This window comes from Rahnella selenatireducens, from assembly GCF_046449555.1.
GTDB classification, from domain to species: Bacteria; Pseudomonadota; Gammaproteobacteria; order Enterobacterales; family Enterobacteriaceae; genus Rahnella; species Rahnella selenatireducens.
In genome coordinates this window covers 286,868-344,538 of sequence record NZ_JBKEZJ010000003.1, presented here as the reverse complement: position 1 = coordinate 344,538, position 57,671 = coordinate 286,868, and the positions used below count along the sequence as shown (strand labels likewise).

At 52.8% G+C, this 57,671-nt stretch carries 50 protein-coding genes and 1 pseudogene (2 of these 51 running past the window's edge); 29 read left to right on the top strand and 22 right to left on the bottom strand.

From position 1 onward, the window contains the following. Window positions 1-926, bottom strand: partial view of a heavy metal sensor histidine kinase gene (locus ACLBVC_RS07290; protein ID WP_410149075.1) — the 5' portion only. It extends 532 nt beyond the left edge of the window; 926 of the gene's 1,458 nt are visible here — the first part of the coding sequence; its start codon is at window positions 924-926; the stop codon falls past the left edge of the window. After that, window positions 919-1,593 (bottom strand): heavy metal response regulator transcription factor, encoded by a 675-nt coding sequence (locus ACLBVC_RS07285; RefSeq protein WP_152324261.1) that lies wholly within the window; start codon window positions 1,591-1,593, stop codon window positions 919-921. Before ACLBVC_RS07285 ends, ACLBVC_RS07290 begins: the two co-directional genes overlap by 8 nt. Window positions 1,594-1,805: 212 nt before the next feature. Between ACLBVC_RS07285 and ACLBVC_RS07280 the strand changes: the two genes are divergently transcribed. From ACLBVC_RS07280 to ACLBVC_RS07265, 4 genes and pseudogenes are all read left to right on the top strand, one after another. After that, on the top strand, window positions 1,806-2,429 hold the full coding sequence (locus ACLBVC_RS07280) for a hypothetical protein (protein WP_152324262.1): 624 nt from the start codon (window positions 1,806-1,808) through the stop codon (window positions 2,427-2,429). A gap of 26 nt (window positions 2,430-2,455) precedes the next feature. Beyond that, a complete protein-coding gene (locus tag ACLBVC_RS07275) occupies window positions 2,456-3,097 on the top strand; it encodes a cytochrome b/b6 domain-containing protein (protein ID WP_410149074.1) in 642 nt (213 codons plus the stop codon). Then, a complete protein-coding gene (locus tag ACLBVC_RS07270; protein WP_410149073.1) occupies window positions 3,090-3,854 on the top strand; it encodes a molybdopterin-dependent oxidoreductase in 765 nt (254 codons plus the stop codon). The genes ACLBVC_RS07275 and ACLBVC_RS07270 overlap by 8 nt, the downstream gene beginning before the upstream one ends. 379 nt (window positions 3,855-4,233) lie before the next feature. Continuing rightward, window positions 4,234-4,567 (top strand): annotated as a pseudogene (locus ACLBVC_RS07265) (DUF1493 family protein). Between the two features lie 110 nt (window positions 4,568-4,677). Here ACLBVC_RS07265 and ompX read toward each other — a convergent pair. After that, window positions 4,678-5,211: an outer membrane protein OmpX gene (gene ompX / locus ACLBVC_RS07260; protein ID WP_195812882.1), complete on the bottom strand. Its 534-nt coding sequence runs from the start codon at window positions 5,209-5,211 to the stop codon at window positions 4,678-4,680. A gap of 398 nt (window positions 5,212-5,609) precedes the next feature. Between ompX and rhtA the strand changes: the two genes are divergently transcribed. From rhtA to ybiO, 10 genes are all read left to right on the top strand, one after another. Then, window positions 5,610-6,596, top strand: a complete 987-nt coding sequence (gene rhtA, locus ACLBVC_RS07255; protein WP_410149072.1) for a threonine/homoserine exporter RhtA — start codon at window positions 5,610-5,612, stop codon at window positions 6,594-6,596. Between the two features lie 188 nt (window positions 6,597-6,784). Further along, entirely contained in the window at window positions 6,785-7,348 is a 564-nt protein-coding gene (locus tag ACLBVC_RS07250; protein ID WP_410149071.1) for a fasciclin domain-containing protein, read from the top strand. Between the two features lie 64 nt (window positions 7,349-7,412). Continuing rightward, window positions 7,413-7,994 carry an RNA polymerase sigma factor gene (locus ACLBVC_RS07245; protein WP_410149070.1) on the top strand — a complete coding sequence of 194 codons (582 nt, stop codon included), beginning with the start codon at window positions 7,413-7,415 and terminating at the stop codon, window positions 7,992-7,994. Beyond that, window positions 7,991-8,686, top strand: coding sequence for an anti-sigma factor (locus ACLBVC_RS07240; protein ID WP_410149069.1), 696 nt, complete (start codon window positions 7,991-7,993; stop codon window positions 8,684-8,686). The genes ACLBVC_RS07245 and ACLBVC_RS07240 overlap by 4 nt, the downstream gene beginning before the upstream one ends. Before the next feature lie 417 nt (window positions 8,687-9,103). Beyond that, window positions 9,104-9,607 (top strand): DNA starvation/stationary phase protection protein Dps, encoded by a 504-nt coding sequence (dps, locus tag ACLBVC_RS07235; protein ID WP_015696542.1) that lies wholly within the window; start codon window positions 9,104-9,106, stop codon window positions 9,605-9,607. Window positions 9,608-9,709: 102 nt separating this feature from the next. After that, window positions 9,710-9,976: a DksA/TraR family C4-type zinc finger protein gene (locus ACLBVC_RS07230; protein ID WP_410149068.1), complete on the top strand. Its 267-nt coding sequence runs from the start codon at window positions 9,710-9,712 to the stop codon at window positions 9,974-9,976. A 401-nt stretch (window positions 9,977-10,377) separates the two neighbouring features. Further along, a complete protein-coding gene (gene glnH / locus ACLBVC_RS07225) occupies window positions 10,378-11,121 on the top strand; it encodes a glutamine ABC transporter substrate-binding protein GlnH (protein WP_410149067.1) in 744 nt (247 codons plus the stop codon). Between the two features lie 110 nt (window positions 11,122-11,231). Next, entirely contained in the window at window positions 11,232-11,891 is a 660-nt protein-coding gene (gene glnP, locus ACLBVC_RS07220; RefSeq protein WP_152324286.1) for a glutamine ABC transporter permease GlnP, read from the top strand. Then, window positions 11,888-12,610 carry a glutamine ABC transporter ATP-binding protein GlnQ gene (gene glnQ, locus ACLBVC_RS07215; RefSeq protein WP_165058189.1) on the top strand — a complete coding sequence of 241 codons (723 nt, stop codon included), beginning with the start codon at window positions 11,888-11,890 and terminating at the stop codon, window positions 12,608-12,610. The genes glnP and glnQ overlap by 4 nt, the downstream gene beginning before the upstream one ends. A gap of 557 nt (window positions 12,611-13,167) precedes the next feature. Next, window positions 13,168-15,393, top strand: coding sequence for a mechanosensitive channel protein (gene ybiO, locus ACLBVC_RS07210; RefSeq protein ID WP_410149066.1), 2,226 nt, complete (start codon window positions 13,168-13,170; stop codon window positions 15,391-15,393). A 275-nt stretch (window positions 15,394-15,668) separates the two neighbouring features. Here ybiO and ACLBVC_RS07205 read toward each other — a convergent pair whose 3' ends face one another. Further along, complete coding sequence (locus tag ACLBVC_RS07205; protein ID WP_410149065.1) at window positions 15,669-16,979, bottom strand: methyl-accepting chemotaxis protein; 1,311 nt, start codon at window positions 16,977-16,979, stop codon at window positions 15,669-15,671. 340 nt (window positions 16,980-17,319) lie between these two features. Continuing rightward, the gene (rlmF, locus tag ACLBVC_RS07200) at window positions 17,320-18,288 is read right to left on the bottom strand and encodes a 23S rRNA (adenine(1618)-N(6))-methyltransferase RlmF (RefSeq protein WP_410149064.1); all 969 of its coding nucleotides are present in this window, start codon (window positions 18,286-18,288) and stop codon (window positions 17,320-17,322) included. 197 nt (window positions 18,289-18,485) lie between these two features. On the opposite strand from rlmF, the gene ACLBVC_RS07195 reads away from it, so the two are divergent. Continuing rightward, complete coding sequence (locus tag ACLBVC_RS07195) at window positions 18,486-19,118, top strand: flavin reductase family protein (RefSeq protein ID WP_410149063.1); 633 nt, start codon at window positions 18,486-18,488, stop codon at window positions 19,116-19,118. A 72-nt stretch (window positions 19,119-19,190) separates the two neighbouring features. Here ACLBVC_RS07195 and ACLBVC_RS07190 read toward each other — a convergent pair whose 3' ends face one another. The 4 genes from ACLBVC_RS07190 to dinG all read right to left on the bottom strand — a co-directional run bounded on the left by ACLBVC_RS07190 (window position 19,191) and on the right by dinG (window position 25,547). Further along, complete coding sequence (locus ACLBVC_RS07190) at window positions 19,191-21,053, bottom strand: M3 family metallopeptidase (RefSeq protein ID WP_410149062.1); 1,863 nt, start codon at window positions 21,051-21,053, stop codon at window positions 19,191-19,193. A 111-nt stretch (window positions 21,054-21,164) separates the two neighbouring features. Continuing rightward, a complete protein-coding gene (locus ACLBVC_RS07185; RefSeq protein ID WP_101076028.1) occupies window positions 21,165-21,506 on the bottom strand; it encodes a zinc ribbon domain-containing protein YjdM in 342 nt (113 codons plus the stop codon). 842 nt (window positions 21,507-22,348) lie between these two features. Beyond that, window positions 22,349-23,311, bottom strand: coding sequence for a DNA-binding protein YbiB (gene ybiB, locus ACLBVC_RS07180; RefSeq protein ID WP_410149061.1), 963 nt, complete (start codon window positions 23,309-23,311; stop codon window positions 22,349-22,351). Between the two features lie 61 nt (window positions 23,312-23,372). Next, on the bottom strand, window positions 23,373-25,547 hold the full coding sequence (dinG, locus tag ACLBVC_RS07175; protein ID WP_410149060.1) for an ATP-dependent DNA helicase DinG: 2,175 nt from the start codon (window positions 25,545-25,547) through the stop codon (window positions 23,373-23,375). 315 nt (window positions 25,548-25,862) lie between these two features. On the opposite strand from dinG, the gene ACLBVC_RS07170 reads away from it, so the two are divergent. Then, complete coding sequence (locus ACLBVC_RS07170) at window positions 25,863-26,972, top strand: porin (RefSeq protein ID WP_410149059.1); 1,110 nt, start codon at window positions 25,863-25,865, stop codon at window positions 26,970-26,972. Window positions 26,973-27,177: 205 nt separating this feature from the next. After that, on the top strand, window positions 27,178-27,984 hold the full coding sequence (locus ACLBVC_RS07165; protein ID WP_410149058.1) for a 5'-nucleotidase, lipoprotein e(P4) family: 807 nt from the start codon (window positions 27,178-27,180) through the stop codon (window positions 27,982-27,984). Window positions 27,985-28,028: 44 nt separating this feature from the next. Here ACLBVC_RS07165 and ACLBVC_RS07160 read toward each other — a convergent pair whose 3' ends face one another. The 7 genes from ACLBVC_RS07160 to yieE form a co-directional block, all read right to left on the bottom strand. Then, entirely contained in the window at window positions 28,029-28,274 is a 246-nt protein-coding gene (locus ACLBVC_RS07160) for a hypothetical protein (protein ID WP_410149057.1), read from the bottom strand. 360 nt (window positions 28,275-28,634) lie between these two features. Beyond that, a complete protein-coding gene (cirA, locus tag ACLBVC_RS07155; RefSeq protein ID WP_410149056.1) occupies window positions 28,635-30,608 on the bottom strand; it encodes a catecholate siderophore receptor CirA in 1,974 nt (657 codons plus the stop codon). Between the two features lie 186 nt (window positions 30,609-30,794). Continuing rightward, on the bottom strand, window positions 30,795-31,631 hold the full coding sequence (locus tag ACLBVC_RS07150; RefSeq protein WP_410149055.1) for an ABC transporter ATP-binding protein: 837 nt from the start codon (window positions 31,629-31,631) through the stop codon (window positions 30,795-30,797). After that, window positions 31,631-32,713, bottom strand: coding sequence for a FecCD family ABC transporter permease (locus ACLBVC_RS07145; protein WP_410149054.1), 1,083 nt, complete (start codon window positions 32,711-32,713; stop codon window positions 31,631-31,633). The genes ACLBVC_RS07150 and ACLBVC_RS07145 overlap by 1 nt, the downstream gene beginning before the upstream one ends. A 41-nt stretch (window positions 32,714-32,754) precedes the next feature. Beyond that, on the bottom strand, window positions 32,755-33,930 hold the full coding sequence (locus ACLBVC_RS07140; RefSeq protein ID WP_410149053.1) for an ABC transporter substrate-binding protein: 1,176 nt from the start codon (window positions 33,928-33,930) through the stop codon (window positions 32,755-32,757). A 210-nt stretch (window positions 33,931-34,140) separates the two neighbouring features. Beyond that, window positions 34,141-35,616, bottom strand: a complete 1,476-nt coding sequence (locus ACLBVC_RS07135; protein ID WP_410149052.1) for an amino acid permease — start codon at window positions 35,614-35,616, stop codon at window positions 34,141-34,143. Between the two features lie 134 nt (window positions 35,617-35,750). Next, window positions 35,751-36,620: a DNA-binding transcriptional regulator YeiE gene (gene yieE / locus ACLBVC_RS07130; protein WP_410149051.1), complete on the bottom strand. Its 870-nt coding sequence runs from the start codon at window positions 36,618-36,620 to the stop codon at window positions 35,751-35,753. 271 nt (window positions 36,621-36,891) lie between these two features. Here yieE and ACLBVC_RS07125 point away from each other — a divergent pair, with 271 nt between their 5' ends. Together ACLBVC_RS07125 and nfo are read left to right on the top strand one after the other, a co-directional pair. After that, window positions 36,892-37,992: a YeiH family protein gene (locus ACLBVC_RS07125; RefSeq protein ID WP_410149050.1), complete on the top strand. Its 1,101-nt coding sequence runs from the start codon at window positions 36,892-36,894 to the stop codon at window positions 37,990-37,992. A gap of 88 nt (window positions 37,993-38,080) precedes the next feature. After that, on the top strand, window positions 38,081-38,938 hold the full coding sequence (gene nfo, locus ACLBVC_RS07120; RefSeq protein ID WP_410149049.1) for a deoxyribonuclease IV: 858 nt from the start codon (window positions 38,081-38,083) through the stop codon (window positions 38,936-38,938). 324 nt (window positions 38,939-39,262) lie between these two features. Here nfo and fruA read toward each other — a convergent pair whose 3' ends face one another. The 3 genes from fruA to fruB are packed head-to-tail and all read right to left on the bottom strand — an operon-like array spanning window position 39,263 to window position 43,038. Beyond that, complete coding sequence (gene fruA, locus ACLBVC_RS07115) at window positions 39,263-40,960, bottom strand: PTS fructose transporter subunit IIBC (RefSeq protein WP_410149048.1); 1,698 nt, start codon at window positions 40,958-40,960, stop codon at window positions 39,263-39,265. Between the two features lie 15 nt (window positions 40,961-40,975). Next, window positions 40,976-41,911: a 1-phosphofructokinase gene (fruK, locus tag ACLBVC_RS07110; RefSeq protein WP_056778537.1), complete on the bottom strand. Its 936-nt coding sequence runs from the start codon at window positions 41,909-41,911 to the stop codon at window positions 40,976-40,978. Next, window positions 41,908-43,038, bottom strand: a complete 1,131-nt coding sequence (gene fruB / locus ACLBVC_RS07105; protein WP_218520781.1) for a fused PTS fructose transporter subunit IIA/HPr protein — start codon at window positions 43,036-43,038, stop codon at window positions 41,908-41,910. The genes fruK and fruB overlap by 4 nt, the downstream gene beginning before the upstream one ends. 475 nt (window positions 43,039-43,513) lie before the next feature. Here fruB and ACLBVC_RS07100 point away from each other — a divergent pair, with 475 nt between their 5' ends. Next, a complete protein-coding gene (locus tag ACLBVC_RS07100; RefSeq protein ID WP_410149047.1) occupies window positions 43,514-44,728 on the top strand; it encodes a sugar efflux transporter in 1,215 nt (404 codons plus the stop codon). On the opposite strand, the gene ACLBVC_RS07095 is transcribed toward ACLBVC_RS07100, so the two are convergent. Beyond that, entirely contained in the window at window positions 44,725-44,979 is a 255-nt protein-coding gene (locus ACLBVC_RS07095; RefSeq protein WP_101076044.1) for a YkgJ family cysteine cluster protein, read from the bottom strand. The two genes, ACLBVC_RS07100 and ACLBVC_RS07095, sit on opposite strands and share 4 nt — an antisense overlap. A gap of 244 nt (window positions 44,980-45,223) precedes the next feature. Between ACLBVC_RS07095 and yeiP the strand changes: the two genes are divergently transcribed. Next, window positions 45,224-45,796 carry an elongation factor P-like protein YeiP gene (yeiP, locus tag ACLBVC_RS07090; protein ID WP_410149046.1) on the top strand — a complete coding sequence of 191 codons (573 nt, stop codon included), beginning with the start codon at window positions 45,224-45,226 and terminating at the stop codon, window positions 45,794-45,796. A gap of 273 nt (window positions 45,797-46,069) precedes the next feature. After that, on the top strand, window positions 46,070-47,539 hold the full coding sequence (locus ACLBVC_RS07085; protein WP_410149045.1) for a mannitol dehydrogenase family protein: 1,470 nt from the start codon (window positions 46,070-46,072) through the stop codon (window positions 47,537-47,539). A gap of 60 nt (window positions 47,540-47,599) precedes the next feature. Here the strand turns inward: ACLBVC_RS07085 and ACLBVC_RS07080 are convergent, their stop codons facing one another. Together ACLBVC_RS07080 and ACLBVC_RS07075 are read right to left on the bottom strand one after the other, a co-directional pair. Further along, the gene (locus ACLBVC_RS07080; RefSeq protein ID WP_410149044.1) at window positions 47,600-48,331 is read right to left on the bottom strand and encodes an FCD domain-containing protein; all 732 of its coding nucleotides are present in this window, start codon (window positions 48,329-48,331) and stop codon (window positions 47,600-47,602) included. Between the two features lie 258 nt (window positions 48,332-48,589). Further along, window positions 48,590-48,898: a hypothetical protein gene (locus ACLBVC_RS07075; protein ID WP_410149043.1), complete on the bottom strand. Its 309-nt coding sequence runs from the start codon at window positions 48,896-48,898 to the stop codon at window positions 48,590-48,592. A gap of 212 nt (window positions 48,899-49,110) precedes the next feature. On the opposite strand from ACLBVC_RS07075, the gene ACLBVC_RS07070 reads away from it, so the two are divergent. The 7 genes from ACLBVC_RS07070 to ACLBVC_RS07040 form a co-directional block, all read left to right on the top strand. After that, a complete protein-coding gene (locus ACLBVC_RS07070) occupies window positions 49,111-50,094 on the top strand; it encodes a CobW family GTP-binding protein (protein WP_410149042.1) in 984 nt (327 codons plus the stop codon). A 52-nt stretch (window positions 50,095-50,146) separates the two neighbouring features. Then, on the top strand, window positions 50,147-50,848 hold the full coding sequence (locus tag ACLBVC_RS07065; protein WP_410149041.1) for a phosphatase PAP2 family protein: 702 nt from the start codon (window positions 50,147-50,149) through the stop codon (window positions 50,846-50,848). A gap of 441 nt (window positions 50,849-51,289) precedes the next feature. Then, entirely contained in the window at window positions 51,290-51,865 is a 576-nt protein-coding gene (mepS, locus tag ACLBVC_RS07060; RefSeq protein ID WP_152324316.1) for a bifunctional murein DD-endopeptidase/murein LD-carboxypeptidase, read from the top strand. Window positions 51,866-52,030: 165 nt separating this feature from the next. Beyond that, window positions 52,031-53,614 carry a cyclic di-GMP phosphodiesterase gene (locus ACLBVC_RS07055; protein WP_410149040.1) on the top strand — a complete coding sequence of 528 codons (1,584 nt, stop codon included), beginning with the start codon at window positions 52,031-52,033 and terminating at the stop codon, window positions 53,612-53,614. Between the two features lie 198 nt (window positions 53,615-53,812). After that, window positions 53,813-55,618 carry an extracellular solute-binding protein gene (locus ACLBVC_RS07050; RefSeq protein WP_410149039.1) on the top strand — a complete coding sequence of 602 codons (1,806 nt, stop codon included), beginning with the start codon at window positions 53,813-53,815 and terminating at the stop codon, window positions 55,616-55,618. Window positions 55,619-55,628: 10 nt separating this feature from the next. Further along, window positions 55,629-56,723, top strand: coding sequence for a microcin C ABC transporter permease YejB (gene yejB / locus ACLBVC_RS07045; protein WP_410149038.1), 1,095 nt, complete (start codon window positions 55,629-55,631; stop codon window positions 56,721-56,723). Further along, window positions 56,723-57,671: the 5' portion of an ABC transporter permease gene (locus ACLBVC_RS07040; protein ID WP_410149037.1), read on the top strand. Its footprint extends 101 nt past the window's final position; only the first 949 of its 1,050 coding nucleotides appear in the window; the start codon lies at window positions 56,723-56,725; its stop codon lies beyond the right edge, outside the window. The genes yejB and ACLBVC_RS07040 overlap by 1 nt, the downstream gene beginning before the upstream one ends.

Here is a 57,671-nt window from a genome sequence, read left to right as displayed (position 1 = left end):
ATGCGGGAAATACGTTCCAGCTCTTCCATATTGTTTGCCAGCAGCGTTTCATACTCTTCCACCGAGCGCGGCTGGTACAACGCAACCTGGCAATGCCCCATCAGCGCGCCCACCGGTGTGCGGATCTCATGCGCCAGATCGGCTGAAAACTGCGTCAGGCGCTGATAGCCTTCCGAAAGCCTTTCCAGCATATCGTTGAAAGAATAGATAAGTTGCTGCAATTCCTGTGGCGCATTCTCCGTGCTTAATCGGGTAGACAGGCTTGACGGATGAATTTGCGTGGCTTCCTGCGCCATGTTGCGTAAAGGCTTTAAGCCTTTGCGGATCACAACATAACCGAGTGCGGCAATCAGCAAATAGGCGAACAGCACCGCGCCAATGATTTCCCAACGGAATGTTTCCAGCAGACGCGATTCTTCCGTCATGAAATGCGCGCCGGTAATTTCTACCGTTCTGCCATCCTCAATCTGCACACTTGCACGGGCAAAGCGCACCGGCGTTCCGTCCGGCGCCATCAGGTGATGCACCGTTTTCAGGGTGAGCGGCTGGCCGTCGGCCACAGGCGCAACCGGCGGTAAGATCAGCTGCGAAGGATTAACGTTAATCAACGGAGGCTCGCCTTCGAGACGGAAAGTCAGAATATCGCGCTCATTGCCGAGCATATTTTCAAACAAACCGGGATTACGGCTCAGTTGCGATAGCGGAAATTCATTCGCCAGCAGATGGCGGAAATACTGAACGCGTCCGCTGACCTGATAATCCGCACGGCGCACCAGCTCTTTATCCATCGAATAATAGAGATAAAAACCGACGGCGCTGACCACCAGCGAGGCAATCAGCGCAAACAGCAATGTCGCCCGCAAGGTCAGCGACATCGCTCGTTTTGAGGCGGACGGGCGGGCAGTTTCTTTCATCACGTTAGTCATTGCGCACTTCACAAACGTAGCCAATGCCACGCACGGTATGGATCAGTTTCACCTCAAAGGCGCGATCCACCTTGGCGCGCAGGCGCTTAATCGCCACATCCACAACGTTGGTATCACTGTCAAAATTCATGTCCCAGACCTGCGAGGCGATCATGGTGCGCGACAGCACTTCGCCTTCCCGGCGCATCAGCAGCTCCAGCAACATAAACTCTTTATTGGTCAGCGCGATGGTCTGATCCTGACGGGTCACACGGCGGCGCAGCACATCGAGATTCAGATCGGCGACTGAAAACGTATCGGGTTCGCGTGCCGTCGGGCGGCGCAGTAAGGTGCGGATGCGCAGCACCAGCTCGGTAAATGAAAACGGTTTAATCAGATAATCATCAGCGCCGAGTTCCAGCCCGTGAATGCGATCCTGCACTTCGTCACGCGCCGTCAGAAACAGCACCGGTACATCACTTTTTTTACGCAGCACTTCCATCACCTGCCAGCCATCAAGGCCGGGCAGCATGACGTCGAGGATCACGGTGTCATAGCCCTCTTCCAGCGCCAGAAACAGGCCATCCGCGCCGTTGCGCGCCAGATCCACGCTGTAACCCGCCTCGGTCAGCCCTTTTTTCAGGTAGTCGCCTGTGCTGACATCATCTTCTATCACCAGTATCCGCATTCAGGCCCTCGGCGCCGCAAGACCATTCTCCCAAAGAATGATTCAGAGGAAGTTTATCAGTTTCATCAGACACCTTTGATGACAATTTTGTCATTAAATTGTCATCAACCAATCCCGGTTTATCGTCCACTCTTAATGAAGTTATTCATCACTGGCCGGTTCAGTGATTCATCTAACAGAATGAAATAACGCTAGAAAATGGAGAGTTGATCATGAACACACCTACACGCCTTGCCGGTTTATTACTGGGTTCCCTGCTGATGTGCAGCGGTATGACATCCGCCTTTGCGGCCGATAACGTGATTAAACCGACGCGCGGAACCATTGATTCAGTTAATGACTCATCTGTGCAAATCACCACCCGTCAGGGTGAAAAGCTCGATGTGAAGCTGACTGACCAGACCAAGATCAACGCCGTCACCAAAGGCCAGATCAGTGATATAAAACCCGACAGCTTCATCGGTACCGCCGCAGTTCCTCAGGCTAACGGCACGCTGAAAGCGCTGGAAGTCCACGTCTTTGCGCCAAGCCTGCGCGGCAGCGGTGAAGGCTTTAACCCGTTTGAATCCGCTGACGGGAAAATCAATACCATGACCAACGGTACCGTGGGCAAACTGGTCAACAGCAATGGCCGCACGCTGACCGTGAAGTATCACGATGCTGAGAAAACGGTCGTTGTTCCTGACGACGTTCCTGTGGTTCTGCTGGCGCCGGGCGACCGCAGCCTGCTGAAACCGGGCACTAAAATCGTGCTGTTCGCCATGAAAGATGACAAAGGTGCGCTGGTTGCCCGTGGCATCGCCGCCGGTAAAGACGGCATCGCGCCACCGATGTAATCAGGCTGTTTAACAGGAGATTTACCGTGAAACCTCAGCCCTCTTCAGTTCGAAAACGCAGGATCCATTCCTGGCCGGTGCGTATCAGCCACTGGATTAATCTTCTGGCAATGATTGGCATGGTAATGAGCGGCTGGGGGATTTATAACGCGGATCCCCTGTTTACCTTTACGTTCCCGCAAAACACCACGCTCGGCGGCTGGCTGGGCGGCAACATCGCCTGGCATCTCGCTGTGATGTGGCTGCTGGCGGCTAACGCTCTGTTTTATCTGCTGTGGGGCGTTTTCAGCGGTCATTTTAAACGGGACTTTTTCCCGTTTTCAGCCCGCAGCGTCTGGCGCGATACCCTTCGCGCCCTGACCTTCCATCTGCCCCATAAACTCGGCCAGTACAACGCCGTGCAAAAACTGATGTACAGCGGCGTTCTGTTACTGGGCTTTCTGCTGGTGTTATCGGGTTTATCCATCTGGAAACCGGTGCAGTTCAGCGGGCTGGTGTGGCTGTTCGGCGGGTTCGATATTGCCCGTTATGTGCACTTTTTTGCGATGAGTGGCGTGATGCTGTTTGTGGTCATTCATGTCCTGATGGTGCTGCTGGTGCCGAGAACATTTGTGGCGATGATTACCGGCGGCAAGGCAATGAATAAAGAGGAAGGTGCCGATGAGTGATAAATTACAACGGCCAAAAATCATTCTGGAGCCCGATCAGCGCAAGCAGCTGGTGAATATCCAGCGCCGTTTACTGCTGCGCTCAGGATTAACGCTCGGTGCCGTTTCCATGCTGACCGGCTGTAATTTGCAGGACGGCGACGAAGTCGACAAAGTACTGTGGGCGATGTCGCGCTGGAATGACCGCGTTCAGGGCTGGTTATTTGGCGGGCAGAAGCTGGCGCAAACTTACCGCGCCGACCAGATTACGACACCGTTTCGCTTCAACGCGTATTACCCCGAATACAATGTGCCGGAAATCGACATCCCGAATTACCGGCTGGAAGTGTCCGGGCTGGTGCAAAAGAAAGCCTCGTGGACGCTGGAACAACTTCAGCGCCTGCCGCAGGAAAGCCAGATCACCCGGCTGATTTGCATTGAAGGCTGGAGCGCTATCGGGCAGTGGAAAGGCGTGCCGCTCAAAACATTTCTTCAGCAGGTCGGAGCCGATCTGACGGCTAAATATGTCGGATTTAAATGCGATGATCGCTATTACTCGAGTATTGATATGGCCACCGCCCTGCATCCACAAACCATTCTGGCACTGGATTTTGGCGGCAAACCACTGCCACCGGATTTCGGATACCCGCTGCGGCTGAGAATGCCTACCAAGCTAGGCTTCAAAAACGCCAAACATATCGGCGCGATTTTCGTCACCAATACTAATCCGGGCGGTTACTGGGAAGATCAGGGTTATAACTGGTATAGCGGGATTTGATAATACCTTAGCCCTTTATTCGATATTCCGGCTGAAATTAAATAAGTAGATTTCATTATCCGGATCAATAATAGAGGGCATTTTCTGTCATCCCTGCCGGAAAGGCATAATTTCAACTTCTTTATTTAAATTACTCGCCTCAAAAAACTCTCCCTTCAATTAATCCTGACTAATTAGTGAAATAGTTAACGGCTCATCCATTATATTTTTAAAACCCTGCAAAATAACACAAAATATATAACCGAGATCAAAAAACAGGCTTTTTAACGACTGAGTTCACTTCCTCTATATTGCTGAATTTCGTCCCCCGTAATATACAAGGATTCATAAACAGGCCATTAAGAGACTACAACATGCTTGCGCGGAGTGAAGATGAAATATGGTAGATGATATTGAACAACGCATATACGCGCTTGTCAGGCCTTTTAACGGCGTTTATCTTTTCAATAATAAGAAGAGGCAGAAGGTTTTTACTCCGGAGACGGATCTTGATACAGATTTAAAGTTAGATGTAGGAGAAGCGGAGGATTTAATGGATAGTATTTTTCTAAATTAACGTTCAGAGAGATAACTTTTCTGTTGAAAATTATTATCCGTATGAACCTTTTTCATGGAATCCTTTTAAAAAAAGAATTCTTATTCCCGTGCCTGATTTCACCATAGGAATGTTAATAGAATCGGCCAAAGCAGGCCGCTGGTTGTACGATCAATGAAAAGGAGTTTTAACGATGCTATACCAGTTCACAGACATAAAAAAACCGCTCTTTCGAGCGGTTTTTGTTTTCGCGATAGGGTAACGGCAAGCGTTACACAGGGCGAAGAATTAGAAGCTGTAACCCACGCCTGCGATCCAGGTGCCAACATCAACACTGCGGATGCGGGACTGTTCGTAGGAAACGTCCAGAGCAACGTTCTGGATTGGGTTGAACTGCAGACCAGCACCGTAAGAGAAACCATAATCGCTGGTGTCTGATTTTTCACGGTTAGCGGTAGAAGCCACGTTTTCGTTGTACTGGAATTTACCGTAGCCCAGACCGATCACGCCGTAAGCAGAAACCCAGTCGTTGATGCGGTATGCAGGACCTGCAGTGATGCCGTAGTACTGCGCTTTACGGTAGTCACCAGAAGTCGGGTTGCTGTCGTCCTGAATGTAAGTGAAAGAGCCGATAACGCCCAGTGGGTTGTTATCTTGCTCGTAACGGTACTTCAGGTTGAAGCCGTTTGCTTTGTTTACAACGCCTTGTGCGTCACCCTGAGCGTAGCCAGCAGAAACGGTGCTGGTACCAGCGAATGCGCTAGAGGAAACACCCAGTGCTACGACGCAAGCTAATGCGGAAAGACATGCAATTTTTTTCATAAACCACCTCAAAAAGAGAAACCAAAGTAACCTTCACGTTCCAAAATATAACAAAAACCAGTGTGAAACTCTGCCTCAATTAAGATGTCCAAAGCATCATATGGTGTAACAGGAAGTTTCCAGTGCTAAGTATGCACATGAATTTATTCAGGTTTTTGTCACTAAAACCATAAGCTAAACTTATTGAACTTTTTGGAATTAGCAGATAATTCCTAAATTTTTGGGCAAAAAAACGCCAGTTTTTGACAATTTTTTAAGAAACTCATTCTGAAAATACTTTTTTTTGAGGATTTTTTCTCGCGTGATTTCCCACTACACTGACTGTGCTTTACCTTTCTTTTCAAAACTATAAATCTGAAGACTCCGGATTAATGGGATCACCTCAAAAGGCGCTATGGATGACACAGTCAGAACGAAATCAGCCGCAGAAAACGCAGATCGCTCTGCAAGGTGCGGCGCAAAATAACGGCCCGCCCGTTCCGGCGTTACCCAAAAAAGCCTCTCCTCTGGTGGCGATTCTGTTGCTGCTGATTGCCATGCTTTCATTGCAAGGTGGTGCGTCTCTGGCCAAAACACTTTTCCCGATTGTCGGCCCGCAGGGTGTGACAGCGTTGCGACTGGGCATCGGCTCCATTTTGTTGCTTCTCTATTTCAGACCGTGGCGGCTTAAAGTGCGCGGCGGTAATTTCCGCGCATTGCTGATGTATGGCCTGGCGCTCGGTTGCATGAACTACAGCTTTTATCTGGCGCTGCGCACTGTACCGCTAGGCATTGCCGTTGCACTCGAATTCACCGGACCGCTGGCTGTCGCGATGTTTTCCTCACGCCGCCCGGTCGATTTCATCTGGGTTGTGCTGGCCGTGGTCGGTTTATTGTTCCTGCTGCCACTGGGGCAAAGCGCCGGTGGCGTTGACCTCAAGGGTGCCTGCTTTGCGTTAATCGCTGGCGCGTGCTGGGCCGTGTATATTCTTGCCGGTCAGAAAGCGGGCAGCAGCTTCGGGCCGGGTACGGCGGCGATAGGCTCTGTGATTGCCGCACTGATCTTCTTTCCGATCGGAGTTGCGCAGGCGCATACCTCTATTTTCAGCTGGGAGATTTTACCGTTAGGCCTGCTGATCGCCCTGCTCACTTCTGCAATCCCTTATTCGCTGGAAATGATGGCGCTGACCAAGCTTCCGGCAAAAACCTTCGGCACGCTCATGAGCATGGAACCGGCGATGGCGGCACTTTCAGGGATTATTTTCTTGGGTGAATTCCTGACAGCCTCACAATGGCTGGGGCTGGCGGCAATCATCGCAGCGTCAGCGGGTTCTACGCTGACATTGCAGCGTAAAACCAAAATAGAAACGGTCGATATTCCGGGCAATAATCCTTCCGGGAAGTAAATCCGCACGGATTCTGCAAAAAAGCCTCGTTATCACAGCGTGGCTTTTTATTATCTTTCAATTAGTTAAAAACTATTTTCGACTTTTTCACTTTATTTCATCTTTTCCTGCATCCAAAAGCAGGGGGTCAATCGTATGTATAGATGTGAGGCAAGACCTTACCTACTCAACCTACGAAGGACACCATCATGAAAACATTACTCCGTACCGCTATCTGTGCTTCTATCCTGCTGAGTTCTGCGTCAATGGCTGCAATGATGTCTCAAGAAACCACCATGGTCGGTGGTGCTGAAATGTATCCGTCTAAAAATATCGTAGAAAATGCCCTGAACTCTAAAGATCACACCACGCTGGTCGCTGCCGTTAAAGCCGCAGGTCTGGTCGATACTTTACAAGGCAAAGGCCCGTTCACCGTGTTTGCCCCAACCAATGCCGCCTTCGCTAAATTACCGGCGGGCACCGTTGACAGCCTGGTGAAACCAGAAAATAAAGCCACACTGACCAGCATCCTCACGTATCACGTGGTTGCGGGTAAATATGAAATGAAAGATCTCGAAAAACTTCTGAAAAAAGGCAACGGCACCGCAGAGCTGAAAACCGTAAACGGCCAGCCACTGTGGATCCTGAACAACGGCCCGCATAATATTCAGCTTAAAGATGGCAAAGGGAATATCGCCAATATCAGCACTTATGACGTACAGCAGAAGAACGGCGTGATCGACGTCATTGATACTGTCCTGATGCCAAAATAATACCGACTATACTGAGAGCTGGATCCCTTTATGAAACAGTATCTCAGAGCGTCGGGACGGACGAATGCATGACAATTTAGTCAGTAAGCCAACACCAGAGAAAGCGCTTGAAGTACAGCGCGAGTTAATGAGCGCCATGGCCGTTGGCGACCGCCGGGCATTTGAACAGCTATACCGACTGACATCACCCCGGCTGTTCGCCGTCGCATTACGCATGTTGCGGCGACATGCCTGGGCAGAAGAAGTTTTGCACGACAGCTATATCACCGCGTGGAACCGCGCCGCGTCTTACAACCCGGCGCTCAGTTCCCCGATGACCTGGCTTACACACATTGTCCGCAACCGCGCTATCGACTGGATGCGCGGGAGCGACAATCAATTGGATGAGCTGGATGACGACGTCATGAACAGCGACGCCAGCGACGTTGATGAGCCTTTGCAACGGCTGCAACAGGACAGCGATGCCAAAATTCTGGCGGCCTGCCTGGCGCACCTTCCCGCAGAACAACGACAGAGTCTGATCCTTGCCTACTATCAGGGCCTGTCTCACGGCGAGGTTTCCTCACATTTACAACAACCCCTGGGGACGATAAAAAGCTGGATCCGTCGCGCCCTGGATCACCTTAAGAGCTGCGTCGGACTATGAAAAGCAGAAGCCATTATCAGGCTGCCCTCGCAGCCGAATATGCACTCGGCACCTTGCGCGGCGCAGCGCGAATTCAGTTCGAGCGCAAAATGCGTAATGACCCGGCGTTAGCGGCGGAAGTCGCCCGATGGCAGGAGGCGTTTACGCAGCTCGATAACCAGATTATCCCGGTGATCCCACCCGCTTCGGTCTGGAAACGCATTCAGCACAATCTGACTTTACAAAACAATCTCACGTTAAAACCTGATAGGCGCCCTGCTCCGGCGAAAAGACCGGTGCGCGGATACATTGGCTGGGCGCTGGCTGCCGGGCTGGCGGCATTGTTGCTGATCCCTCACCTTCTGGTACAACCCGCCCCGCCAACGCCGGTCGCCATTCTGGCCAGCAGCGCCGGGCAGCAAAACGGGCAATGGGTGGTCAGCGTCGATGTGAGCACGCGCAGCCTGTTGCTGACACCGCTCAGCGCGCCGGATCTGGCATCAAACCGCAGTCTGGAACTGTGGGCCATTCCGCCGGGCGGCAAGCCGCGTTCGCTCGGCTTGCTCAATACTCAGCAACCGACGCAGCTATTGCTGGCCGCAAAAATGCCGGACCCGGGTTATACGCTGGCCATCAGCCTCGAACCTCGCGGCGGTTCTCCAACCGGACAACCTACCGGCGCTGTGCTTTACAGCGGCACGCTGGCACTCTAACCCTTTCAGGTTACTTATATAAAACGGCAGATATTCCTCTGCCGTTTTTGCTAATTCCATTCAAAATAAATAATTACCCGACATAACTGTTATTTCCCGCCATCACGCGTAAGTATTATGAATATATATTCACACCAGAAGTTACATTCAAAAATATTTATCACACTTAAATGAAAATAATTATCACTATTAATACTTAATATGGAGAAAAGAGAAAAAGCACTTACAGATGAATCCTATCTACTCGGAAAATCAATATGATAGGTTAGAGATGGAGTAACGACAGGCTTTATTAGACACACGCTATCAGAACGATAGGAACGACTGTCCTGCAAAATTGTGATTTATTGCTATACTGAATGCAGTTAAGAAATACATTATTTAGCGTTTATTTTAATGAAACAAGGAGATATGAATATGAGTACCGCTAAACTGGTCAAAACGAAATCTTCTGAACTTATCTACACACGCAACGATTTAGATGAGAGTGTTAAACTCAATACCATCAAAGTGCTTAACCGTCTGGTGACTGAATATATTGATCTGTCGCTGATCACCAAACAGGCACACTGGAACATGCGTGGCGCAAACTTCATTGCCGTCCATGAAATGCTCGACGGTTTCCGCACCGCGATTATTGACCATCAGGACACCATCGCAGAACGTGTCGTTCAGTTAGGTGGCGTTGCGCTGGGTACCGTGCAGGTTGTTAACGATAAAACCCCGCTGAAAAGCTACCCGACCAATATCCACACCGTGCAGGAACACCTGAAAGCGCTGGCCGAACGTTATGCTGTTGTGGCTAACGATACCCGCAAAGCCATCAGCGAAGTGGAAGACGAAGATACCGCAGATATTTTCACTGCCGCATCCCGCGACCTGGATAAATTCCTGTGGTTTATCGAATCTAATATCGAGTAATCACATTGCGACACCGCAGGATCAGGCTGCGGTCATCTGAGTGATTAATGCGAATCGGGTTGGCCTTAATGCCAGCCCGTTTTTAGTTTTCAGGAGGTCACCATGGCAAGCGGATGGGCGCAAGATGGCGCAGTTCAGGACCAGATTGATTCAACGGTAAATGACGCGGTTGACCGCGCACGTCAGTCGCTCGGGCATGGCGAAAGTGCCCATTTTTGCCGGGAATGCGGTGAGCCGATCCCGGAAGCTCGCCGGAAAGCGCTTCAGGGCGTTCAGTATTGCGTCAACTGCCAGGCTGAGCTGGATAAAAAGCAGCAGGATCACGCCGGATATAATCGCCGGGGAAGTAAAGACAGCCAGCTGCGCTAGATTTTTTTCTTATAATTGGTTGCACCATTATGGTTCAACGCGCCTCGGTTTTTCCTCAAATCCCACCTTTCCCCTCTTTACATTTGCTTCAATATTGAGCAGTAGTTTTACCCACGTTCTGAAAAAGTTAGAGCGAGTTATCATTTGGATGGCATGATTGTTAATTAATGATTGTTTAAAATACAACATATGGTTAATGATGACGCGATGCACCATGAGAGAACATTGCAAGATGTAACAATGCACCACAAATGTGCATTCACGGATTAATCTGCAGCTTGAACGGTTCAGCAAGACGATAAGCCATTGAATTTTAATAGTGGTAAATAATGGCATGAATTTTGCAGTTAAGCGTCGTAACATAAGGTCGTTCCCATAATATGTACAAAGGAAATTCACTGATGAAGTCACTCTTAAAAGTTTCCCTGGCCGCGCTGACCCTGGCCTTTGCCGTTAGCTCACACGCAGCAGACAAAAAACTGATCGTAGCTACCGACACTGCGTTTGTACCGTTTGAATTCAAACAAGGCGACAAGTATGTCGGCTTCGATATCGACCTGTGGGACGCGGTCGCGAAAGAGATGAAAGTCTCTTATGAACTAAAACCGATGGATTTCGGCGGCATCATCCCGGCTCTGCAAACTCATAACATCGATCTGGCGCTGGCGGGTATCACCATCACGCCTGAGCGTAAAAAAGCGATCGACTTCTCTGACGGCTACTACAACAGCGGCCTGATGGTGATGGTTAAGAGCAACAACGACGCCATCAAAAGCGTTAATGATCTGAAAGGCAAAGTGGTTGCAGTGAAAAGCGGCACCAGCTCCGTTGACTACATGAAAGCCAACGTGCAGACCAAAGATCTGCGTCAGTTCCCGAACATCGACAGCGCTTATATGGAGCTGGGGACAGGCCGTGCTGATGCTGTAATGCACGACACCCCTAACATTCTGTATTTCATCAAAACTGCCGGTAAAGGCCAGTTCAAGGCCGTCGGTGATTCACTGGCGGGTCAGCAATACGGCATCGCCTTCCCGCAAGGCAGTGACCTGCGTGAGAAAGCCAACGTGGCTCTGAAAACCATCAAAGAGAATGGTACTTACGCGGCAATCTACAAAAAATGGTTCGATACTGAACCTAAGTAAGATTTTTTCATTTAAGTCGTTCCTCTATATAGAAATCTGACTTGATAAGAAGCGCCTGACGGAGAATTCTCCGGACAGGCGCAGTTTGTTGTTTTACCAGGAGATAATCCATGCAGTTTGACTGGAGCGTAATTTGGCCCGCTCTGCCTATCCTGCTCGAAGGCGCCAAGATGACATTGTGGATTTCGGTCCTCGGTCTGGTTGGCGGTCTGATTATTGGTGTGATTGCGGGTTTTGCCCGCGCGTTTGGTGGCTGGTTTAGCAGCAACATCGCACTGGTATTTATCGAGCTCATTCGCGGTACGCCTATTGTCGTACAGGTAATGTTCATTTATTTCGCACTGCCGATGATGGTTCCCGATCTGCGTATCGACCCGTTCAGCGCGGCGGTGGTGACAATCATGATCAACTCAGGTGCGTACATCGCTGAAATTACGCGTGGCGCCGTGTTGTCTATTCATAATGGTTTCCGCGAAGCGGGCCTGGCGCTAGGTCTGTCGCGTCGTGCGACTCTGCGTTACATCATCATGCCGCTGGCGTTGCGCCGCATGCTGCCACCGCTGGGTAACCAGTGGATTGTAAGTATCAAAGATACCTCGTTGTTTATCGTCATCGGTGTCGCCGAGCTGACCCGTCAGGGTCAGGAAATCATCGCCGGTAACTTCCGCGCCATGGAAATCTGGAGTGCGGTTGCCGTTATCTATCTGATCATCACGCTGGCTCTGAGCTTTGTTCTGCGCCGCTTAGAACGCAAACTGAAAATTATATGATTGAATTCAAGAACGTCTCAAAACACTTTGGTAAAACCCAGGTGCTCCACGACATCGATCTGAACATTTCTCAGGGTGAAGTCGTGGTTATTATCGGGCCATCCGGTTCAGGTAAATCCACTTTGCTGCGTTGCATCAATAAGCTGGAAGAAATCACGTCCGGCGAGCTTATCGTCGATGGCCTGAAAGTGAATGACCCGAAAGTCGATGAACGTCTGATCCGCCAGGAAGCCGGTATGGTGTTCCAGCAGTTCTATCTGTTCCCGCATATGACAGCGCTGGAAAATGTGGCCTTCGGCCCGATCCGCGTTCGTGGTGCATCGAAAGATGAAGCCAATAAACTGGCGAAAGAATTGCTGGCAAAAGTCGGTCTTTCCGAGCGTGGTAACCACTACCCGTCTGAACTTTCCGGTGGACAACAACAGCGTGTAGCGATTGCCCGTGCGCTGGCGGTAAAACCTAAACTGATGCTGTTCGATGAGCCAACCTCTGCGCTGGATCCGGAACTGCGTCATGAAGTATTGACCGTCATGAAGCAACTGGCCGAAGAAGGCATGACGATGGTTATCGTGACGCACGAAGTCGGCTTCGCCGAGAAAGTGGCGTCACGGTTAATCTTCATCGATAAAGGGCGTATTGCGGAAGACGGTAAACCGGCGGATCTGGTGAATAACCCACCGAGTGAGCGTCTGCGGGAGTTCCTGCAACACGTTTCCTGATTTGCAGGGAGGTCGCCTGCTAATGGGGCGGCTTTAAATGCTTCTGATCGAGAATATTTCGGTTTCTCAATGGCGGTGATCGCATAACTCGCTGCGCCGAAACCGACCAAAGGAGGGAAGTGCTTTCCCTCCTTTGGATCCCTCCCTGCTTTTTCAACAAGCGCTTCGCTTGCTGGCTATGTTTCAGAAACTCTCCTTATTGCCGCGAAAACTTGCCGCTCCGCGGTACCTTCTTTCGATCTTCGAGCCTCACGTCTCGAAACACTCAATCAGCAAATTTTCTGAAAGCGGCCACTGGCTATGTAATTCGAAAGATTAATGCGGTTAATTAACTGAATTTTAATAGAAAAAAATTATCCAACTTGCTCTTCCCCCTGCGAAGGGGGAGGCCGGAAGGGGTTTGGCAGACGATTTCGCGGCCAGAACCAATCATCTGCCTGCGCCATGTAGCACGTCCTTTCACAAATTCTTGCCACAATTTTTCTACAATACCGTCACCGATGCTTTACCCTTAGGGCAGCAACACTTCCGACTAACGCTATTTTGAGAGAGGAACAATGCCGCATAACGACAGGACTCCGTTGGCTCACCGCATCCAGACACCGATATTTTCAGCTCTGCTGTTTATCACGATCTCCCTGTTCAGCGCCTTCAGCCATGCGGCTGAGGAAAAAACCGCCGCTGCCGAGCAACAGAAAGCTTCTTACGCCGCGCTGGCCGATATTCTTCAGGATGATAAAGCCCGCGCCCAACTGATTACGCACCTCCGGGAAGCCGCCGGAACCACGCCGGCAGCAAAAGCGCCTGCCAAAAACACCGCACCGCAGGCTGAACAGCTTTCGCTGATTGACCAGCTGGTGGATACCACGCAGCAAACCGCCTCCGGATTTATGAAGCGCGTGCAGCAGCTTAAAGACACCATCAATTCCGGCCCGCAGCATCATTTTAATGCTGCGCGTTTCTTCCCGGCGTTAGGGTATTTTCTGCTGACCGTCGCCGTGACCTTTGCATTCTTCTATCTGATTCGCCGTTTAATCGGGCCGCTTTATCTGCGCCTCGGGCGTTGGGGGAACCATGCGCGACTGAAAGAAGCGCACTGGTACAAACTGCCCGCCAGCATCATCGGGGCGTTCACGGTTGACCTCGGTATTCTGCTGCTGACCGTCGCCGCCGGTAATTTGTTCACGCAATATTTCAACGGCGGCAGCCCGCTGATTGCGCGCCTGCAGGCTTTGTTCCTCAGCGCCTTCGCGGTGATTGAATTTTTCAAAGCCGTTTTGCGCCTGATCTTTGCGCCCGGCTTCAGCTACCTGCGCCCTTTCCCGCTGGCGGATGTCACGGCGCGCTACTGGAATACCCGTCTGGCTTGGGTCAGCGGACTGATTGGTTACGCGCTAATGGTCGGCGTTCCGGTGGTTGCCACACAAATCAATTACACCACAGCCGCGGTGGTGAATTTCGTAGTGATGCTGGCCCTGACGGTTTACGCCAGCTGGCTGATTCTGCATAACCGCCGCACGATTCATCATGAATTCAACCTGCTGGCTGAGCGCTCAATGGCATTTTTCAGTGTCATTCTCCGCGCCCTCGGGCATGTCTGGCATTTGCTGGCGGTCAGCTATTTCGTGGTGTTGTTCTTCCTTTCGCAGTTTGATTTTGCCGGAAGTCTGCGCTTCATGATGGCCGCGACGATTAAAAGTCTGGTGATTATCGGCATCGGTGCGCTGATCTCCGGCCTGCTTTCGCGCTGGATTAACCGCCGTATCACCCTGCCCGATGACGTTAACCGCCGTTACCCGCTGCTGCAAAAGCGCATTAATTCATACATTCCGGCGGGTCTGAAAATCATCCGCGTGCTGGTGGTACTGAGCGTGACGCTTTCGCTGCTCGACGCGTGGCAGATTTTCAATCTAAACAAATGGTTTATGACGGAAACCGGCGAGAAAGTGATCAGCGGTCTGGGTCATATGCTGTTTATTCTGTGCTTCGCCATTGTGGCCTGGACGCTGCTTGCCAGCGTGATTGAACATCGCCTGGCGCAGGAACTGAGTAATGGTGCACGTCCGAGCGCCCGTGAACGCACGCTGCTGACCCTGTTCCGCAACGTTCTCGCGATCGTGATTTGTACCATCACCATTATGATCATGCTCTCGCAGGTCGGGCTGAACATCGCCCCGCTGCTGGCCGGTGCCGGTGCGCTCGGTCTGGCCGTCAGTTTCGGTGCGCAGACACTGGTAAAAGACGTGATCACCGGTATTTTCATCCAGTTCGAAAATGGCATGAATACCGGCGAATACGTCACGGTGATGGGCATTAGCGGCACCGTTGAACGCATGACTATCCGCTCGATTGGCCTGCGCGATATCTACGGCGTGTATCACATCGTTCCCTACTCTTCGATAACGACGCTTTCGAATTATGAACGTGAGTTTGGCGTCTACCGCGCCAGCTATAACGTCAGCCGCAATGAAGACGTGGACGCCGCCAACGCCGTTCTACGTAAGGCCGTAGAAGCACTGCAACAGGACGAAAGCATCAAACCGTTATTGATCGGCGAACCGACTTATCAGGGTGTTGTGGGATTAGGCGATCAGTTCTTCACCCTGCGGGTACTGGTGCGCACAAAAGCGCTGGAACAGTGGACAGTGCAGTATGCGTTAGACCGTCTGGTGAAGAATCACTTTGCCGCCGCAGGGATTGAGATGCCGAGGCAGGCGGTTCAACTTTATGCCGATGCCCCATCGGTGGGGGTTACAGATGGCCGGTGCAGAGACGGTGTTTAAGGTCAACATCTTGGGCTTGCTGACTATAATCCCGTTGCCGCCTCTGTTGCCGCAAAAACGGCTCGGGAGCTATGTAATTCGATGCATCACTGCAAGATGGTTTTGATTTGCTCCTTCCCCTCTCACGAGGGGAAGGCCGGGAGGGGGGTGTGGGTTGTAGCAACTTAGTTGCCTGCTAAACCCCCTCCCAACCTCCGCCTTCGCAGAGGGAGGAGAAAACCAAATGTCTGTAATCTTTGAAAATTTTACAAGCTACTTTTAGCTCCCGCCTCCCGCTAATGCCTCGTTTGCCCCTGGTCACCGGCGATAACCGAAAACTCCGCCATCATCCGCACCAGATCCTGCATCCCCAGATTGACCTGATTAATCACATCTCCCGCATTGCGGCTCAGCGCGACACCGCCGCCCGCGCGGTTAACGCAGTTCCCCATGCCGTCGATTGCCGCCATCACACCGTCGCGGATGCTTTGCGTCAGCTGGTCAATCTCCACGGCGGCTTTCCGCGACTGATCCGCCAGCGAACGCACTTCACCGGCGACCACGGCAAATCCCCTGCCCTGTTCGCCCGCGTGCGCGGCTTCGATAGTGGCGTTAATCGCCAGTAAATTGGTTTGCGACGAGATGCGCCGGATGGTATCCACCATCTCACCAATCCGTTCTGAGGTTTGCCCAAGCTGACCGATAATGTCCGACGTGCGGCGCGCCAGCGCTTCGACTTCCTGCATATCTTCCACGGCTTTCTGGACGATGGTGACCCCTTCCGCCGCCGTTTTGTCCGTGGTCAGGGACAGCGCGTGGACATGCGTCATCATGCTTTCCTGCTGACGCTGCTGAGCCATCTGGCTGGTAATATCCTGCGCTATTTTGACGATTTTCAGCACATTGCCGTCATCGTCCATCACCGGGTTGTAGCTGGCTTCCAGCCAGATCGCCTGGCCGCGACCGTTCATCCGCTCGAAACGCCCAAGGATAAACTCTCCGTTACGCAGGCGCTGCCAGTGATTTTTATATTCATGGGTATCACCAAATTTCGGCAGGCAAAACATGGCGTGGGGATGCCCTTTAATTTGTTGCAGAGAATAACCTATGACTTTCAGGAAGTTATTATTTGCAGAAATCACATTACCTTCTGGGGTAAAGGTAATCAGTGCCATTGAGCGGTCAAGTGCTTGTAAAATACCCTGATGCTCGTGCGATTCTGTAATTCTTTCAGAGACATCACTGGCAATTTTAATTATTTCAGTGACTTTACCTTGTTTATTTTTAACCGGAACATAAGTGGCTTCGAGCCAGATTAATTTTCCACTTTTATGCACACGTTTAATATTCCCGCTGATGGACTTTCCCTGCCGTAACCCTTCCCAATGCAAGCGATAGGCATCGCTGGCAACGAACTCTGGCGTGCAGAAAATCCGGTGAGGCTGACCAACGACTTCCTGCCTGTTGTAGCCCATGCCCCTAAGGAACAGGTCATTGACCTCAAGTACCACACCGTCTGGCGTGAAGACAATCATCGGAACAGCGTCCTGAAGTGCTGCGAATTTATCACGCCATGCCGTACTAAACTGATGAGAAAATAATTGCATAGGACAGACACCCTGTGGCTGATAACGTGAATTAATGCGTAATCGCAATTAATTTAAAAAATACACACGTGCTAATACCTGTGGGTTATTCATCAAATAACGATAATCCACAGAACATTAGTCTGACCCCTGGGCGGGTTTTAGAAAGGTTTGCTGAAGCCAAACAAAGCGCGTTTAAATGAAATCACGCGATAAATCATTATCAGGATAATTAATCAACTTTCTTATAGTGAATTAAGCATAATTTAATCCAATGAAAAAGAAAGGTCAGGCATGAGTATTTTTTCCAGCCTGTTTGTCGTCAGAATAACAGGCTGGAATAAAGAAGATTACAACGTGATCAGACTGACCAGCGCTTAATCGCCCAACTTTTTTGCTGCGATGGCGTCAGGAAGGTCCAGGCGACGAAGCGGCTGATCTTATTCCCCTGCGTCATCTCGATGGTGCGGATATCTGTCACACCCTCTTCGTTGAGCGCGTCATACAGTAGCGGAAGTGTTGTTTTTTTAGACACCAGCACGGTGTACCAGAAACAGTTCTGTGCTTTACCGGCGCTTTCTTCCGCCATGCGGACAACAAACGCTTCTTCGCCGCCTTCACACCACAGTTCGTTGTGCTGACCGCCGAAGTTCAGATCCGCCGTACCGGCTCGACGATCCAGCCCCAGATTTTGACGCTTACGCTGGCTGCCTGACGCCGCATCCGCCGCCGACGCATGGAACGGCGGGTTGCACAGCACGGCATCATAGCGCTCGTCGTGACGGATAATGGTGTCGAGAATACGCGGCGGTTTCGCCTGCAAACGGAAACGAACCTGATTGGTCAGTTGCGGGTTGGTCGCGACAATTTTCTTCGCGGCAGCCATCGAAACCGGGTCAATCTCACTGGCGGTGAAACGCCAGCCGTATTCACGCAGGCCGATAATCGGATAAATACAGTTTGCGCCCACACCGATATCCAGCACGGAAATGTCTTTACCCTGCGGAATATTGCCGTTGTTGCAGCTGGCCAGAAGATCGGCAAGATGGTGAACATAATCAGCGCGCCCCGGAATTGGCGGACAAAGATAATCCGCCGGAATATCCCAGTTTTCAATCTGATAGCAGTCACGCAGCAAAGCGCGGTTCAGCGCTTTCACGGCCTGCGGATTGGCGAAATCGACAGACAGATCGCCCCATTTATTTTCACTGACAAACTGCGCCAGTTCCGGGCTGCTGGCAATCAGGGCCGGGAAATCATAGCGGCTGCGATGACGATTTCGCGGGTGAAGACCGCTTTTTTCCTGAGGGAAGACTTTCTTTTTTTCCACCTGATTGACTCTCCGAAAGGTGTTGCGCGACGCATACAGCATGCGAGGGGGCGTTGATACTCATTAATGGCGCACAAGATACCACAAACCGGGGCGGCCTGCCGCGCGCATACGGGCACATAAAAACGCTCAGTACCCGTTTAAAACGGGTAATGTACGAATCAGAGTTTTGATGAATTTTTTAACTGAGGAATATCATGAGCGTTCATGATCGTTATTATTACGAACCCGCAAGCGGTCACGGCCTGCCGCATGACCCGTTAAACGCCATTGTCGGCCCGCGTCCGATTGGTTGGATTTCCTCGCGCAATGCTGCCGGTCAGCGAAATCTGGCGCCTTATAGCTTCTTCAACTGCTTCAATTATCGCCCACCGATCATTGGTTTTGCCAGCAGCGGCTGGAAAGACAGTGTGGCGAATATCGTCGAAACTGGCGAGTTTGTCTGGAATCTGACCACGCGCCCGCTGGCGGTCAAAATGAATGAAAGTTCGGCCACGCTGGAACGCGGCGAAGACGAATTTACGTTTGCTGGACTGACGCCGCAGCCGGGCAGGATTGTGGCGGCAGATCGCGTGTTGGAGAGCCCGGTCAACTTTGAATGCAAGCTGACGCAGTGCATTCAGTTAGAAACTGCCGCGGGCGGAAAAATTGATACCTGGCTGGTGCTCGGTGAAGTGGTGGCCGTGCATATCGCGCCGCACCTGCTGGTTGACGGTATTTATCAGACCGCCCTCGCCGAGCCGGTTCTGCGCGCCGGTGGCCCTTCGGCTTACTACGGCATTTCTGAAGATTTGCGCTTCGATTTAATACGCCCCGACGCCCGCAAGTAACCGCTGATTTAAGCCATCAAAAAACCGCCACCGGTTCAGCACCGGATGGCGGTTTTTTACGCTACGATGCGGTTATTTCGAACCGTAATTCTGATCTACAAAATCCGCGAAATCCTGACACATTGCCTCATCGCCGTCGGCGCTGTCAGCCAGGATACGTTTCCCGTCTACCACGCGAATATGCACGTTGAGATCGAAACCGGCTTCCGGCTGTTCGCGCTCAGAAGCGCCTGCAATTGTGCGCTGAGCATCTTCCCACGCGGCGTCTACCGTCTGATTACACGCCTGCGCCAGATAATCCGGGTTAAAGCCTTCGCCCGTCAGGCTACGCAAGGTATCGTCGTGGCTGACGCTGTTGCCCGGCGTCCAGTAATGCTTCGCCAGATCCGGGCCAATCGCCGGGTTATCGGTCAGATAGCCGTCACGTTTGAGGAAGAACGCACGCGTTTGTTCAACGGCCATCAGCGCCAGCAGGTAGCCCTGATAAGAACAGGCGGATTCCATCGACAGTAAATGCGGGATCGCCAGCGTCGGACGCGGGCTGCCGGTCACGCCGAGGATATGCGTTTCGACGTCACGCGCCAGCGCAATCATGGCTTCCGGTGTGCGTTTTTCATCCGGCCACTGATAAAGTTGCCATTCGAAATACGGCACCAGAAGAATGTGGCGCTCATTGAAGGAACGCATCGGCTGGCGGGCTTCAATACTGGCGTGAATCAGTTCGTCCGGCACCGGCTCACCCGCCGTATTTTTCGCATAACGTTTCAGCCAGTCCGCGTCTTCCAGCAAGCTGTCGCAGAACATCGACTGCGTTTCGGCGTAGGCCATGGACGTCGGCGGGAATTCCTGCGAGAAGCATGGCGCATTCTGGCGGATATTGGCAAAGTGCGCCGCGTGGCCGCCTTCGTGGAACAGCGTATTCAGCCCGCTCGCACCGCTGCCAATCTGATCAGGCTTTGCAAGGCTGGTGAAGTTGATCACTGCAGGGATCCATTTGCCATTGTCATAAAACGGCGGCACTGGCCCGTGCATAAAACCATTCTCGAATTTGCCTTCACGCACCAGCAAATCCAGCTGCATTTCCGCGCCGTTGAAACCGATATTCAGGCGCTTAAAGCTGTCAATCCAGCGACGCAGGGAATCGGCAAACGGGAAATATGGATCCAGCTGACGGGTCACGTCACCGGCGCTGGCGAAGCGGATATTCCACGGCAACAGCGCGGCGTCGCCTTCGCGGGCAACCAGCTCATTCAGGCTGCGCGTGTTGCTCTCGCGCGTCTGTTCTTCGAAACGGTCGAGGATGGCGAATAACTGTTCCGGCGACATCCGCTCGGTTTTATTCACTTTGTAATCAAAGTAATTCCGATAGCCGAGCTGACGCGCAAAGCGGTTACGCAGGCTGATCAGCTGCGGCAAACCGTTATGCAGCAACCACTCTTCCAGCTCCCGTAAGGCGTTTTGCGAACTACGGCGGTACGCTTCATTTTCGTTGTTCGCCTGATTGGTCAGCAGCTCACCCAGTGATGCATTGACGCGCTCGCCTTTGCTGTTGATGTGCGTCATGCGGTACTGCTTACGTTTGCCAAACAGCGCGGATTCAGCCTGAATGATTTCATCGAGCAGCGCCAGCGCTTCAGGGTCTTCGATGACGTTGCAGTCGAAGAAACTCAGCCAGCCGCGAAGGCCGTGCAGCAGCGCATCACATTCTGCATTCGGCGTTTGTTTTTCGAGACGTGCGATGGCCTCACGCAGCTGCGCAGGACGGGTCGGTTCGGAGATGAAACGTTTATAAGCCGTTTCGGCAGCGGAGAAAGCACTGGAGACATTTTCATCACCGGTGCCCATATAGTTTTGCCAGAACAGATTTTCTTTGTTCCGGTGGACTTCGAGGTAGTCGTGATTAAGGGCGTTAAAATAGTCCTGAGCCTGTGTCATGTAATCTTCTCTGCTGAATGTTAAAGAGATTTTACATTGAGTGTATGTTCAGTCAGCGGTTCTGTCGATATGGCAAAACCGCTGAATGCGGGCAGGCTTCAGAATTTGGGGTTAATTTTTCTTAACAAACTCAGATTTGAGTTTCATCTGCCCAAAACCGTCAATTTTACAGTCGATATTGTGATCGCCTTCGACCAGACGGATACCTTTCACTTTGGTGCCGATCTTCAGCATGGAAGAGCTGCCTTTCACTTTCAGGTCTTTGATTACCGTAACAGAATCGCCATCTGCCAGCAGATTCCCGTTAGCATCGACAACCTTCAGCGCATCGTCATCACCCGCAGCATCGCCAGCCAGAGACCAGACATGCCCACATTCGGGGCAATTGAGCATTTCACCGTCCTGCCAGGTGAATTCAGATTTACATGTCGGGCAACTTGGTAACGTTTCCATAACTAAAACCTCAGGTTATGCTTTTAAAAAAGCCATTAAAATCATGAAATAAATTTCACACATGCCCTATTTTAGCTTTTAACCACACATTTGAACAGGGTAAGAGGAGTTTTGGGATATCAGACCGGATATCCCGGGCGGTTTTCTCCCTTGCAGGGAGGGGCTTACAGCGGATCGAGAAAGTTTCGGTTACTCAATGGCGGTGATCGCTCAGCTCAGGTCAAAACCTTGGGCTCGCCGCCCAAACTGGCCCAAAGGGCGCGTTAACGCGCGCGCCCTCTGGACACCCGCGCTTTTCAACTGCGCGCTGCCGCTCGCTGGCTATGTTTCAGACACAATAGTGATTGCCGCGAAAACTTGCCGCTGCGCGGTTCCCTTACTCGGTTTCGAGCCATTGGTCTCGAAACACTTCGCTCGGCAAGCTTTCTGAAAGCGGCAACTGGCTATGTAATTCAAAGGCAATTTTGTGGGGTCTTTCAAAATGGTGAGATGGCGCGCTCAAAATCCAGCTGAACGGAGCGGCTTCGAGACCTATGGCTCGAAGACCGAGTGAAGGCAGCACGAAGTGCCTGGGTTTGCGCCACATGCTGGAGCAGCTGAACATGTCCATCGTCCCAGCGGCAGCGCGCAGTTTAAGAGCCCGGGATTCTCAAGGGGCGCGGCGATAGGCGCTCCTTGAGGCCAGTTTGGGCGGCGAGCCCAAGGTCTTGCCGGTTTGGGTGGCAACCCAAGGTTTTGACCTGAGCCGAGCGATCACCGCGCATGAAAAACCGAAACTTTCCCGATCCGCTGTAAGCCCCTCCCTGCAAGGGAGAAAACCGCCTCTAATCCCCGGTCTGGGATTAAAACACCTGTTCGACGATCACCATTGCTTCCGCTAAATCCCCCGAAACGTCACTCCCAACCAGACAACACGCGAGCTGAATCAGGATCGCCTGCGGGATATCACGTTCGCCATTCAGGCATCCCTGAATAAAGGCCACTGTCGCTGCGACGTCTTTTGAGGCCGGGATATCGGCATCAGCAAATTCCTGCTTTTCAGCCAAAACTCTCTGCCCGCCACCGGCGATAAAGTGCGTCTGCGGGAAGCGTTGCGGATTAGCGTACACTTCGCCTTCGGTACCTTGCGTGAGCAGACCGCGGCCATCGATCTGGCGGAAAAATGATGAAACGCGCTGCACGTATTCCGGATGAGAAACGCTGGATAAGCGCAGTGAATCCTGTCCGATGAATGGCGTAATGAGTTTTGCCAGCGTGTGGCTGCTGTTTCGGACGCCCATCTGCCAGCGCAGAGCCAGCTGTTTCTCAATCGGCGGGCACAGAACGGAAACCGGCACAAATACCGGCGCGTTACCTGTGTCAAGTTGCTGCTGAGCCTGCTCCTGAGATCGGGCGGCTTCGATGCCCAGCGCGCGGAAAATCTCGGCGCTGGTGATGCGCGTCGGGTCTTCGTCCACACCGTGAACCAGCACCGGTAAACCAAGACGGCTGAGCAGAATCGCCAGCAGCGGCGTGAGGTTCGCCTGTTTCCGCGCACCGTTATAGGTCGGGATCACCACCGGCAGCGGGCGATTTTCCGGTGCCTGAAGGCGCATCACAAACTCTTCCATCGCGCTGTAAAAACCGAGCATTTCTTCTTCGGCTTCGCCTTTGATACGGAACGCAATCAGCAACGCGCCGAGCTGTAAATCAGGTACGTCACCGGCGAGGATCTCACGATACAGCGCGTGCGACTGCTCCCGGTCCAGATCGCGGGCATGGTTTTTTCCGCGTCCGACTTCTTTGATGAGTTTGGTGTAATCCATCGTACCGTTACCTTATTAGTTCAACTGCTTATTCAGGGTAAACAAGACTCTGCGAGAAAAATCACCGACGGCGCGTACGGCGACGAGCGGGCTCTTTTTTCGCGGTTTTAAGGAGATTCGGACGTTTTACCGACCCCGGCGCGGGCATTTCCGGTTGCTCAATCGGGAACACCGGCAAAGCAGCCAGCAGGCGCGAACCGTAGCTTTTGGTCAGCAAGCGTCGGTCGTAAATCACGATTTCGCCGGTGCATTCATGGCTGCGGATCAATCGCCCGACCTGTTGGATTAGGTTGAAAGACGCGCTCGGCAGGCTTTGGACTTCAAACGGGTAACGCTTCAGCGTTTTCAGCCATTCGCCTTCCGTCAGGATCACCGGGCTGTCCACCGGCGGGAACGCAATTTTATGAATATGCACCTGCGTCAGCAGTTCGCCTTTCAGATCGAGACCTTCGGCGAAGGATTGCAGGCCAATCAGCACGCTGGTGGTACCCGCAGAAACACGTTTGCGGTGTTCCTCGACCAGACGATAGCGCGGCTGATCGCCCTGTACCAGCAGCATCAGACGCAGATCCGGCAGCAGTGAGACGAACTGTTGCAGGGCGCGGTTACTGGCGAACAACACCAGCTGACCGGTATGTTTTCCTTTCGCCAGCTCCGTGCGGAAGAAATCTGCCATCTCCTGCAAATGCGCCGCTTCATTCGCCAGAACCGGCTCAAGCGTCATTTGCGGGATCACCAGCTTGCCCTGCGTCACATGATTAAACGGGGAATCCAGGCTGACGAAACGGTCGCCCGCTTTTTCGTTTAGCCCGCTCATTTCCTGAATGCGCGAGAAACTGTTGAGCGAACGCAGCGTCGCTGACGTCACCACCACGTGCGGCACTTTACGCCACAGCATTTTTTCCAGCTGTTCGCTGACACGGATCCCCGCGCAGTGAAACACCAGATGCGTCTGGTTTTCAAAATATGTACGCGTCACCCACTTGCCGATTGGCGCGTTCGACGCTTTGTCCAGCGCTGCCAGTCGCCACAGTTTGCTCATGGTTTCGAGATAACCCTGCATGCGGCTCATGTGCAAAATAGCCCGGTGCAGACGCATAATGTCGTGCTTGCCGGTTTTTTCGCTGAGATCGTTCACCATGAATTCCGCCAGACTGCGCAGCCCGTCGGTCAGCTTAAACAGACGGCTACACTGCTCCGTCAGCTCAGGCGGCAACGCGCCCAGTTCAAAACGGTACTCGGCTTCCGGCTGGTCCGGCGGTAAATACTGGCTCACCGATTGTTCAATCAGCAACAGTAGCTCGCGCATCTCCGCGCAGTGATTTTGCAGGCGCTCCGGATGGGTCAGCGGCGGCGGATTTTTCGGGGTGAACAGCGCCAGACATTGCTCAATCTGGCGCACAAAATTGTCCAGTTGCAAGTGGTTCCAGACGGCCGTAATTTCAGCATCCACTTCCAGCGCATCGCGCGCCACTTCCGGCAGATGATGACCTTCATCGAGCACCAGCAGCAGATCTTTAGCGGGCGGAAGCACGGATTCAGATTCGAGCGCCGCCATCACTAACGCATGGTTGGTGACGACCACATCGGCGCTTTCAATCTCTTTTCGCGCCACAAAATACGGGCATTCGCGAAAATAATGACAGTTACGGCTCAGGCAGTTGGCTTTGTCGGTGCTGATTTTTATCCATAACGGATCGTCGATGGTTTTCTGGTAGTGATCGCGTAAACCGTCCCACTCGTAGCGCGAGAGCGCGGTTTCCAGCGTTTTGCACATTTTCTGTTCTTCACCACTGGAAGGTGCAAGTTCGTCGCCGAGAAATAATCCCAGATCGCCCTGCGCGTTTTCATTGCTCATTGAGGCCAGATTGCGCGGGCAAACATAGCGCCCGCGTCCGAAAGCGCCGGTAAATTTCAGGTCGGGAATGATCTTTTTCAGCAGCGGTAAATCTTTACTGAAAATCTGATCCTGCAACGCCACGTTGGCCGTGCTGACAATCAGCGGCTTTTCTTCCTCGCGGCTGACGGCAATGCCGGGGATAAGATAAGACAGCGTTTTCCCGACGCCGGTGGGCGCTTCGATGGCCAGATGCCGGGCAGAATCACCGGAAAAAACCTTCGCGACCTCTGCAATCATTTCGCGTTGCGGAGCACGGGGAATGAAATCCGGGATTTGCTGTTGCAGGGCTTTATACCACTGGCTTATCTGATTTTTGACTGCGGGGGAAAGCGCCATGCATCTCTTTATTTTTGTACGTCGGGACAGGAATGTCGGCGTCTATTGTCACACAGACCCGCTTCTGACGCAGCCCGAAATCTCGACGAAATTCGCCAGCAGATTTGGCATAAAAAGTGGAGGACTTGTAAAAAAAAGAAAAGTTCATTTCTGATTGTCATAAATTGATCACAAATCTACGGTAAAAAATCCTCGCTAAGAAAATTCCCAGTCAATACGGAATGAATAGCAAAAATGATGATTAGCGTCTTTCCACAAGACTTCATATAAAGCTTTCCCGAAAAGCTTTTAATAAAAAATGCAGGGTACAAATTCATGAAACGTAATATTCTGGCACTTTTAATTCCTGGTTTACTGATTGCATCAGGAGCTCACGCAGCGGAAGTTTATAATAAAGACGGCAATAAACTGGATCTGTACGGTAAAGTTAAAGGGCTGCATTATTTCTCTGACGCACCCGGCAATGATGGTGACCAGAGTTACGTTCGTTTCGGTTTTAAAGGCCAGACACAAATTAATGATTTGATCACCGGTTACGGCCAGTGGGAATACAACGTGATGGCAAACCATGCTGAGTCTGACAGCAAAACGCCAAGCACCACCGGTACCAAAACCCGTCTGGGCTTCGCAGGTTTGAAATTCGGTCAATATGGCTCCGTCGATTATGGCCGCAACTACGGCGCACTGTACGACGTTGAAGCCTGGACCGATATGTTCCCTGAATTCGGCGGCGACGGTTACACCAAAGCTGACCGCTTCATGACTGGCCGTACTAACGGCGTGGCGACCTACCGTAACCGTGGCTTCTTCGGTCTGGTTGATGGTCTGAACGTTGCCATTCAGTACCAGGGCAAAAACGAAAACGACGGCCGCAGCAGCAGCACCGCAAACGGTGACGGCTATGCCCTGTCGACGACTTACGCACTGGGTGATACCGGCGTGAGCTTCGGTGGCGCTTATGCTTCTTCTGACCGCACAACCGGCCAGAGCAACTCAACTTACGGTAAAGGCGATAAAGCAGACGCCTGGACCGGCGGTATGAAATACGATGCAAACGGTGTTTATTTAGCCGCTATGTATGCTGAAACCCGTAATATGATCGCGATTACCGTGCCTGGCGGTATTGCTGGCGCACCTGCTGGCAGCGGTTTTGCTAATAAAACACAAACTTTCGAAGCTGTTGCACAATATCAGTTTGAAAATGGCCTGCGTCCGTCACTGGGTTATGTTCAGACTAAAGCGAAAGATATTGAGAATATCGGTGATGCAGACCTGGTTAAATATGTTGACGTAGCAGCCACCTATTACTTCAACAAAAACATGTCCGCGTATGTTGATTATAAAATCAACCAACTGTCTGACGACAATAAATTGGCTCTGAATAACGACGACGTGACGGCTGTCGGTCTGGTTTATCAGTTCTGATTTAAGTCAAATACCCTCCCTCATTGTTATTTCTCTGTCTTTGATTTTTTTCGGCCGGACTCACCCTCCGGCTTTTTTCATTTCTGCCATTTTCCAGCACGTCTCGCGTTAATCGTCATAAACTCTTCCACACCCCGCTGAATCTGCTACAGTTTTAACGATTTTCACGAATGCGAATCTTTCTTAACAAGCATAGGGATGACAAATGAACAAAATTTCGCTTTGCACCACCAGTGCGTTGATCATGCTGGCTCTCACTGGCTGCGCGCAGCAAAAGCCGGATGCCCAGCAGAAACTGAACGATCAGTCGGTAATGGCGCTGAACTGGTTCCAGCAATCCGGTGAATATCAGGCGCTGGCTTATCAGGCGTTCAACACCGCAAAAATGGCGTATGACCAGGCCAAACCACTGGCGGGACAGAAGAAAGCCGTCATCGTCGATCTTGATGAAACTATGCTTGATAACAGCGCTTACAGCGCGTGGCAGGTCAAAGCGAACCAACCGTTCGACAGCAAAACCTGGTCACAATGGACAGCTGCCCGTCAGGCAACCGCCGTTCCGGGCGCTGTTGAATTCGCCAACTACGTGAATACCCACGGCGGCACGATGTTCTATGTGTCGAACCGAAAAACCAGTGAATACGCCGCCACGGTCGATAACATGAACCGTCTGGGCTTCACCGGCGCCAACGACAAAACCGTGCTGCTGAGTTCTGATACTTCGAACAAACAGGCACGCTTTGACGCCGTCAAAGCAGCCGGTTATCACGTTGTATTATACGTGGGCGACAATCTGAACGACTTCGGTTCCGCTACTTATCATCAGAACAATGAACAGCGCCGCGCCTTCGTAAACCAGAACCATCAGCAGTTCGGCACCCAATATATCGTTCTGCCGAACCCGCTTTACGGCGACTGGGAGAGCGGTCTGGCGAAGGATTACAATAAGTTGTCGCCTGAGGCAAAATTGTCGGTGCGGGATCAGAATTTGAAGGCGTGGAGTGGGAAGTAAGCGCCTTTAGAAAGCTGGCAAACTTTTCCGGCTCCACCGGAAGCTCAGATCGAAGATAACTCGGTTTCGAGCCATTGGTCTCGAAACACTTCGCTCGGCAAGCTTTCTGAAAGCGGCTGGCGGCCATTTAAATTTGCAAGCTTCTGCGAACGGTTGGTTTGCTCCTCCCCTGCGAAGGGGGAGGTTGGGAGGGGGTTTTGCATACAACTCAGCTTTAAAGTTGCCATTTCGAACCCCATCCCGTCTTTCCCCTTGCCAAGGGGAAGGTGCAAATCAAAACCAGCCAGCATGAATTTTTCGAATTAGGAAGTCTGTGGCCGCGTTCAAAACGACGTTGAGTGAGAGGTGAGAAACGGCGAGAGTCTTTTTTTCGAGCAGGTTCGAACCCGAAGCGAAAGTACCGCGCAGCGGCGGCGTTTGCGGCAATAAGAGGAGTTGCTGAAACATAGCCAGCGAGCGGTAGCGCGCAGTTAAAGAGCCCGGGATTCTCAAGGGTGGCGACTGTACAGCCCCCCTTTGAGGCCGGTTTGGGTGGCAACCCAAGGTCTTGACCTGAGTTAAATGATCACTGCAATTGAAAAACCGAAATTATCCCGATTAACCCTCGCTGCAAGCGAGAAAAAAGCCGCTTTTGCAGCGGCCTCCTGCAATCAGAAACTATAGTCGATCGCCGCAAAGTACCGACGTCCATCCTCGTTATAACTGTAGTCATCCCGGTTCAGGTCTTTATCCGTCAGGTTCAGCACCCCGGCCCGCAGTTTCACGGCTTTATTCACCTGATACGAACCGCCGGTGTTCCAGATAGTGTATCCGCCCGGCGTGACGTTGCCGTCGGTGACGGTGCGGCTTTTGCCTTTGTAGTTGGCGGAAACGTAGAAACTCCAGGCATCCCACGGTTTCCAGTCCAGCGTAGCGTTACTGGTGTGGAATGGCAGTTCGGATAACGGTTTGTTTCCGCCGTTGCTCAGGTCGCGCGCATCGTTATAGGTGTAGTTCAGCTTCAGATTCAGCACGTCGGTGACCGGCAGGCTGACTTCTGTTTCCAGGCCACGGATGCGGGCTTTATTGACGTTGTAATAACGGAAGATTGGATTACCGCTGGCATCAAAGCCGACAAAGTTCGCGTAAGTCTGTGCCAGATTACGGTTGGCGGTGCGGATAACGGTGATCATGTCGTCGATGTCGTTCTGGAAGACAGTGGCGCTGGCGCTCACATCTTCCAGCCAGCCTTCCTGACCGGCGTAGTACATGCCGAATTCCACGCTTTCGCTGGTTTCTGCTTTCAGATCTTTGCTGCCGACCACATTACAGCTGCCGCGGCAGGAGGCACTTTGCCAGTCCGGGCTGAGCTGTAACAGGGACGGTGCTTTGAAGGCCGATGCCCAGCCGCCTTTCAGCGTGACGGTGTCGGTGGCGTTGTAGACCAGATACGCACGCGGGCTCCAGTTGACGCCGTAGTTTTCGTGGTCGTCCATGCGCACGCCGCCGGTCAGCGCAAGGCTTTCGAAAATACGCCATTCGTCTTCGAGGAACAGCGCGTACTGGTTGGCCTGCGTGCTGCCGCCGCTCTTCATGTTGACGCCATCTTCGAGTTTATCGTTACGGTATTCGCCGCCAAACGTCAGGAACTGGTTGTAATCCCCCAGCGGGATCACGACTTTGCCGTCGAGTGAATTATTCTTCGAGGTGATGGTTTCGGCGTTTTTGTTCTCGATGTTTTCACCGTAGAAACGCAGTTCAGTATTCGCCAGCCCCCAGCGTCCGTTGTGGCCCAGCGAGTAGTTTTCGCGTTCAACACGGTTTTTATCCAGCGAGTCGGAATCCCTGTCCTGACGATCCATACCGTAGCCGAGTGTAATATCCTGATCTTCGGTGGGCGTCAGTGAGAATTCCACATTGGCATTGCGCGAGGTATAGCCTTCAATGCGCGGCTCACCGGCGCTGCCGCTGGCGGAACTGGCCTGATCTTTCTCACGTTTACCCAGCGCGCCGTAAACTTTTACGCCGAGCAGATCGTCAACCAGCGGGCCGCTGGCGAAGAAATTTCCGTTGCCGCTGTCACCGCGATCGCGGTGTTCCTGAACCGTGGTGTCCGCGCTCAATGTGCCGTGCCACGCGGTGCCGACTTTGCGGGTGATGATGTTAACCACGCCGCCCAGCGCATCGGAACCATAAAGTGAGGACATCGGCCCGCGCACCACTTCGATACGTTCGATAGATTCCGCCGGGATCCAACTTAAATCAAAATCGTTATGGCGGAATACGGCGTTGCGGGAATTCACGCGTTTGCCGTCAACCAGAATCAGGGTGTAGCCGCTGCCCAGCCCGCGGATGCTGACGCCCTGGCGGTTGTCGCTTTCATTGGTGATTTGTACGCCCGGCACATCTTTCAGAACATCTTTCAGGTTCTGAACCGGTTTTTTTTGCAGGTCTTCGCGGGTGATGACGCTGATACTGGCTGGCGCATCTTTGAGGTTTTGCTGGATGGCGGAAGCCGTCACCACCATCTGGTCTTCTTTTTCTTTCACTTCAGAAACATCTTCCGCCATCGCAGGACACGCGGCGGCAAATAACTGAGCGAGCAGCCCGGCTTTGAGTGCCGGTGTAAATTTGACCTTAACCATTTCTTCTCTCCATGAGATAAAACAACCCCGCCGGTGCGGGACGTTGTAATTAAATTCCGTCAAACCGGTAAACACGGCACGAACAAACCCGCCCGGTTTATCAGGATGTTTTTATTAGTTTCAGGCTCACAATGTGAAAGGCGGACGCCGCTGCGTTGGCTGCGTCCGTTTTTATTTCGTCAGAACTTAAATCGAAGGGTCGCTGACCAGTCCGTCGATCAGGATCTGCGGCGTTCCCTGCGAGCAGCGTTCAATTCTCCCGCGTACGCCGTAAACGCGCGCAAGACTTCCCGGGGTGATCACCGCTTCCGGCTCGCCGTCAGCAATCAGATTACCGTCCTTGAGCATCAGCACGCGGTCGCCGTGGCGCAGCGCGATGTTGATGTCATGCACCACCACCACGGTCACGATATTGCGTTTTTGCGTTTCCTTGCGCACCAGATCCATCACGTGGAACTGGTAGTTCAGATCGAGCGCGCTGAGCGGTTCATCAAGCAGCAGCAGCGATGGCTGGCGGATCAACGATTGCGCCAGCCCGACCAGCTGTTTCTGCCCGCCGGAAAGCTGATCAAGATAACTCAGCGCCAGATGTTCAATACCAAGCTGACGCAGCAGCGCCATCACGCTGTCCGTGCCTTCAGCGGCTTTTCCTTTACCACCGGACGCACGCTGCGCCACGATAATGGATTCCAACACATGCAGATGCACACCGGCTGGCAGCGTTTGCGGCAGATACACCACCTGCTCCGCACGACGGGCAAACGGCATCGGCATGAGATCGTGGCCGTCGAGCAGCAACTGCCCTTCCGCCCGGTTCAGTCCGGCCAGCGAACGCAACAAGGTGGATTTCCCGCTGCCGTTCGGCCCGAGCAGCACGGTGATTTTCCCGCGCGGCAGCATCGGTACATTCAGGTTGCGGATCACAGGGCGCTTCGGATAACCGGCGTTGAAATCGCGGATTTGCAGCCCCTGCGTGGCGGCATTGAGCAATGTTTGCGGATCGGTTTCGAGCATCGCTGACATCAGACGTTCCCCCTGTGACGAAGAATAATGCTGAGGAAGAACGGCACGCCGACCAGCGAGGTAACGATACCGACAGGAATAATGACGCCCGGCACCAGATTTTTAGACGCCACCGACGCCATCGACAGCACCAGCGCACCAATCAGCGCGCTCGCCGGCAGATAGAAACGGTGATCTTCACCAAACATCAGGCGCGCAATGTGCGGCGCGACCAGCCCGATAAAACCAATCGGCCCGACAAACGCCACCGCCAGCGCGGAGAGAATACTGATGCGCAGCAACGTGCCCAGACGTAAACGGCGCACGTCGATACCAAAACTTACCGCGCGATCTTCACCCAGACGCAGCGCAGTCAGCTTCCACGCGCTCATCATCGACCACGGTAGCAAAATCAGAAACGCCAGCAACATCACGCCCAGTTTCACCCAGGACGCACGCGCCAGACTGCCCATCGTCCAGAAAACCAAGCCTTGTAAGGTGTCTTCGGTGGCGATGAACTGCATCAGGGAAACCAGTGCGTTAAAGGTAAAGACCAGTGCGATACCAAACAGCACCACGCCGGAGCTGGCAACACGCGTCCAGCGGGTGATGCCGTCAAGCATCAGCGCGGCGAGCAGCGCAAAGATAAAGGCATTCGCGGAGATAAACCATTGATCCGGGATCCCCGGAATGCCGATACCGAGCACGATAGCCAGTGCAGCGCCGAACGCCGCCGCAGAAGAAACCCCGAGCGTAAACGGGCTGGCCAGCGGGTTGTTGAGGATGGTTTGCATTTCTGCACCCGCCAGCCCCAGGGACATCCCGACCGCTACCGCCATCAGCGCGTAAGGCATGCGGATATCCCACACAATCACCCGCGTGCCCGGATCGGCTGACGCCGCATCAAACAGCGTTTGCCACAGCGTACCGAGTGACAACCCCGACGGCCCCATAATGAAATCAATCACCAGTGAGACGATAATCGCCAGCACCAGGACCAGCATGATTAACAGACGGCGGCGAACGATATTCTGATATCGCCCCATCACGCTGTTGTCGGTAGTGGCTTTCACCGTCAGCGCGGGTTCGGTCGTTGTACTCATGATTCGCTTCTGTCTCTTTAACGTAAAAACTGACGGCGAAATTACTTGCCGCTTTCCGGTTTAACCGCGTCCGTCCAGTAAGTGCCTGTCGGTTCCACGGCGAGGAACTGCTTATAGAGTTGTTTCTGGGTTTCCTGCGGATCCAAATCCGCAAACTTCGCCGGATAAAACGCTTTGGCAAAGACCTGCACGGCCAGCACGTTATACGGCGAATTGTAATAATTGTGCCAGATGCCAAAACTGCGGCCATTTTCCACGGCTTTCAGCGTGCTGATGCCTTTGCGCTGCAAGAGCGGCGTCAGGCTGGCATGCGCCTCTTCCGGCGTGGTTTGTGCGCCGAGCACTAAGCCGGTTGGCGCCGGATCACCCGATTTCGCCGGTTTCCCGCCGCCGCTGACCAGATAAACATCCGGCTGCGCCGCAATCACTTTTTCGAGATTGACCAGACCCAGCGGCCCCGGCAGCAACGGTTTGGCAATATTAACCCCACCCGCCTGATCGATAAAATCACCCATGTTGCCTTTCCCGGCAGAACGGCAACATTCATCAGCGGTTGAGGCGCGTAATTCGATAAAGACTTTCGGTTTATCCTGCTCAGGAATGTCTTTCGTCACATCCGTGACGCGTTTGATGTTGTCCTGATAAAAGCGGATATAGTCCTGCGCCTGTTTTTCGCGGTTCAGCACTTTGCCCAGCAATTCCATGCTCGGCAGGGTATTTTTCAGCGGCGACGTTCGGAAATCTACAAAGACCACCGGTACACCAGCTTTCTGCAACTGTGTCACCAGCGCGCTTTCTTTGCCCGGCCCGTGGCCCGACAAACCGAAAATCGCTAACTGCGGATTCAGCGTCAACACCTTCTCCGGGCTGATGCTGTCGGCGCTGGTGTTACCAATCAGCGGGATTTTGTCGATCTGCGGGAATTTAGCCTGATACGTCGCGTACGTTTGCGGATCCAGCTTACGGAAATCGCCCTGCCAGCCCACAATACGGTCGAGCGGCTTCTGGCCTTCGAGCAGGGAAACGGCAAAGAACAACCGCCCTTCGCCCAGCACTACACGCTGGACATCATCCGGCACAGAGACCGTTCTTCCGGCGATATCCGTGACCGTCACCGCCTGAGCGCTCAGGCTCAACATGCCGAGTGCGCATCCTGTTAATCCGCCAGCAATTCGTTTGCTGAACAGCAAACTGATAAAATTCTGCTGATAATTCATCTTCTTCCGATTCCTTTACGTTTCCCTGAAGTGGGGCTAACAATAAAAGAAATGATAACGATTATCAATGTAGTTTACAGAACCTATCAAGGTTACAGATAGATTGAGCGCGGGGAAACAGGGCTGAAGTAACAAAGCATTACGAACAGTAAGGCATAAAAAAGCGGAGCCTGAGCTCCGCCTTCGCAACAAAATAGCCGTACCGGTCAGTTATTTATCAACGTGATCCGGGAATTCCATCTCGCTGTATTTCACCACTTTGGTGCCTTTGGTCAACTTGTAGCCAAACCAGATAATCAGGAACAGTGGCAGACCGATGTACGTCGCCGCAACGCCGCCCCAGTCAATGGTATCTTTCAGGAACGCCTGATAGTTCTGACCCAGCGTGATGATCAGACACAGCACAAACGCAAAAACCGGGCCGAACGGGAAGAAACCGGACAGATAAGGCAGTTTCTTCAGGTCTAGACCTTGTGAAACATAGCCGCGACGGAAACGGTAATGGCTCACCGCAATGCCCAGCCAGGCAATAAAGCCCGTCATACCGGACGTATTCAGCAACCACAGGTAAACGGTCTGGTTACCAAACATTGAGCTCAGGAAGCACAGCGCGGCCACAATGGTGGTTGCGTAAAGTGCGTTGCGCGGCACGCCGCCTTTCGACAGTTTGGCGAACATGCGTGGCGCTTTGCCTTCGCTGGCCAGCGTAAACAGCATACGGGTTGATGCGTACATGCCTGAGTTACCGGCAGACAATACGGCGGTCAGGATCACGGCGTTCATCACCGCAGCGGCGGACAGCAGACCGGCATTACGGAACACCAGCGTGAACGGGCTGACGGAAATATCGCCGACTTCGTTACGCAGCAAGCTTGGGTCGGTGTAAGGAATGATCAGGCTGATGACCAAAATCGCCAGAATATAGAACAGCAGGATACGCCAGAACACCTGACGAACTGCACGCGGGATATTTTTGCCTGGATTTTCAGATTCTCCGGCAGCCACGCCAATCAGTTCGGTTCCCTGGAAGGAGAAACCGACGATCATCGCCACGCCTATCATCGAGGCAAATCCGCCTGCGAACGGCGCATCACCGATAGTCCAGTTATGCCAGCCCGCAGTTTCAGCACCACGCATAATGCCGGTGATCATCAGCACGCCCACGGCGATGAAAATGATGACGGTGACCACTTTGATCAGCGAGAACCAGTATTCCGCTTCGCCGAAACCGCGTACGGAAATGTAGTTAAGCAGGAAGATCAGGCCGAGGAACAAGGCGCTCCAGATCCAGCCCGGCGTATCCGGGAACCAGTAGTTCATCACCAGCTGCGAGGCCACGAGGTCAACGGCGATGGTCACCGCCCAGTTGTACCAGTAGTTCCAGCCCAGTGCGAAACCGAAACCTTCTTCTACATAGCGGGAGCCGTAGGTGGAGAATGAACCGGACACCGGCATGAATGCCGCGAGTTCACCGAGGCTGGTCATCAGGAAGTAAACCATGATGCCGATCAGTGCATAGGACAGCAGTGCGCCGCCCGGGCCTGCCTGTGAAACTGTCGCGCCGGAGGCGACGAATAAACCCGTACCAATTGAACCGCCGATGGCGATCATCGTTAAGTGACGTGCCTTAAGCTCGCGTCGCAGTGTGGGAGGCACCTGCGCATTTTTTGTAGGTTGTTGAGCCATTTTTACCCTATATCCGCTCGTCATTATAAAATTTAAGCGCGGATTGTAGCAAAACCTGTCGCTCTGAATAGCAGGAACGACCTGTTATAAGACACCTTCATAACAGGCCGTGGATCATTAGAGAAAGACCGTAATCAGGATTCGCGACAATAGGTTAAAAACCGCGATAAGGCGTTGGAGATGTGTTTCTGGCGGTGATGAATGAGATAAAGTTTACGCACCAGCGGGGCAACCGGCAGGCGGATTTCCACCAGCGAGCCGCTGCTAAGCTGCTCGGCAATCACCCGGCGCGACAGACAGCTGATGCCAATTCCGTGACGCACCGCGTGCTTGATGGCCTCGGAATTCCCCAGCTCCATCACCAGATTGAAATCCGGCAACTGCGGCAGCAACATGTGATCTAACACTTCGCGCGTACCCGAGCCGCGTTCACGCAAAATCCACGGTTCCCGCGCCAGCGCTTCCAGTGAAACCGTCTGCCCTGCCAGCGGATTTTCCGGCGCGACAAACACCACCAGTTCGTCATCCAGCCACGGTTGGGTAATCAGCTCCGGCAACTGGCACGGCCCTTCGATAAGTCCCAGGTCTACCCGAAAATCAGAGACGGCGTTAATCACGTCATTGGTGTTGCCGACGTTGAGCTCCATAGGCGTATGCGGGAAATCCAGCCGGTAATCCGCAATCATCGCCGGTAGCATGTAATTGCCGATGGTGCTGCTCGCGCCGATACGCAGCGAACCGTTGTCGTGATTAAACAGACGCTCGATTTCACCCGCCTGCTCGAGCAGCGCCAGCGCTTTCGGGTACAGCAGACGCCCATGCTCATTAATCACCAGCCGCTTACCGACACGGTCAAATAACTGCACGCCAAGTTGCCCTTCGATATCGGCCAGCGCAGCACTCACGGCGGATTGTGATAATGACAGCACAACCGACGCCTGCGTGGTCGACCCGCTTTTCAGCACCTCGGCGAAAACTTCAAGTTGTCGCAATGTAATGTGCATAAATGTCCCGCTATCCTTACAAGCCCTCCGGTCCGTTGATGGCTTGTTCAAAAATGTCTGCTCAGAAATCTGTTCAGAAGAAAAACCGCCGCGTACCGCACGCTTTCTCTTTCTTCAGTATAGACCCGTAGATCGGGGCAACCATTTTGCCCCCGGTTTTCAGCGCATTCTATACCAGTTTTTCAGATAGGTTATAAAGTTATAATCAATTTCATTTTTATATAAGCGCGGCGTAGCCTTATCGCATCACTCCTTAAATGAGGAATCGACGATGAACACATTGCCGCTCAATAAACGCGCCCCCCTCAAAAGTACCGTTCCGCAACCGCTGCGCATCAGTCGTGTTATTCCCGGCCTGGCGCTGACCGGCGTCATTACCGCTCTGGCTATCTGGCTGAGTGATTTTCCGGCGTTAAGCCAGCTAGGGTTGAGCGCGCTGACGCTGGCGATCGTTATCGGCATGGTTATCGGTAATACGTTTTATCCTGCCGCCCGGCCATGGTGCGAGGAAGGCGTTTCGCTGGCAAAACAGCGTCTGTTACGACTTGGCATCATTCTTTACGGCCTGCGGCTGACGTTCGCGCAGATCGCGGATGTCGGCGCAACCGGCATTCTGATCGACGCCATGATGCTGTGTTCCACCTTCGCGCTGGCCTGCTGGCTCGGACAACGCGTGTTTAAATTAGACCGCGACACCTCAATGCTTATCGGCGCTGGGAGCAGTATTTGTGGCGCAGCCGCCGTAATGGCGACAGAGCCGGTACTCAACGCTAAAGCGGAAAAAGTTACGGTTGCCGTGGCTACGGTCGTTATTTTCGGCACCGCCGCCATCTTCCTGTATCCATGGTTATGGCAGCTTAACGCGCATTATCACTGGGTGAACTTCACGGCTGCACAGTTCGGGATTTATACCGGCTCGACGGTGCATGAAGTGGCGCAGGTGGTTGCCGCCGGTCAGGGTGTCAGCCCGGACGCTGAAAACGCGGCGGTGATTGCCAAGATGATCCGCGTCATGATGCTGGCTCCATTCCTTCTGCTGTTATCCGGCTGGATTGCCCGCGGTAAAAGTGTGAAAGAAGCCGATGAGAAATCAGGTTTGCGTAACATCACCATCCCGTGGTTCGCACTGATGTTCATTCTGGTGGCGGCGTTTAACTCGCTGGATATTCTGCCACACAGCTGGATCCCGGCGCTCATCACGCTCGACACCGTATTGCTTGCGATGGCGATGGCAGCGCTTGGCCTGACAACACACATCAGCGCGCTGCGTCAGGCGGGGCTGAAACCGATGTTACTGGCGGCGATATTGTTTGTCTGGCTGATTGCTGGCGGCGCGGGGATCAACGAACTGGTTCAGCATCTTTTTGGCTAATGTTGCGGGTTTTAACACTTCTCTGCTGCGCCTGCCTTGTGCAGGCGCTATCATTCTCACTTAGATGAAGAATAAATGAGGAGCGGAAATGAAGTTTATAGGAGCACACGTGAGTGCTGCAGGCGGCGTCGATCAGGCCGTGCTGCGGGCACACGAGTTGGAAGCCACGGCTTTTGCGCTTTTCACCAAGAACCAGCGTCAGTGGAAAGCGGCACCGTTGCCAGAAGACGTCATCGAAAAATTCAAAATAGCCTGTGAAAAATATGGCTATCAGAGCAACCAGATTTTGCCGCATGACAGCTATCTGATTAACCTCGGCCATCCGATCACGGAAGCGCTGGAAAAATCCCGCGAAGCCTTTCTTGATGAACTGCAACGGTGTGAACAGCTCGGCCTTTCGCTGCTGAATTTCCATCCGGGCAGCCACCTGATGCAAATCGACGAAGACAAATGTCTCGAACGCATTTCTGAATCCCTGAACATCGCGCTGGCACAAACACAGGGCGTGACCGCAGTCATCGAAAACACCGCCGGTCAGGGCAGCAATCTGGGTTTCCGCTTTGAGCATCTGGCAAAAATTATTGATGGCGTCGAAGACAAAAGCCGCGTCGGTGTCTGCATCGATACCTGCCACGCTTTCGCCGCCGGTTACGATTTGCGAACGGTTGAAGAGTGCGAGAAGACCTTCAAACATTTCGAAGACGTTGTCGGATTTAAGTACCTGCGCGGTATGCATCTCAACGATGCTAAGAGCGAATTCAACAGCCGCGTCGACCGCCACCACAGCCTCGGTCAGGGTAACATTGGCAACACTGTATTCAGCTGGATGATGCGCGACGCGCGGTTTGACGGCATCCCGATGATCCTCGAAACGGTTGCTCCGGAGATCTGGAAAGATGAGATCGCGTGGCTAAAAGGTGAAGCGGCGGCTGAAGTCGCGGCTTAAATTTGCAGATAGCCGCTGAAAGTGGCGGCCTTAAAGGCTTGGATCGAGACGATTTCGGTTTATCACGTGCGGTGATCACTTGGCGCGCTGCGCCGAAACCGACAAAGAGGGAGGGGGATTTTTTTCATAGATAACAATCGGTTGCCTTGCCCCTCCCCCTGCGAAGGGGGAGGCCGGGAGGGGGGGTAGCAGGCCACTGAGTTGCCAAAGCCAACACCCCATCCCGGCCTTCCCCTCGTGAGAGGGGAAGGAGCAAATCAGAACAGCGAGAGTCTTTTTTCGAGCGGGTTCGCCGCGCTTTCAACATCTGCTGAACAGCAATTATCAGGCTGCTTTAGCCGCCAGCTGCGCATCTGAACGTTTCAGAACCGCATAAGCGCCACCGGCCAGAACGGTACCGGCGATAATCGCCACCAGGTAACCGAGAACCGGCGTGATTGCGCCAGGGATCAGCAGAACAAACAGACCACCGTGTGGTGCCATCAGCTGTGCATGGAATGCCATAGACAACGCACCGGTCAGCGCACCACCGGCGATACAGCACGGCAGAACACGCATCGGGTCACGGGCAGCGAACGGAATCGCACCTTCGGAGATAAAGCACAGGCCCAGGACCAGCGCTGCTTTACCACCTTCGCGTTCACTCTGCTCGAACTTGTTACGCGCCAGCAAGGTCGCCAGACCCATCGCCAGTGGTGGCACCATACCGGCAGCCATGATGGCTGCCATTGGTGCATACACGGAAGAACTCAGCAACGCAACGCCGAACGCGTAAGCCGCTTTGTTTACCGGGCCACCCATGTCGGTACACATCATCGCACCGAGAATTGCGCCAAGCAGTACGGCGTTCGCAGTACCCAAAGATTGCAGCCATGCGGTCAGACCTGCCATGATTTTTGCCACCGGTGTACCGACAACATAAATCATCACCAGACCCGTAATCAGGCTCGCGACCAGCGGGATGATCAGGATAGGTTTCAGTGCTTCCATACTTTGCGGTAACTTCAGCTTGCCGCTGATGGCTTTCGCCACGTAACCCGCAAGGAAACCAGCGATGATACCACCGAGGAAACCGGCACCGGTGCTCACGGCTAACATACCGCCGATAAGACCCGGCGTCAGGCCCGGACGGTCAGCGATGGAGAAGGCAATAAAGCCCGCCAGAACCGGAACCATCAACGCGAAGGCTGAAGCGCCACCGATTTGCATCAGAGCCGCCGCCAGTGTGCCTTTTACTTCAAACGCTTTAATACCGAAAACGAAGGACAGCGCGATACACAAACCACCCGCCACAACCATCGGCAGCATGTAAGACACGCCGGTCAGCAGATGACGATATGGGCCAGAGCCGCCCGCTTCTTTCTTCTTCGCCGTGGAAGTTGCGCCCTGTGCGTTAGGGGCAAACACTTCCGCTTCAACCAGTGCTTTATCCAGCTCCTGTTTGGTCTTTTTCAATGCAAGACCGGTAGAGGTACGGTACATCGGCTTACCGGCAAACTTCGCCAGATCCACTTCGATATCAGCCGCAACGATAACCAGATCCGCCGCCGCCACTTCTTCAGGCGTGATGGCGTTACCGGCACCGACGGAACCGCGGGTTTCCACTTTCACCCACCAGCCGCGTTTTTTCGCTTCACTTTCAATAGCTTCAGCCGCCATGAAAGTGTGTGCAACACCGGTCGGGCAAGCGGTGATAGCAACGATACGTTTTGGACCAGCCGCAGCGGAAGGTGCCGACACGGCAACAGCCGGTGCCACGTAAGGTTTGGCTTCTGTCAGTGCGCGTGCCAGAAATGCCTGAGGATCGCGAACGGCATCCGCCACATCACCGGTATAAATATTTTTACCTGCCAGCGCCGCATCGTTGGGTACGGTTTCACCGGCCACGATCACAACTTCAGCGTCAGCGGCCTGATCGACCACCTGATGGCCTGCTTTCGCCGCAGCAGCAGCGAGCAAATTTTTCGCCAGATGGCTGCGAGCCTGTCCCAGCGAACTGTCTATCATCAGCAGCGTTTTCATTCTGCCTCCTGCGGATTAAAAGGGTTTCAGATCAACACGGGCCATCATCGCCGCGAGCTGCGGACGATCGGTGACACCGACATTACTCTGGCTGACAGCCAGTGCGGCAACAGCCGTTGCCAGGCGTAGCGTATGTTCGCTGGATTCGCGCATCAGCAAGCCGTAGATCAGGCCACCGACCATGGAATCACCGGCACCGACGGTGCTGACAACTTCACAGGCTGGCGGTTTGGCGATCCACGCGCCGGAGGCGTTAACCCACAACGCGCCTTCAGCACCCAGAGAAATCACCACGTGGGCAATTCCCTGATCACGCAAGGCGTGCGCGGCTTCTACCACGTCACTCAGTTCCGGCAATTTACGGCCAGCCCAGATTTCCAGTTCACGACGGTTCGGTTTAACCAGCCAAGGTGCGGCTTTCAGACCGGCCACCAGTGCTTCACGGCTGCTGTCGAAAATGATGCAAGGACACTGCGCGCGCAGACGTTTCATCCAGTCAGTGAATGCGTCAGGGTCAACGCCCGCTGGCAGGCTGCCGCTCACGGCAACCATGTCGAACTGGCCCAGCCAGGACAGGGAATCCGTCACGAAACGTTCCCAGTCAGCTGGCGTCACATTGAAACCGGAGAAGTTGAAGTCGCTGACTTCGCCATCTTTTTCGGTCAGTTTGACGTTAATGCGCGTACGGCCATTGACGACCTGGAAGCGGTTAGCAATGCCCAGATCGCTGAACAGCAACTGGAAGCCGTCCTGATTTTCTTTGCCCAGGAAGCCGCCAACGGTGACGTCGATGCCGAGATCTTTCAGCACTTTCGCAACGTTGATGCCTTTACCGGCGGCGTGCAGACCGGTGGTCTGTACCAGATTGACTTCACCGCGTTCGATTTCAGGCACATAGCCCACTAAATCGTATGCAGGATTTAAGGTAATTGTGGCGACCCGACGGCTCATGCGCCCTCCCCAAGACCTTCGGCAATCGCTTCACCGATGGTTTTTAATGCCAGTTCTGCATCTTCACCACTGGCGGTAAAGCGCAGGTGATGACCTTTTTTCACGCCCAGCGCCACGACTTTCATCAGGCTGCGGCCGTTGGCAGGTTTACCGCTGCCATCAAGATTGGTCACGGTGATTTCGCTACTGAACTGTTTGATCACGTTCACTAATGCCGTACCCGGACGCGCATGCAGACCATGTTCGTTACGGATAACGAATTCAGCGGTCAGCACGTTGGCTTGCTCTTCGACTTCGCTGGTCAGCAATGCCAGCACGCCAACGGCATCCGCCGTCAGCAAGCGTTCAGCTTTATTAGCAATCAGCAGATCGCTCAGGTAATTCAGCACGTCCAGCGGCTGGTCGTCAGCGACTGAAATCGTCAGTAGCATAGAAACCTTTTCACCGGCCAGATCAAACGCCTGCTGCGCGCGGCTGACGGTGGCAGCACTTTTCAGGTTGCCTTCCGTACTGTCGCTCAGCCAGATGCCGTGTCCCAGATTCAGGGGTTTACGGCTGATAACATCGCTGACGAAAGCGGTATCTACAGCGCCAACCTGTTGCAGACGGCCTGCGTTCAGCGCCTGCAATGTGATCAGGCTTTCCGCCGCCACATCAACAGCAATCAGCTGGGTATCGAACAGGAATTCAGCGGCATTTTTCTCGCCCATCAGCAGGCTGCGCAGTTCTTCAGCTGAATCTGTTTTTGCCAGACGCTCAGCCACACTGTCGTCGCTTAAGACGTGCGTCAGCTGACGCAGCAAACCGAGGTGTTCATCAGAACGCGCTGCAATGCCGATAACGACATAAGCCGTCTGACCTTCGCCCCACGCGATGCCCTGCGGGAACTGGAAAACCTGCACGCCGGTATCAAGCACCAGATCACGGGTATCGGTAGTGCCGTGTGGGATAGCAATGCCGTTGCCAAGGTATGTAGAAGTTTGCAGCTCACGCGCTAACATGCCGTCTACATAGCCTTCGCTGACACGGCCAGCCTGAGTCAGTGCTGCTGCGACCTGGCGAATTGCTTCCTGCTTATCGCTGGCAGCCGCACCGAGATGAATATCTTGCTGTGACAGTTGGAACATAATTCTCCTCTCCTGCTGAAATTGAATCGTTTCAGCTTTACTGAGAAAAAAGGAGCGCCATCGAATTTCAGAAGAGAAACTGATAACGCTGAAACGTTTCAAGGAGTCTTAATCCGGCCTGTTTTTAAATCAAGCTTTCCCTGATTTGGCGTAACAATTTTTTGATGCCACGCACAGTTTCCTTTTTTAAGACGCCCAGAAGCCCGTGACTTAACGCAAATGCTGAAGTCAGGCTGAAGCTACCAAAAGAGAATAGCTGAAGTCAGCTGACGGGGTTTACGTTGATGACCTCCTGTGATCAGACTGATGCCTGAGCGGGTTGTTTTTAACACAATGTGCGGTTTTATTATTCAGTATGGCAAATACACTCCGGTTTACATTTTTGATGATCAAAACCGGTTTTTGTTTTTTTTAAACTGTCGTAACATTCGCGCAAATTTCGTCCCCCTTCTCTTCACTCTGGTTCAGCTATCTAATGCGAATTTCTACAACGTCAGCCCGCCGCTTACCCGACATGACGTCGACTGCTTTTTTGATCATCGCCTTTCTCACCGGTATTGCCGGTGCCTTACAGACTCCGACGCTCAGCCTGTTCCTGACCTCTCAGGTACATGTCAGCCCGTTTATGGTCGGCATCTTCTTTACCGGCAGCGCAGTGATTGGTATTTTCGTCAGCCAGTTGCTGGCGACCTGGTCGGACAAACGCGGTGACCGCAAAACGCTGATCCTGTATTGCTGCGTTCTGGGCGCGCTGGCGTGTGTCCTCTTCGCCTTCAACCGTAACTACTTTATTTTGCTGTTTATCGGCGTTTTATTGTCGAGTTTCGGGTCAACCGCCAACCCGCAAATGTTTGCCCTTGCGCGCGAGCATTCCGAAAAAACCGGGCGCGAAGCCGTGATGTTCAGCTCTATTTTGCGCGCACAGGTTTCTCTGGCCTGGGTTGTCGGGCCACCGCTGGCATTCGCCCTGTCGATGGGATTCGGATTTACTTTCATGTATTGCGCCGCCACGCTGGCGTTTCTGCTGTGTGGCGTCATGGTCTGGATGTTCCTGCCTTCCATGCCTAAAGCCCACATCAAAACGACCGCGACACTGGAAGCCCCGCGCCGCAACCGCCGCGACACGCTGATGTTGTTTATAGCCTGTTCCCTGATGTGGGCGGCCAACAGTATTTATCTGATTAATATGCCGCTGTACGTGGTGCGCGAACTGGGCTTACCTGAGAAACTGGCGGGCGTGCTGATGGGCAGCGCCGCCTGTCTCGAAATCCCGACCATGCTGATTGCCGGATATCTGGCAAAACAGTTAGGTAAGCGTTTCCTGATGCGGTTTGCCGTGCTGGCGGGAGTGATTTTCTACACCTGTATTTTGTTCACGACGGGCGCGGCAGCGATGATTGCTTTACAGCTGCTGAACGCCATTTTCATCGGCATTCTGGCCGGTATCGGCATGTTGTATTTTCAGGATTTAATGCCGGGTCAGGCGGGAGCGGCGACAACGCTGTTCACTAACTCGACCCGTGCAGGCTGGATCCTCGCCGGTTCTCTGGCGGGCGTGATTGCACAGTTCTGGACGTATCACGCGGTGTTTTACGCCGCACTGGTGATGGTAGTGGGCGCGGTTGCGTGCATCTGGAATGTGAAAAACGTCGATAAGCCAGCGGAAGAAACGCCGGAAGCCGCAGCTTAAGGCGCAGTATCGGCTTCGAGTTTGATGAGATAGGTCAGCGCCTGATCGCGGTGTGTGAAACACATTTCGCGGCTGGCCTGGAGGCTGCCGCAAACTTTTGGTCGCAGCGGCGAGGTGAAAATCTGGCACAGAAAATTATCGGCCAGATGAATGCAGCGGGTGTTGGCGGGTTTGCCATCCGGCATTCCGGGGATAGGACTGGAAATTGAAGGCGCTATGCAACAGGCTCCGCAATCGGTACGACAGTCCATTAACAACCTCCTCAGGCCTCATTTTGAGGCGCGACAATAGCAGGCGCGCAACAGCGCCACCAGCGAAATATTTACGACTCTTTAACACTGTATATCGAACATTTTTAATGTCGGCTGGCAGACCACAAAAATTGCGTCAGAAAGCGGGTTTTCCCGACTCTTTTTACGCTATCTGCTTGCCTGAAATCAGCGGCGCGGGTAACGTGTCGCAAATTATTATTCTCTCTGCTGACAGGTTATTTATATGGCACGTGCTAACGAAATTAAACGCGGCTTCGTTGTGAACTACGACGGCAAATTGCTGCTGGTAAAAGACATTGATGTGCAGAGCCCGAGCGCCCGTGGTGCCAGCACTTTGTACAAAATGCGTTTCGCCGATGTGCGTACCGGCGGCAAAGTGGAAGAACGCTTCAAGGGTGATGATATTCTCGACACCGTAACCCTGACCCGCCGTAAGGTGAATTTCTCCTACGTTGACGGCGACGAGTACATCTTTATGGATGACGAAGACTTCACGCCTTACACCTTCAATAAAGCGCAGATTGAAGACGAACTGCTGTTCATCCCGGAAGAAGGTTTGCAGGGTATGCAGGTTCTGACGCTGGACAGCCAGCTGCTGGCGCTGGAAATGCCGCAAACAGTGGATCTGGAAATCGTTGAAACCGCGCCGGGCATCAAAGGTGCGTCTGCAAGTTCACGTACCAAACCCGCTGTGATGGCTACCGGCCTGAATATTCAGGTGCCGGAATATCTGAGCTCCGGCGACAAAATCCGCATTCATATTGCTGAACGCCGTTACATGGGCCGCGCTGACTAAGGTCATCCGCTCCAGATTTCGAAGGGAACGCCACGGCGTTCCTTTTTTTTGCCCTGCATTTCTCATCATAAATATCTCAGACACTCGATCTGCATCACAAAATGAGTGGACGTCTGGACTTACCAATTCCCCTTTCTATCATATGACTTTACACTCTACAGCCTGATTTCGGCTTAAATCGTCGCTTTATCCAGCATAATTTTCAGCTTACGGGTAAACAGCCCCAATTTGGCCTGACCAATTCCTCAATTTCTGACTTGCCTGGAGTATTGCATGAAAACTATTGCCACAGCGTCCCTGCCAGCAGCAGTGTCATTACCTGGTTATGATCGTGACGCATTGAAAAGCCGCATTGTTCATCTCGGATTTGGCGCTTTCCATCGCGCCCATCAGGCATTGCTGACCAACCGGGTGTTAAATCAGCAAGGTGGCGACTGGGGGATCTGTGAAGTCAGCCTGTTTGGCAATGAGTCATTAATCAAAAGCTTACGCGGGCAGGACCATCTTTTTACCGTGCTGGAAAAAGGTGCTGAAGGGAATCAGGCTATTATCGTCGGCTCAGCGCATGAGTCGGTCCACGGCGGAATCGACGGGCTGGATGCCGTGCTGGCAAAACTGACCGAGCCGCAGGTGGCGATCGTTTCGCTGACCATTACCGAAAAAGGCTATTGCATTGAACCCGGCTCAGGCGAGCTGGATCTGCAAAATCCAAAAATTCAGCAGGATCTGGCCGGTGGTCAGTCGCCCTGCACAGCGCCCGGCGTGCTAGTGGAAGCCCTGCGTTTGCGCCATGAACGCGGCCTGCCTGGCTTTACAGTGCTGTGTTGCGACAATATTCCTGAAAATGGTCTGGTGGTCAAAAACGCCGTTCTGGGTATGGCGAAAGCCCGCTCCGCAGAACTGACAAAATGGATCACCGAAAATGTTTCTTTCCCAAGCACCATGGTTGACCGCATTGTTCCGGCCGCGACCGACAAGACGCTGGAAGAAATCACCGAAGCGCTGGGCGGCGTGACTGACCCGTGCGGCATTGCCTGCGAACCGTTCATTCAGTGGGTAGTGGAAGATCACTTTGTTGCGGGCCGTCCTGACTGGGAAAAAGCCGGTGCGCAGATGGTTTCCGACGTTCTGCCGTTTGAACAGATGAAGTTGCGGATGCTGAACGGCAGCCACTCGTTCCTGGCCTATCTTGGTTATCTGGCCGGATATCAGCACATCAACGATTGCATGGAAGATGCGAATTATAAAGCAGCAGCCCATCGCCTGATGCTGTCCGAACAGGCACCGACGCTGAGTGTAGAAGGTGTCGATCTCACCGCTTATGCCGACAGCCTGATTGCCCGTTACTGCAACACGGCACTCAAACACCGCACCTGGCAAATCGCCATGGACGGAACGATGAAGCTTCCCCAGCGTATGCTAGACTCCATCCGCTGGCATGTGAAAAACGGCGGTTCTTACGCGTTACTGGCGCTCGGCGTTGCGGGCTGGATGCGTTATATCGGCGGAACGGATGATGCGGGTCAGGCAATCGAGATTAAAGATCCGATGGCTGAAACTTTAGCTGAAATCGTTGCATCTACCGCTGATGGCGAACCGCGTGTGAAAGCGCTGCTTGCGCTGACGGGTGTATTCGGTGAGCAATTGCCACAGGAAGAAAAAGTGGTGCAAGCCATCTTGAATGCTTACGCCGACCTGCAAAGGATTGGCGCGAAGAAAGCGGTTGCGAAGTACGTGGGCTAGGTTAAGTTTAATCAGAACCAAACGGCTGCTCCGGCAGCCGTTTCTCATTGTGGAGCAGGATCAGTCGTTCAGCTCCGACGGGACGGACGAAAACAGGAAGCCATCAAAAGAAGGGTCATCGGCATCAGAGACTTTAAGCAGCATATCTTTCACGTTTTCCAGATGCTGCCACATCGCCTGTTTTGCGGCTTTGGCATCGCGTCTTAATACCGCCTGCAGGATAGTCTGATGATCAAGAAGCCATATCTGACTGTAGTTTTTATCCCCGACGTGCTGATGGATCCCTTCCCACATTGAGCTGCGCTGACGGATTTGCCATAAATCATCCACCAGTTTGACCAGCACGCTGTTTTGCGATGCCTGCGCCAGCAGGGCGTGAAAACGCTGATCTTCAACATCGTCCGAAACACCGCGCGCAATGCAGCTTCGCTGCGCCTCAATCGCATCACGCATTTGCAGAATGTCGGTTTTGGTGGCCTGCATGGCCGCAAATGCCGCCACTTCGCTTTCCAGCAACTGCCGCGCCTGCAACAGTTCAAACGGGCCGTAACCTCTGTCAGCGTCTTCCTGAGGCAATACATCAGGCTGGTGCAGCACGTAAACACCGGAACCTTTGCGGACTTCTACGACCTTCTCAAGCTCAAGCATAATCAGCGCTTCACGCACCACGCTGCGGCTCACTGAGTAAGATTCAGCAATATCGCGTTCCGGTGGAAGACGATCGCCAGGGACGTATTTTCCGGTATGGACATCACGGCGCAGATGGCCGCCAATCTCCTGATAAAGTCGCATAATGTCGCCCCGCTGGTGATGCTATGAAATTGGTCCTACATCTGAAATCGCATTTTTAGCGCTACGGATGCCTGATACAGGAGAGGAAATTATAACATGTGGACACAAAGGGGAAGAACCTGAGGGGAAAACTGACGACCCGATCAAAATTGGGCCAGCCAGTTTTCAAAGTTGTCGGGCCACCTTTGCCCTGCAATGCCAGGATAAAAATGACCGGTGATGAACTAATCAGAAATGCTCATCTTTTTTATTGCGGCTTTAGTTATACGACACCGTCATCAGCGCCAAATGAGGATTGTTGTTCACCTGTTGCGTCGTGACGTGGCCTAAAGACATCGGCAGGCTGAATGAGAGTGGATTTGTCGCACTGATCTGACGTGCCTGCGTGACCTTAGCACCGCCCCGTTCACAGTTGCTGACAAGCTGATTTCCGCCGGTTTTAAAGTTGCAGCCGCCTTCAACAATTGCACCATAAAAATGGATAGTTCCGGTCGATCCCGCATTGGCGTACTGCATCATCCCTGAGGCCAAGACTCCCAAAAACAGCACACATTTGATTCTGTTCATGGCATACCTCATTTAAAATTTACATTTGTAATTTTCACGCAACTTCCATTTAACATTAATACATCTAAACCAATTAGCACCTACCCGCTCAAAATAATTGGGTGCCCCGACATCAAAACTAAGCAATCCATGTTATCCATCGGCACAATGCTGGATTTTCTTAAGTCGTCATTGCACATTGGCGTGTAAATTTATTTAAAGGACGCATGAAAATGACCAAAACCAACCTGATTACCGGCTTTCTGGGCAGCGGAAAAACAACGACGCTGCGCCATTTGCTGGCTCAGAAGCCTGAGGGAGAAAAGTGGGCTGTATTGGTAAATGAATTTGGGGAAGTCGGGATTGACGGGGCATTGCTGGCTGACAGCGGCGCGGTGCTGAAAGAAATTCCCGGCGGATGCATGTGTTGCGTGAACGGCCTGCCGATGCAGGTGGGCCTCAATATGTTATTGCAGCAGGCAAAGCCTGACCGTCTGCTGATTGAACCTACCGGGCTGGGCCATCCGAAGCAGATCCTTTCTTTATTAACATCTGAGGTTTACAAAAACTGGCTGACGCTCAACGCAACGTTATGCCTGATGGATCCCCGCCAGTTGAGCGATCAGCGCGTCATCGATAATGAAAACTTCCGCGATCAGCTTGCTGCGGCAGACATCATTGTCGCCAATAAGTCCGACGTGGCGCAGGCGCAGGACAATCAGCTACTGGAAGCCTGGTTCAGCCTGAACGGCGGCGGACGTCAGCTGGTGATTGCCTCTCAGGGGGAGATTGACCCGGCGTTGCTCGATTTACCACGTCTTAATCTGGCCGAATTGCCCTCGGGTAAACATCATCATGCGCACGCCCCGGTGCGCGGGCTGGCCGCTCTGAGCCTGCCGGAAACACAGCGCTGGCGTCGTGCATTGAACGAGGCCGACGGTTACACCAGTTGCGGGTGGATTTTTGATGCTGAAACCATATTTGATACCGCGGGTATTCTCGACTGGGCGCGTCTGGCACCGGTCGACCGCGTAAAAGGCATTCTGCGTATTAAAGAAGGGACGTTGCTGGTAAATCGTCAGGGTAATGACCTGAGTATTGAAACCAAACCAATGGCGCCGTTAGACAGCAGAATTGAGCTGATTACTCGCGATAAAGCACAATGGAACACATTACAATCCACTTTGTTGAAGGTTCGTTTAAGTTCAACCGACTAAGTTAACGCTGACTAAATTAATACTTATCCTGCTAACAATAGGGCTTCCTGCTATGTGGCGCCGAAATATTCCCGCAATCCTGATACTCAACGTATTAGGTGTTGCTCTTTTCTTATCTTTCTATTTACCTGCAAACCACGGTTTCTGGTTCCCGATTGATAAATCGATTTTCTTCTTCTTTAACCGTCACCTGACGACGGACGCCTGGTTCCTGCATCTGGTCGCGGTGACCAATAACCGTGCTTTCGACGTGATTTCCTTGCTGGCAATGGGAGTGCTCTATCTGAGCTACTTCCTGAAACAAGATACCGCCGGCCGCCGTCGTTACGTCATTATTGGCTTTGTGATGCTGCTCACCGCTGTGGTACTCAATCAGCTCGGGCATTTACTGCCCGTCAGCCACAAGAGCCCGTCGCTGAGTTTTGAGGGCGTTAACCGCGTCAGTCAGCTGACCGGGATCCCAACCAAAGATTCGTCCGCAGACAGCTTCCCGGGCGACCACGGCATGATGCTGATTATTTTCTCCTGCTTCATGTTGCGCTACCTGAGCAAAACCGCATTTGTGATTGCACTGGTGATCACCGCCATCTTCTCGCTGCCGCGCGTGATGATCGGGGCGCACTGGTTTACGGATATCGCGGTAGGTTCACTGTCTGTGGTGCTAGTCGGAGCAAGCTGGTGGCTGATGACGCCCGCCAGTGATTTGCTGATTAACTGGCTGGAGAGAAAACTCCCTGGTAAAAAATATACCTGATACACCAGCCTAATTTTTCCATACATATAATTTAATTATGATCATGCAGAACGTTTTGTTCTGCATGATCTTTTTTCCAGACAATTCCCAGATATACTTTGCTAAATTATTGCTTGAAAACCCGGTTGTGATGCGGTTTTAACCCAAATTAGCATAAAAATCACCCATCGTTTTTAACATCTTTACTTACATCAGCTTACATCACAATTTCTTATAAAAAATCCGGTAAAACCTCTCGCAATCCCTTATTCATTACGGTAATCTCCAAAACGCCTGCACAGAAATGTGGCAAAAACACTCGGTTTGAAGGAAAAAACGTGCTCTGACGCACATTTTGCCCGTTAGGTGTTTGTCCCATCTGATCGCGGCAGGTAGTCTCGCTTGGTTTGGTAATTTTAATAACGATTTCATCGTTAAGGACAGCAAGGGATAACAACAATAATGGTCAAGTCTCAACCGTTTCTGAGATATATCACGCGGCTGATTCCCGCGATTGGCGCAGCAATTATTCTTTCTGCGTGTAGTGGTACACATTCTTCGAACACAGAAAACGCACAAACTGATATGCGTGCAGTAAATGACAAAGACGGTCTTCTACTGCAAGCCTCTCAGGATGAATTCGAAGCAATGGTTCGTAACGTCAACGTTAAATCCAAAATTATGGATCAGTACGCTGGCTGGAAAGGCGTTCGTTATCGGTTAGGCGGTGACAGCAAGCGTGGTATCGATTGCTCAGCGTTCGTTCAGGTAACATTCCGCGAACAATTTGGTATGGACCTTCCACGTTCAACGTATGAACAGGAAGAAAAAGGTAAGAAAATCCAGCGTTCTAAATTGCGCCCGGGTGATCTGGTATTGTTCGGTGCGGGCTCAACAGGGCGCCACGTCGGAATTTATTTAGGTAATGATCAGTTCGTTCATGCTTCCACCAGCGCGGGTGTGATGATTTCGAATCTGAACGAGACTTACTGGAATAAACGGTACCGCGAAGCAAGACGAGTTCTGGCTAACGGCTGATTCCGTTACCCCATGATTTAATTCTTGTTGTCCTATACCAAGCGAATAAAAAAACGTCATCTCCGGATGGCGTTTTTTTATGCCTGTAATAAAGTGTATTAAGGGTCTGGTGTTTTTTATCTACGTTATACTTTTATTTCTTTCGCGAGAAAAAGGGCAAAACACATGGGTTTACGAACGGCGCTAACACACACCGTATTGCCCAAGCGCCGTTATTTGATACGAAGCCTTCTTTTTTCAGTGTTGTTCTTTATTCTGTTTATTATCGTCACGCTGACCGTAATCAAAGCCAACAATGCACGAGAGCAGGGGCAGATTGCCGAAAGAACTTCAGAGTTTAGTTCCCGCTATTTTCATCAACTCACCGACACAATGCGCAGAATCGGTCTGCTAACGTCCGAATCCTGCCCTTCCGTTGCCAGTGAAATTAACCGCGACGCCGCGTTCAGTATCGGTGTCCGCGATTTCCAGTTGGTGCGCAACGGCATGGTTTTCTGTTCTTCTGCTTCCGGTAACCAGAACATTTCGGCCACAAGCTCACTTCACGATATTGATTTCGATAAAATAATGAGCATTGATTTGCAAATGGGCACCCCGGCAGTCCCCAATCGTCCAGTGATCATTGTCTGGCAGCGTAATCCCGGCGCATCGAACGATGGCGTGATTGCCACGCTGGAACTGACTCTCTCGCCATATATGCTTTTTGCACTGCCCGGCACAGGCTATCGCGGTTTTGCGCTGCTTATCGGTGACAGCGCGCTGATTTCTTCCCAAGAAGGGTTGATTCCGGTCAGTAAGTTGCCGCGCAGCCATTTCACCGAAGTGAACCCCAGCGATCTCCCGTTTACGTTGCGCCTGTACTCCCCTTCCCTGACCGGCGACAACATCCGTTTCACCCTGCTCGGCGGATTGCTGCTCAGCCTGCTGGTGTGTGCGCTGACCTACTTCAGCCTGCTCAACCGGCACAACGCTGAACGTGAAATTTTTCGTGGCATCAAAAACAAAGAATTCTTTGTGGAATACCAGCCAGTCATTGAATCGAGAAGTTTGAAAGTCACCGGCCTGGAAGCCCTGCTGCGCTGGCAACATCCGATTGAAGGCCGCATTCCGCCGGATATCTTTATCGGTTACGCCGAAACGCAGGGTCTGATTGTCGAACTGACCCAGCATATGATGTCGATGGTCGCCGCCGACGCCCACCAGTTGCAAAACGCGTTACCTGAAAAATCTAAACTCAGCATCAATATTTCCCCGCACCACATGAGCAGGGTCAGCTTTCATGACGACGTGCTGAATTTTATCGAAGCATTACCGGAGAACGCGTTTCAGGTTATTTTCGAAATTACCGAACGTGGGATGATCGATACAGAAGGTGCGCTGCGGGAATTCAACTGGCTGCGCCACCACAATATTGAGATTGCCATTGATGATTTCGGCACCGGGCACAGCGCGCTGATTTATCTGGAAAAATTCACGCTTGATTACCTGAAAATTGATCGCGGATTCGTGATGTCCATTGACCAGAAAACGCTGATTGCGCCAGTACTGGATACCGTTCTCAAGCTCACCGAAGAGCTGAAACTTAAGACCGTGGCAGAAGGCGTTGAAACCGAGTTGCAGTCGCAATATCTGCGCAATCACGGCGTCACCTATCTTCAGGGTTATCTGTACAGCAAACCACTGGGCATCGGTGAACTAATGAATTTCATTCGCGATTTCAATGAGAAAGAAGCAACTTACCAGATTTAATCGGTATCAGCGCTGTACCTTTTGTTCCATTTTTCTCTTCGCCGTCTGCCCCTGAGTGTGATAAAAAGGCCGAAATCAGGGATGAAACCTGAGGCTGGTGTTACAAGGTCTTAGCGATCAATTGATTACCACTGAACAATAGCCTGCGGCAATCATGTCCGCGCCATGCTGTCGTCACCACAGGAGTGCAGATCCAGGATGTTTTCTCGCGTGTTTGCCGTTGCGCTGTGCCTGCTGAGTCTCAGCGCACAGGCCGAGGTCATACAAGACAGCTATGCGTTCGCTATTTTAGGCGAACCGAAATATGTCTCAAACTTCACCAGTTTTGATTACGTCAATCCCGCCGCGCCAAAGGGCGGGCAGATCACTCTGGCTGCCATCGGCACTTATGACAATTTCAACCGTTTTGCTTCCCGCGGTAATCCGGCGGTGCGCAGCGGATCGCTGTATGACCCGCTTTTCACGACATCGAGTGATGAAATCGGCAGCTACTATCCGCTGATTGCCGACTCCGCTCGTTACGACAGCCAGTACCGCTGGGTCGAAGTGGATATCAACCCCCGCGCCCGTTTCAATGACAACACGCCGATCACCGCCAGCGACGTCGAATTCACGTTCAAGAAATTCATGACGGAAGGCGTTCCGCAGTTCCGCGTGGTGTATAAAGGTGTCGAAGTTAAAGCCATTTCGCGACTGACGGTACGCATGGTGCTGCCGAAAGCCGACAAGGACATGATGCTGGGGCTGCTCGGCCTGCCGATCCTGCCGAAAGCATTCTGGGAAAAACATAAATTCAATGAACCGCTAAGCACGCCTCCGCCGGGCAGCGGGCCATACCGCATCAGTGATTATAAGCTCGGCCAGTACATCACTTATTCACGCGTGCCGGATTACTGGGCCGCTAATCTGCCGGTTAACCGGGGTCGTTATAATTTCGATACGATCCGCTACGACTACTATCTTGACGATAACATCGCCCTTGAAGCTTTCAAATCCGGTGCATTTGATTTCCGAATGGAAACCTCGCCAAAGAACTGGTCAACACAATATCAGGGCGGGAATTTCAGCAAAAACTTTATCGTGAAGGCCGATGAGGAAAATCAGGCGGCGCAGGATACACGCTGGCTGGCGTTCAACATTCACCGCCCTCAGTTTACCGACCGCAAGGTGCGCGAAGCCCTGACGCTGGCCTTTGATTTTGACTGGATGAACCGTGCGCTTTACTTCGATGCCTATCAGCGTGTTGACAGTTATTTCCAGAATACGGAGTACGCCGCGAAAGATTATCCGAACGTGGCGGAACTGGCGTGGCTCGGGCCGCTCAAGAATCAGGTTCCGGCTGAAGTGTTCAGCACGCTGTACAAGCCACCGCGCACGGACGGCTCCGGCAATGACCGGGAAAATCTGCTGAAGGCGACTGCGCTGCTGAAAGAAGCCGGCTGGGAAGTCAGAAATCAGGTGCTGGTCAACAGTAAAACCGGCAAGCCGTTTACCTTTGAACTCCTGCTGCCCGGCGGCGGTAACTCGCAGTATGTCCTGCCGTTTCAGCATAATTTGCAGCGTCTGGGCATTAAAATGTCGATTCGTGAAGTCGACAATTCTCAGTTTGTCCGCCGCATGCGCCAGCGCGATTACGACATGATCCCGACGGTTTATCCGGCGATGTCTTACCCGAGCAGCGATTTGCAGATTTACTGGAACACCAAATATCTGGATTCCACCTACAACAAACCGGGCGTGAGCGATCCGGCCATCGACAAACTCACCGACGAGATTGCTGCCAGTCAAGGCAAACCGGACGCGCTGCTGTCTCTCGGCCATGCTTTGGATCGGGTGCTGACCTGGAATATGTACATGATCCCGATGTGGTACACCCACCACGAACGCTATGCCTATTGGGATAAATTCTCGATGCCTGCGATCGCTCCGGCCAACGGACTGGAGCTGGATACGTGGTGGTACGATATGAACCGCGCAGCGCGTTTGCCTGCGCAACGCCGTTGAGGAGCACAATGTGGCCGCTTATCTCTTAAGACGACTGCTTCTGGTGATCCCAACGCTTTGGGCCATCATCACCATTAACTTTTTTATCGTGCAGATTGCGCCCGGCGGCCCGGTGGATCAGGCCATTGCGGCAATAGAAATGGGGCAATCCAGCGGGTTGCCAAATTCTGCCGGTAACAGCGGTAACGGGAAAGCGTCACCCGGCGTGGCGCAGTTTGGCGAAGGCCAGTATCGCGGGGCACGCGGGCTGGATCCTGAAGTTATCGCAGAAATTACTCATCGCTTTGGTTTTGATAAACCGCTTCACGTCCGCTATTTCGAAATGCTCTCCAATTATGTGCGCTTTGATTTCGGCGACAGCCTGTTTCGCGGCTCAACCGTCATGGGACTGGTGAAAAGTGCGTTGCCAGTATCTGTCAGTATTGGTTTGTGGAGCACACTGATCATTTATCTGGTGTCGGTCCCGCTGGGGATCCGCAAAGCGGTGCGTAACGGCTCGCGGTTTGATACCTGGAGCAGTTCGTTCATTATCATCGGTTACGCCGTACCGTCGTTCCTGTTTGCCTTCTTGCTGATTGTTCTGTTTACCGGTGGCAGTTATCTCGACTGGTTCCCGCTTCGCGGGCTGACATCACCAAACTTCGACACGCTGCCTTGGTACGGGAAAATCACCGATTACCTCTGGCATGTCACGCTGCCGGTGCTGGCGACGGTCATCGGCGGATTCGCGACGCTGACCATGTTGACCAAGAACTCCTTTATGAATGAGGTAAGCAAACAATACGTCGTGACCGCACGGGCGAAAGGTCTGAACGAAAAGCAGATCTTGTACCGCCATGTCTTTCGCAACGCCATGCTGCTGGTGATTGCCGGTTTTCCGGCCACATTCATCAGCATGTTTTTCACAGGTTCTCTGCTGATTGAAGTCATGTTTTCCCTGCAAGGCTTAGGATTGCTGGGCTATGACGCCATCGTCCAGCGCGACTTTCCGGTGATTTTCGGCACGCTTTACGTTTTCACGCTGATTGGCTTACTGCTCAATATCGTCAGCGACATCACTTACACGCTGGTTGACCCGCGTATCGACTTCGAGGGCCGTCACTGATGACCGTGAGACTCGTCAAACTCAGCACTGTCACTCAGGCGCGCTGGGCACGTTTTTGCCAAAACCGGCGCGGATTCTGGTCCTTATGGATCTTTATGGTTCTGCTGGTTCTGGTGCTGCTCTCCAACATTCTCGCCAACGACAAGCCGCTGCTGGCGCGTTATCAGGGGCACTGGTATGTGCCTTTTATGGTGAATTACAGCGAAACCACGTTTGGCGGCGAGCTGGAAACGCCCGCGGATTATCAGGATCCGTTTGTGCTCAAACAGCTGGAAGATCACGGCTGGGCCATCTGGGCACCAGTGCGCAGCAGCTATAACTCGATTAATTTCTCAACCACGCAGCCCTTCCCTTCCCCGCCTTCGGCGAAAAACTGGCTGGGCACTGACAGCAACGGACACGACGTGCTGGCGCAGATCCTCTATGGCTTACGGATTTCGCTGTTCTTCGGCATTTTCCTCACCGTCCTGACCTCGGTCATCGGCATTATTGCCGGCGCCACGCAGGGTTATTACGGCGGGCTTATCGACCTGCTCGGACAGCGTTTTATTGAAGTGTGGTCCAGCATTCCGACGCTGTTCCTGATCATTATTCTGGCCAGCGTGGTGCAGCCCAATTTCTGGTGGCTGTTGCTGATTACCGTGCTTTCGGGTTGGATGACGCTGGTCAGCGTCGTGCGCGCCGAGTTCCTGCGCACCCGCAACTTTGATTACATCCGCGCCGCGCAGGCGATGGGCGTCAGCGACCGGGCCATTATGTGGCGTCATATGTTGCCCAATGCGATGGTCGCCACGCTGACGTATTTGCCGTTTATTCTTTGCGGCTCCATCACCACGCTGACGTTGCTGGATTTCCTGGGCTTCGGATTGCCGCTGGGTTCGCCTTCTCTGGGTACATTACTGATGGAAGGCAAAAACAATTTGCAGGCACCGTGGCTGGGCATCAGTG

Excerpts from the sequence above, each read along its gene's own strand:
- ACLBVC_RS07285 (WP_152324261.1), bottom strand. The coding sequence starts at position 1,593 with ATGCGGATACTGGTGATAGAAGATGATGTCAGCACAGGCGACTACCTG.
- ACLBVC_RS07280 (WP_152324262.1), top strand. The coding sequence starts at position 1,806 with ATGAACACACCTACACGCCTTGCCGGTTTATTACTGGGTTCCCTGCTG.
- ACLBVC_RS07270 (WP_410149073.1), top strand. The coding sequence starts at position 3,090 with ATGAGTGATAAATTACAACGGCCAAAAATCATTCTGGAGCCCGATCAG.
- ompX (WP_195812882.1), bottom strand. The coding sequence starts at position 5,211 with ATGAAAAAAATTGCATGTCTTTCCGCATTAGCTTGCGTCGTAGCACTG.
- rhtA (WP_410149072.1), top strand. The coding sequence starts at position 5,610 with ATGACACAGTCAGAACGAAATCAGCCGCAGAAAACGCAGATCGCTCTG.
- ACLBVC_RS07250 (WP_410149071.1), top strand. The coding sequence starts at position 6,785 with ATGAAAACATTACTCCGTACCGCTATCTGTGCTTCTATCCTGCTGAGT.
- ACLBVC_RS07245 (WP_410149070.1), top strand. The coding sequence starts at position 7,413 with ATGCATGACAATTTAGTCAGTAAGCCAACACCAGAGAAAGCGCTTGAA.
- ACLBVC_RS07240 (WP_410149069.1), top strand. The coding sequence starts at position 7,991 with ATGAAAAGCAGAAGCCATTATCAGGCTGCCCTCGCAGCCGAATATGCA.
- dps (WP_015696542.1), top strand. The coding sequence starts at position 9,104 with ATGAGTACCGCTAAACTGGTCAAAACGAAATCTTCTGAACTTATCTAC.
- ACLBVC_RS07230 (WP_410149068.1), top strand. The coding sequence starts at position 9,710 with ATGGCAAGCGGATGGGCGCAAGATGGCGCAGTTCAGGACCAGATTGAT.
- glnH (WP_410149067.1), top strand. The coding sequence starts at position 10,378 with ATGAAGTCACTCTTAAAAGTTTCCCTGGCCGCGCTGACCCTGGCCTTT.
- glnP (WP_152324286.1), top strand. The coding sequence starts at position 11,232 with ATGCAGTTTGACTGGAGCGTAATTTGGCCCGCTCTGCCTATCCTGCTC.
- glnQ (WP_165058189.1), top strand. The coding sequence starts at position 11,888 with ATGATTGAATTCAAGAACGTCTCAAAACACTTTGGTAAAACCCAGGTG.
- ybiO (WP_410149066.1), top strand. The coding sequence starts at position 13,168 with ATGCCGCATAACGACAGGACTCCGTTGGCTCACCGCATCCAGACACCG.
- ACLBVC_RS07205 (WP_410149065.1), bottom strand. The coding sequence starts at position 16,979 with ATGCAATTATTTTCTCATCAGTTTAGTACGGCATGGCGTGATAAATTC.
- ACLBVC_RS07195 (WP_410149063.1), top strand. The coding sequence starts at position 18,486 with ATGAGCGTTCATGATCGTTATTATTACGAACCCGCAAGCGGTCACGGC.
- ACLBVC_RS07190 (WP_410149062.1), bottom strand. The coding sequence starts at position 21,053 with ATGACACAGGCTCAGGACTATTTTAACGCCCTTAATCACGACTACCTC.
- ACLBVC_RS07185 (WP_101076028.1), bottom strand. The coding sequence starts at position 21,506 with ATGGAAACGTTACCAAGTTGCCCGACATGTAAATCTGAATTCACCTGG.
- ybiB (WP_410149061.1), bottom strand. The coding sequence starts at position 23,311 with ATGGATTACACCAAACTCATCAAAGAAGTCGGACGCGGAAAAAACCAT.
- dinG (WP_410149060.1), bottom strand. The coding sequence starts at position 25,547 with ATGGCGCTTTCCCCCGCAGTCAAAAATCAGATAAGCCAGTGGTATAAA.
- ACLBVC_RS07170 (WP_410149059.1), top strand. The coding sequence starts at position 25,863 with ATGAAACGTAATATTCTGGCACTTTTAATTCCTGGTTTACTGATTGCA.
- ACLBVC_RS07165 (WP_410149058.1), top strand. The coding sequence starts at position 27,178 with ATGAACAAAATTTCGCTTTGCACCACCAGTGCGTTGATCATGCTGGCT.
- ACLBVC_RS07160 (WP_410149057.1), bottom strand. The coding sequence starts at position 28,274 with ATGCTGGCTGGTTTTGATTTGCACCTTCCCCTTGGCAAGGGGAAAGAC.
- cirA (WP_410149056.1), bottom strand. The coding sequence starts at position 30,608 with ATGGTTAAGGTCAAATTTACACCGGCACTCAAAGCCGGGCTGCTCGCT.
- ACLBVC_RS07150 (WP_410149055.1), bottom strand. The coding sequence starts at position 31,631 with ATGTCAGCGATGCTCGAAACCGATCCGCAAACATTGCTCAATGCCGCC.
- ACLBVC_RS07145 (WP_410149054.1), bottom strand. The coding sequence starts at position 32,713 with ATGAGTACAACGACCGAACCCGCGCTGACGGTGAAAGCCACTACCGAC.
- ACLBVC_RS07140 (WP_410149053.1), bottom strand. The coding sequence starts at position 33,930 with ATGAATTATCAGCAGAATTTTATCAGTTTGCTGTTCAGCAAACGAATT.
- ACLBVC_RS07135 (WP_410149052.1), bottom strand. The coding sequence starts at position 35,616 with ATGGCTCAACAACCTACAAAAAATGCGCAGGTGCCTCCCACACTGCGA.
- yieE (WP_410149051.1), bottom strand. The coding sequence starts at position 36,620 with ATGCACATTACATTGCGACAACTTGAAGTTTTCGCCGAGGTGCTGAAA.
- ACLBVC_RS07125 (WP_410149050.1), top strand. The coding sequence starts at position 36,892 with ATGAACACATTGCCGCTCAATAAACGCGCCCCCCTCAAAAGTACCGTT.
- nfo (WP_410149049.1), top strand. The coding sequence starts at position 38,081 with ATGAAGTTTATAGGAGCACACGTGAGTGCTGCAGGCGGCGTCGATCAG.
- fruA (WP_410149048.1), bottom strand. The coding sequence starts at position 40,960 with ATGAAAACGCTGCTGATGATAGACAGTTCGCTGGGACAGGCTCGCAGC.
- fruK (WP_056778537.1), bottom strand. The coding sequence starts at position 41,911 with ATGAGCCGTCGGGTCGCCACAATTACCTTAAATCCTGCATACGATTTA.
- fruB (WP_218520781.1), bottom strand. The coding sequence starts at position 43,038 with ATGTTCCAACTGTCACAGCAAGATATTCATCTCGGTGCGGCTGCCAGC.
- ACLBVC_RS07100 (WP_410149047.1), top strand. The coding sequence starts at position 43,514 with ATGCGAATTTCTACAACGTCAGCCCGCCGCTTACCCGACATGACGTCG.
- ACLBVC_RS07095 (WP_101076044.1), bottom strand. The coding sequence starts at position 44,979 with ATGGACTGTCGTACCGATTGCGGAGCCTGTTGCATAGCGCCTTCAATT.
- yeiP (WP_410149046.1), top strand. The coding sequence starts at position 45,224 with ATGGCACGTGCTAACGAAATTAAACGCGGCTTCGTTGTGAACTACGAC.
- ACLBVC_RS07085 (WP_410149045.1), top strand. The coding sequence starts at position 46,070 with ATGAAAACTATTGCCACAGCGTCCCTGCCAGCAGCAGTGTCATTACCT.
- ACLBVC_RS07080 (WP_410149044.1), bottom strand. The coding sequence starts at position 48,331 with ATGCGACTTTATCAGGAGATTGGCGGCCATCTGCGCCGTGATGTCCAT.
- ACLBVC_RS07075 (WP_410149043.1), bottom strand. The coding sequence starts at position 48,898 with ATGAACAGAATCAAATGTGTGCTGTTTTTGGGAGTCTTGGCCTCAGGG.
- ACLBVC_RS07070 (WP_410149042.1), top strand. The coding sequence starts at position 49,111 with ATGACCAAAACCAACCTGATTACCGGCTTTCTGGGCAGCGGAAAAACA.
- ACLBVC_RS07065 (WP_410149041.1), top strand. The coding sequence starts at position 50,147 with ATGTGGCGCCGAAATATTCCCGCAATCCTGATACTCAACGTATTAGGT.
- mepS (WP_152324316.1), top strand. The coding sequence starts at position 51,290 with ATGGTCAAGTCTCAACCGTTTCTGAGATATATCACGCGGCTGATTCCC.
- ACLBVC_RS07055 (WP_410149040.1), top strand. The coding sequence starts at position 52,031 with ATGGGTTTACGAACGGCGCTAACACACACCGTATTGCCCAAGCGCCGT.
- ACLBVC_RS07050 (WP_410149039.1), top strand. The coding sequence starts at position 53,813 with ATGTTTTCTCGCGTGTTTGCCGTTGCGCTGTGCCTGCTGAGTCTCAGC.